This window comes from Primorskyibacter flagellatus, from assembly GCF_900176485.1.
Classification (GTDB): domain Bacteria; phylum Pseudomonadota; class Alphaproteobacteria; order Rhodobacterales; family Rhodobacteraceae; genus Primorskyibacter; species Primorskyibacter flagellatus.
In genome coordinates this window covers 112,622-167,961 of the sequence record NZ_FWYD01000002.1, presented here as the reverse complement: position 1 = coordinate 167,961, position 55,340 = coordinate 112,622, and the positions used below count along the sequence as shown (strand labels likewise).

60 protein-coding genes and 1 riboswitch (2 of these 61 running past the window's edge) are annotated in these 55,340 nt (G+C 61.3%); of the genes, 24 read left to right on the top strand and 36 right to left on the bottom strand.

Going from position 1 to position 55,340, the window contains the following annotated elements; genetic code table 11:
- Together B8991_RS03715 and B8991_RS03710 are read right to left on the bottom strand one after the other, a co-directional pair.
- A protein-coding gene (locus B8991_RS03715; protein ID WP_084350479.1) for a TldD/PmbA family protein crosses the window boundary here: on the bottom strand, positions 1-149 show its start. It extends 1,198 nt beyond the left edge of the window; only the first 149 of its 1,347 coding nucleotides appear in the window; it begins with the start codon at positions 147-149; its stop codon lies off the left edge, out of view.
- A gap of 134 nt (positions 150-283) precedes the next feature.
- The gene (locus tag B8991_RS03710) at positions 284-1,795 is read right to left on the bottom strand and encodes a DUF2125 domain-containing protein (protein ID WP_179141420.1); all 1,512 of its coding nucleotides are present in this window, start codon (positions 1,793-1,795) and stop codon (positions 284-286) included.
- A 208-nt stretch (positions 1,796-2,003) separates the two neighbouring features.
- On the opposite strand from B8991_RS03710, the gene B8991_RS03705 reads away from it, so the two are divergent.
- From B8991_RS03705 to B8991_RS03690, 4 genes are all read left to right on the top strand, one after another.
- Positions 2,004-2,756 (top strand): SDR family oxidoreductase, encoded by a 753-nt coding sequence (locus tag B8991_RS03705; protein ID WP_084350477.1) that lies wholly within the window; start codon positions 2,004-2,006, stop codon positions 2,754-2,756.
- Positions 2,753-3,361, top strand: coding sequence for an enoyl-CoA hydratase/isomerase family protein (locus B8991_RS03700; protein WP_084350476.1), 609 nt, complete (start codon positions 2,753-2,755; stop codon positions 3,359-3,361). Before B8991_RS03705 ends, B8991_RS03700 begins: the two co-directional genes overlap by 4 nt.
- Positions 3,362-3,597: 236 nt before the next feature.
- Complete coding sequence (locus tag B8991_RS03695) at positions 3,598-4,944, top strand: mechanosensitive ion channel family protein (RefSeq protein ID WP_084350475.1); 1,347 nt, start codon at positions 3,598-3,600, stop codon at positions 4,942-4,944.
- On the top strand, positions 4,941-6,113 hold the full coding sequence (locus B8991_RS03690) for a TIGR03862 family flavoprotein (RefSeq protein WP_084350474.1): 1,173 nt from the start codon (positions 4,941-4,943) through the stop codon (positions 6,111-6,113). Before B8991_RS03695 ends, B8991_RS03690 begins: the two co-directional genes overlap by 4 nt.
- Before the next feature lie 87 nt (positions 6,114-6,200).
- Here the strand turns inward: B8991_RS03690 and B8991_RS03685 are convergent, their stop codons facing one another.
- The 4 genes from B8991_RS03685 to leuS form a co-directional block, all read right to left on the bottom strand.
- On the bottom strand, positions 6,201-6,791 hold the full coding sequence (locus tag B8991_RS03685) for a glutathione S-transferase family protein (RefSeq protein ID WP_084350473.1): 591 nt from the start codon (positions 6,789-6,791) through the stop codon (positions 6,201-6,203).
- Positions 6,792-6,938: 147 nt separating this feature from the next.
- Positions 6,939-7,964: a DNA polymerase III subunit delta gene (holA, locus tag B8991_RS03680; protein WP_084350472.1), complete on the bottom strand. Its 1,026-nt coding sequence runs from the start codon at positions 7,962-7,964 to the stop codon at positions 6,939-6,941.
- The gene (lptE, locus tag B8991_RS03675) at positions 7,961-8,443 is read right to left on the bottom strand and encodes an LPS assembly lipoprotein LptE (RefSeq protein ID WP_235866534.1); all 483 of its coding nucleotides are present in this window, start codon (positions 8,441-8,443) and stop codon (positions 7,961-7,963) included. Before lptE ends, holA begins: the two co-directional genes overlap by 4 nt.
- Entirely contained in the window at positions 8,433-10,988 is a 2,556-nt protein-coding gene (leuS, locus tag B8991_RS03670) for a leucine--tRNA ligase (RefSeq protein ID WP_084350470.1), read from the bottom strand. Before leuS ends, lptE begins: the two co-directional genes overlap by 11 nt.
- 172 nt (positions 10,989-11,160) lie before the next feature.
- On the opposite strand from leuS, the gene B8991_RS03665 reads away from it, so the two are divergent.
- Entirely contained in the window at positions 11,161-12,420 is a 1,260-nt protein-coding gene (locus tag B8991_RS03665; RefSeq protein WP_084350469.1) for a glycosyltransferase family 4 protein, read from the top strand.
- Positions 12,421-12,535: 115 nt separating this feature from the next.
- On the opposite strand, the gene B8991_RS03660 is transcribed toward B8991_RS03665, so the two are convergent.
- From B8991_RS03660 to B8991_RS03645, 4 genes are all read right to left on the bottom strand, one after another.
- Positions 12,536-13,306, bottom strand: coding sequence for a FadR/GntR family transcriptional regulator (locus B8991_RS03660; protein WP_084350468.1), 771 nt, complete (start codon positions 13,304-13,306; stop codon positions 12,536-12,538).
- Between the two features lie 226 nt (positions 13,307-13,532).
- On the bottom strand, positions 13,533-14,903 hold the full coding sequence (locus tag B8991_RS03655) for a glutamate--cysteine ligase (RefSeq protein WP_084350467.1): 1,371 nt from the start codon (positions 14,901-14,903) through the stop codon (positions 13,533-13,535).
- 69 nt (positions 14,904-14,972) lie between these two features.
- The gene (locus tag B8991_RS03650) at positions 14,973-15,500 is read right to left on the bottom strand and encodes a hypothetical protein (RefSeq protein ID WP_084350466.1); all 528 of its coding nucleotides are present in this window, start codon (positions 15,498-15,500) and stop codon (positions 14,973-14,975) included.
- A 22-nt stretch (positions 15,501-15,522) separates the two neighbouring features.
- Positions 15,523-16,245 carry a 16S rRNA (uracil(1498)-N(3))-methyltransferase gene (locus B8991_RS03645; protein ID WP_084351117.1) on the bottom strand — a complete coding sequence of 241 codons (723 nt, stop codon included), beginning with the start codon at positions 16,243-16,245 and terminating at the stop codon, positions 15,523-15,525.
- Between the two features lie 12 nt (positions 16,246-16,257).
- Here B8991_RS03645 and ubiA point away from each other — a divergent pair, with 12 nt between their 5' ends.
- Genes ubiA through B8991_RS03630 form a run of 3 tightly spaced genes read left to right on the top strand, consistent with a single transcriptional unit; the run spans position 16,258 to position 19,529 of the window.
- The gene (gene ubiA / locus B8991_RS03640) at positions 16,258-17,223 is read left to right on the top strand and encodes a 4-hydroxybenzoate octaprenyltransferase (protein ID WP_084350465.1); all 966 of its coding nucleotides are present in this window, start codon (positions 16,258-16,260) and stop codon (positions 17,221-17,223) included.
- A 58-nt stretch (positions 17,224-17,281) separates the two neighbouring features.
- The gene (locus B8991_RS03635) at positions 17,282-19,210 is read left to right on the top strand and encodes an OmpA family protein (RefSeq protein WP_084351115.1); all 1,929 of its coding nucleotides are present in this window, start codon (positions 17,282-17,284) and stop codon (positions 19,208-19,210) included.
- The gene (locus tag B8991_RS03630) at positions 19,197-19,529 is read left to right on the top strand and encodes a hypothetical protein (protein ID WP_084350464.1); all 333 of its coding nucleotides are present in this window, start codon (positions 19,197-19,199) and stop codon (positions 19,527-19,529) included. The genes B8991_RS03635 and B8991_RS03630 overlap by 14 nt, the downstream gene beginning before the upstream one ends.
- Before the next feature lie 7 nt (positions 19,530-19,536).
- Here B8991_RS03630 and B8991_RS03625 read toward each other — a convergent pair whose 3' ends face one another.
- Genes B8991_RS03625 through pgsA form a run of 3 tightly spaced genes read right to left on the bottom strand, consistent with a single transcriptional unit; the run spans position 19,537 to position 20,890 of the window.
- Entirely contained in the window at positions 19,537-19,977 is a 441-nt protein-coding gene (locus B8991_RS03625; protein ID WP_084350463.1) for a molybdenum cofactor biosynthesis protein MoaE, read from the bottom strand.
- A gap of 3 nt (positions 19,978-19,980) precedes the next feature.
- Positions 19,981-20,226, bottom strand: a complete 246-nt coding sequence (moaD, locus tag B8991_RS03620) for a molybdopterin converting factor subunit 1 (protein ID WP_084350462.1) — start codon at positions 20,224-20,226, stop codon at positions 19,981-19,983.
- Positions 20,227-20,230: 4 nt separating this feature from the next.
- A complete protein-coding gene (pgsA, locus tag B8991_RS03615; RefSeq protein WP_084350461.1) occupies positions 20,231-20,890 on the bottom strand; it encodes a CDP-diacylglycerol--glycerol-3-phosphate 3-phosphatidyltransferase in 660 nt (219 codons plus the stop codon).
- An 83-nt stretch (positions 20,891-20,973) separates the two neighbouring features.
- Between pgsA and B8991_RS03610 the strand changes: the two genes are divergently transcribed.
- On the top strand, positions 20,974-21,381 hold the full coding sequence (locus B8991_RS03610) for an META domain-containing protein (RefSeq protein WP_084350460.1): 408 nt from the start codon (positions 20,974-20,976) through the stop codon (positions 21,379-21,381).
- On the opposite strand, the gene recO is transcribed toward B8991_RS03610, so the two are convergent.
- The 12 genes from recO to folK all read right to left on the bottom strand — a co-directional run bounded on the left by recO (position 21,344) and on the right by folK (position 31,201).
- Positions 21,344-22,078 (bottom strand): DNA repair protein RecO, encoded by a 735-nt coding sequence (recO, locus tag B8991_RS03605; protein ID WP_084350459.1) that lies wholly within the window; start codon positions 22,076-22,078, stop codon positions 21,344-21,346. The genes B8991_RS03610 and recO overlap by 38 nt on opposite strands.
- Before the next feature lie 175 nt (positions 22,079-22,253).
- Positions 22,254-22,586 carry a DUF1491 family protein gene (locus B8991_RS03600; RefSeq protein ID WP_084350458.1) on the bottom strand — a complete coding sequence of 111 codons (333 nt, stop codon included), beginning with the start codon at positions 22,584-22,586 and terminating at the stop codon, positions 22,254-22,256.
- Positions 22,587-22,589: 3 nt separating this feature from the next.
- Positions 22,590-23,498, bottom strand: a complete 909-nt coding sequence (gene era, locus B8991_RS03595; protein ID WP_084350457.1) for a GTPase Era — start codon at positions 23,496-23,498, stop codon at positions 22,590-22,592.
- A 16-nt stretch (positions 23,499-23,514) separates the two neighbouring features.
- Positions 23,515-24,417, bottom strand: coding sequence for a DMT family transporter (locus B8991_RS03590; RefSeq protein WP_084350456.1), 903 nt, complete (start codon positions 24,415-24,417; stop codon positions 23,515-23,517).
- Between the two features lie 27 nt (positions 24,418-24,444).
- Positions 24,445-25,119: a ribonuclease III gene (rnc, locus tag B8991_RS03585; RefSeq protein WP_084350455.1), complete on the bottom strand. Its 675-nt coding sequence runs from the start codon at positions 25,117-25,119 to the stop codon at positions 24,445-24,447.
- Positions 25,116-25,964 (bottom strand): signal peptidase I, encoded by an 849-nt coding sequence (gene lepB, locus B8991_RS03580; protein WP_084350454.1) that lies wholly within the window; start codon positions 25,962-25,964, stop codon positions 25,116-25,118. The genes rnc and lepB overlap by 4 nt, the downstream gene beginning before the upstream one ends.
- 100 nt (positions 25,965-26,064) lie before the next feature.
- Positions 26,065-26,502: a holo-ACP synthase gene (gene acpS, locus B8991_RS03575; RefSeq protein ID WP_084350453.1), complete on the bottom strand. Its 438-nt coding sequence runs from the start codon at positions 26,500-26,502 to the stop codon at positions 26,065-26,067.
- A 76-nt stretch (positions 26,503-26,578) separates the two neighbouring features.
- Positions 26,579-27,328 (bottom strand): pyridoxine 5'-phosphate synthase, encoded by a 750-nt coding sequence (locus B8991_RS03570; RefSeq protein ID WP_084350452.1) that lies wholly within the window; start codon positions 27,326-27,328, stop codon positions 26,579-26,581.
- A 34-nt stretch (positions 27,329-27,362) separates the two neighbouring features.
- Positions 27,363-28,025, bottom strand: a complete 663-nt coding sequence (locus tag B8991_RS03565; protein ID WP_084350451.1) for a DUF2062 domain-containing protein — start codon at positions 28,023-28,025, stop codon at positions 27,363-27,365.
- 15 nt (positions 28,026-28,040) lie between these two features.
- Positions 28,041-30,182, bottom strand: coding sequence for a RelA/SpoT family protein (locus B8991_RS03560; protein ID WP_084350450.1), 2,142 nt, complete (start codon positions 30,180-30,182; stop codon positions 28,041-28,043).
- Between the two features lie 35 nt (positions 30,183-30,217).
- Complete coding sequence (gene rpoZ / locus B8991_RS03555; RefSeq protein WP_084350449.1) at positions 30,218-30,571, bottom strand: DNA-directed RNA polymerase subunit omega; 354 nt, start codon at positions 30,569-30,571, stop codon at positions 30,218-30,220.
- A 78-nt stretch (positions 30,572-30,649) separates the two neighbouring features.
- On the bottom strand, positions 30,650-31,201 hold the full coding sequence (gene folK, locus B8991_RS03550) for a 2-amino-4-hydroxy-6-hydroxymethyldihydropteridine diphosphokinase (protein WP_235866533.1): 552 nt from the start codon (positions 31,199-31,201) through the stop codon (positions 30,650-30,652).
- A 159-nt stretch (positions 31,202-31,360) separates the two neighbouring features.
- Here folK and B8991_RS03545 point away from each other — a divergent pair, with 159 nt between their 5' ends.
- From B8991_RS03545 to B8991_RS03525, 5 genes are all read left to right on the top strand, one after another.
- On the top strand, positions 31,361-31,933 hold the full coding sequence (locus B8991_RS03545) for a LabA-like NYN domain-containing protein (protein ID WP_084350447.1): 573 nt from the start codon (positions 31,361-31,363) through the stop codon (positions 31,931-31,933).
- 141 nt (positions 31,934-32,074) lie between these two features.
- Positions 32,075-33,025: a 4-hydroxy-3-methylbut-2-enyl diphosphate reductase gene (gene ispH / locus B8991_RS03540; protein ID WP_084350446.1), complete on the top strand. Its 951-nt coding sequence runs from the start codon at positions 32,075-32,077 to the stop codon at positions 33,023-33,025.
- A 100-nt stretch (positions 33,026-33,125) separates the two neighbouring features.
- Positions 33,126-33,719, top strand: a complete 594-nt coding sequence (locus B8991_RS03535) for a class I SAM-dependent DNA methyltransferase (RefSeq protein WP_084350445.1) — start codon at positions 33,126-33,128, stop codon at positions 33,717-33,719.
- Positions 33,712-34,188 (top strand): ribonuclease HI, encoded by a 477-nt coding sequence (gene rnhA / locus B8991_RS03530; RefSeq protein WP_084350444.1) that lies wholly within the window; start codon positions 33,712-33,714, stop codon positions 34,186-34,188. Before B8991_RS03535 ends, rnhA begins: the two co-directional genes overlap by 8 nt.
- Positions 34,185-34,808: a trimeric intracellular cation channel family protein gene (locus tag B8991_RS03525; RefSeq protein ID WP_084350443.1), complete on the top strand. Its 624-nt coding sequence runs from the start codon at positions 34,185-34,187 to the stop codon at positions 34,806-34,808. Before rnhA ends, B8991_RS03525 begins: the two co-directional genes overlap by 4 nt.
- Positions 34,809-34,904: 96 nt before the next feature.
- Here the strand turns inward: B8991_RS03525 and B8991_RS03520 are convergent, their stop codons facing one another.
- From B8991_RS03520 to def (B8991_RS03505), 4 genes are all read right to left on the bottom strand, one after another.
- Positions 34,905-35,141 (bottom strand): hypothetical protein, encoded by a 237-nt coding sequence (locus tag B8991_RS03520; RefSeq protein WP_084350442.1) that lies wholly within the window; start codon positions 35,139-35,141, stop codon positions 34,905-34,907.
- A gap of 5 nt (positions 35,142-35,146) precedes the next feature.
- Entirely contained in the window at positions 35,147-36,058 is a 912-nt protein-coding gene (gene fmt, locus B8991_RS03515; RefSeq protein ID WP_084350441.1) for a methionyl-tRNA formyltransferase, read from the bottom strand.
- A 78-nt stretch (positions 36,059-36,136) separates the two neighbouring features.
- A complete protein-coding gene (gene def, locus B8991_RS03510; protein ID WP_084350440.1) occupies positions 36,137-36,634 on the bottom strand; it encodes a peptide deformylase in 498 nt (165 codons plus the stop codon).
- Complete coding sequence (gene def / locus B8991_RS03505; RefSeq protein WP_084351113.1) at positions 36,631-37,149, bottom strand: peptide deformylase; 519 nt, start codon at positions 37,147-37,149, stop codon at positions 36,631-36,633. The genes def (B8991_RS03510) and def (B8991_RS03505) overlap by 4 nt, the downstream gene beginning before the upstream one ends.
- A 126-nt stretch (positions 37,150-37,275) precedes the next feature.
- Between def (B8991_RS03505) and B8991_RS03500 the strand changes: the two genes are divergently transcribed.
- Together B8991_RS03500 and B8991_RS03495 are read left to right on the top strand one after the other, a co-directional pair.
- Positions 37,276-38,454 carry a MalY/PatB family protein gene (locus B8991_RS03500; RefSeq protein ID WP_084350439.1) on the top strand — a complete coding sequence of 393 codons (1,179 nt, stop codon included), beginning with the start codon at positions 37,276-37,278 and terminating at the stop codon, positions 38,452-38,454.
- A gap of 174 nt (positions 38,455-38,628) precedes the next feature.
- Positions 38,629-39,618 carry a glutathione S-transferase family protein gene (locus B8991_RS03495; RefSeq protein WP_084350438.1) on the top strand — a complete coding sequence of 330 codons (990 nt, stop codon included), beginning with the start codon at positions 38,629-38,631 and terminating at the stop codon, positions 39,616-39,618.
- On the opposite strand, the gene B8991_RS03490 is transcribed toward B8991_RS03495, so the two are convergent.
- Positions 39,615-39,983: a response regulator transcription factor gene (locus tag B8991_RS03490; RefSeq protein ID WP_084350437.1), complete on the bottom strand. Its 369-nt coding sequence runs from the start codon at positions 39,981-39,983 to the stop codon at positions 39,615-39,617. The two genes, B8991_RS03495 and B8991_RS03490, sit on opposite strands and share 4 nt — an antisense overlap.
- A 751-nt stretch (positions 39,984-40,734) precedes the next feature.
- Between B8991_RS03490 and B8991_RS03485 the strand changes: the two genes are divergently transcribed.
- Entirely contained in the window at positions 40,735-41,811 is a 1,077-nt protein-coding gene (locus B8991_RS03485; protein WP_084350436.1) for a PRC-barrel domain-containing protein, read from the top strand.
- Positions 41,812-41,883: 72 nt separating this feature from the next.
- Here B8991_RS03485 and smc read toward each other — a convergent pair whose 3' ends face one another.
- Positions 41,884-45,339 (bottom strand): chromosome segregation protein SMC, encoded by a 3,456-nt coding sequence (gene smc, locus B8991_RS03480; protein ID WP_084350435.1) that lies wholly within the window; start codon positions 45,337-45,339, stop codon positions 41,884-41,886.
- 267 nt (positions 45,340-45,606) lie between these two features.
- Here smc and B8991_RS03475 point away from each other — a divergent pair, with 267 nt between their 5' ends.
- The gene (locus B8991_RS03475) at positions 45,607-45,987 is read left to right on the top strand and encodes a GNAT family N-acetyltransferase (RefSeq protein WP_235866532.1); all 381 of its coding nucleotides are present in this window, start codon (positions 45,607-45,609) and stop codon (positions 45,985-45,987) included.
- Between the two features lie 6 nt (positions 45,988-45,993).
- Here the strand turns inward: B8991_RS03475 and B8991_RS03470 are convergent, their stop codons facing one another.
- The 3 genes from B8991_RS03470 to B8991_RS03460 form a co-directional block, all read right to left on the bottom strand.
- Positions 45,994-46,395, bottom strand: coding sequence for a hypothetical protein (locus B8991_RS03470; protein WP_084351111.1), 402 nt, complete (start codon positions 46,393-46,395; stop codon positions 45,994-45,996).
- Between the two features lie 127 nt (positions 46,396-46,522).
- Positions 46,523-47,254, bottom strand: a complete 732-nt coding sequence (locus B8991_RS03465; RefSeq protein WP_084350433.1) for a winged helix-turn-helix domain-containing protein — start codon at positions 47,252-47,254, stop codon at positions 46,523-46,525.
- Entirely contained in the window at positions 47,199-47,492 is a 294-nt protein-coding gene (locus tag B8991_RS03460) for a hypothetical protein (RefSeq protein WP_084350432.1), read from the bottom strand. Before B8991_RS03460 ends, B8991_RS03465 begins: the two co-directional genes overlap by 56 nt.
- Before the next feature lie 194 nt (positions 47,493-47,686).
- Between B8991_RS03460 and B8991_RS03455 the strand changes: the two genes are divergently transcribed.
- The 4 genes from B8991_RS03455 to B8991_RS03440 all read left to right on the top strand — a co-directional run bounded on the left by B8991_RS03455 (position 47,687) and on the right by B8991_RS03440 (position 51,169).
- Positions 47,687-48,223, top strand: a complete 537-nt coding sequence (locus tag B8991_RS03455; protein ID WP_084350431.1) for a hypothetical protein — start codon at positions 47,687-47,689, stop codon at positions 48,221-48,223.
- A 122-nt stretch (positions 48,224-48,345) separates the two neighbouring features.
- Entirely contained in the window at positions 48,346-48,990 is a 645-nt protein-coding gene (locus B8991_RS03450) for a ribonuclease HII (protein ID WP_084350430.1), read from the top strand.
- 88 nt (positions 48,991-49,078) lie between these two features.
- Positions 49,079-50,191 carry a site-specific DNA-methyltransferase gene (locus tag B8991_RS03445; RefSeq protein WP_084350429.1) on the top strand — a complete coding sequence of 371 codons (1,113 nt, stop codon included), beginning with the start codon at positions 49,079-49,081 and terminating at the stop codon, positions 50,189-50,191.
- 99 nt (positions 50,192-50,290) lie between these two features.
- The gene (locus B8991_RS03440) at positions 50,291-51,169 is read left to right on the top strand and encodes a DMT family transporter (protein ID WP_084350428.1); all 879 of its coding nucleotides are present in this window, start codon (positions 50,291-50,293) and stop codon (positions 51,167-51,169) included.
- Between the two features lie 6 nt (positions 51,170-51,175).
- On the opposite strand, the gene B8991_RS03435 is transcribed toward B8991_RS03440, so the two are convergent.
- Positions 51,176-52,120 (bottom strand): AEC family transporter, encoded by a 945-nt coding sequence (locus B8991_RS03435; protein WP_084350427.1) that lies wholly within the window; start codon positions 52,118-52,120, stop codon positions 51,176-51,178.
- The gene (aroC, locus tag B8991_RS03430; protein WP_084350426.1) at positions 52,113-53,237 is read right to left on the bottom strand and encodes a chorismate synthase; all 1,125 of its coding nucleotides are present in this window, start codon (positions 53,235-53,237) and stop codon (positions 52,113-52,115) included. Before aroC ends, B8991_RS03435 begins: the two co-directional genes overlap by 8 nt.
- A 92-nt stretch (positions 53,238-53,329) precedes the next feature.
- A riboswitch (TPP riboswitch) is annotated at positions 53,330-53,429 on the top strand.
- Between the two features lie 39 nt (positions 53,430-53,468).
- On the opposite strand from aroC, the gene thiB reads away from it, so the two are divergent.
- A complete protein-coding gene (gene thiB, locus B8991_RS03425) occupies positions 53,469-54,452 on the top strand; it encodes a thiamine ABC transporter substrate binding subunit (RefSeq protein ID WP_084350425.1) in 984 nt (327 codons plus the stop codon).
- Positions 54,428-55,340, top strand: partial view of a thiamine/thiamine pyrophosphate ABC transporter permease ThiP gene (locus B8991_RS03420; protein WP_084350424.1) — the 5' portion only. Its footprint extends 605 nt past the window's final position; the window shows 913 of its 1,518 coding nt (coding positions 1-913); it begins with the start codon at positions 54,428-54,430; its stop codon lies beyond the right edge, outside the window. Before thiB ends, B8991_RS03420 begins: the two co-directional genes overlap by 25 nt.

The following is a 55,340-nucleotide window of genomic DNA, read 5'->3' as shown; positions in this document are numbered from 1 at the left end:
TCCGAGCGTTCCGCCTGTTCCAGGGTCCCGTTACGGACGTCGATGGAAACAGACGCGCCTGACAGGGCAATCGCATCTGCGCAGTCTGCCCCGGCCTGTTTCGCGGCGTCCAGAAGGGACTGTGTCAGGGTTTCCAGATCATGCGTCATCGGATCTCCGGCGGTTGGTTGGCTTGCAACTATTGCGTGACGTGCGGCTGCGCAAGGGGAGCGAGCTTAACGGGCGCTTTCAAGCAAAAGAGGCCAGCCGTAGCCGGCCTCGTTCACAGGGGTTGGCAGCGGGGCTATTTGATGCGCTGGCCGTTGGCCAGAACATGGCCCTGCTCGGTGATCTCGATGGTTGATTTCAACTCATCCTCACCGCCCGCTGGCACCGAGAACATGCTCAGCATCATCCGGGCCCCCATCGCGTCCTGTTCCTTCATCAGCCCCATCTGGATCAGCTTGTCGATGACCCCGTTTGCGCCGTTTACAGTGACATTCAATGTGCCTTCGGGACGCGGCATGCCGTCAAAGGTCGTGAGGTCCGAGTTGTCGAAGGTGAATTCGCCGTCACCTGTCACGCGTGCGCCGATCGCTTCGATCAGAAGCCCGCTCAGCGTCAGCGATTGCGGCTCTGCGGGTGTGATCTCGCCCCTGTCGGCGGCGGCCATCTGCTCGGCGTCCATGAGGTCCACCAGCATCTTGACCTTCCCGGTCAGATCAAACGCCACGGTCGCCGGATCGCGCGGCAATACCTTGTCCGAATCGAAGATGTTCCAAAGCATGTCCGACATGGTGAACCCGGCAAGGTTCACGCCCAAGGCGACGTCGCTGGCCTCTTCGCTCTTGGAGACCGGTATCGTCAGGTTGACCGAGGCTTCCGACATCGCGGATTCAATTGGGAAGGGCAATTCGTTGCCCGCGAAGCTTGTGGTAAGGTCGGTTGCACCTGCCGCGTAGCTGATGGCATCGGCGTCCATCTGTAGCTGAAGACTGCCTCCACCCGAGCTGGTCTTGCCAGTTGTCGCATCGCCGTCCTCGCTCGCGGCAAAGGTGCCTGATCCGCCGGTGTGGTTGATCATGCCATTGACGGCAAAGCCTGCGGCCAGCATGGCGGGCATGTCTTCGGGGTCCATATCCAGCGGGATCGTGGTGTCGCCTTCGAACGACACCCCGGAAACTGTCCCGGTGAACTCCACCGAATTTCCGGTTTCCGGATCTTTGAACGCGGCGTCATAATCCAGGCCGCCCGTGGTCATCGATTGCGAAATCTCACGCAGGTCACCCACAGAGACGCGCGCGGTGCCGGTGATGTCTTTCAAGTTGAAATCGGCGCGAGCGGCATCGCGGTCCAGCGTTTCGCCATCCACGATAAGTTCTGACAGGCGCATGCCCAGGCTGTCGGCGGTGTAATCGTAAACCATGTCGCCGGGTTCGCCGGACACGACCATCTGCAACCCCTGTTGGGCATAGTCGATGGTCAGATCGAAAGGCTCGCCATCAGGGACGTCATTCACCTTCAGCTTGATCGGCATGTTTTCGGGAAAGGTCACGCGCACGCTTCCGTCGCCCAGATCTTCGAACGTGACCTCGGACGCGGAAAAGGCCATGGTGCCTTCGCCTTCGGGGATGTCCATCGACAGGGCCATATCGGTGATGGTCAGGGCGTTGCCGGATGTCGACTCGGTGCCTGTCACGCTATAGCCGAAGCTGGCCATATAGGCTTCCAGATCGTCCCAGACCTGCTGTGGGGTCACATCCGCCCAAGCGGGCTGTGCGGCTATCACGGCGACCGAGGCGACGGCGGAATACATCAAATTTGAACGGCGGAACATAACGGGCTTCTCCAATTTCTTAGTCTCCCTCAACTTCGGTTGCGCAGCGGGCAGGGTCAAGGTCTGGGAATCCGGAAGTCGGATTTCGGCACCCATCCCGGTCATTTGCGGCGCATGCAGCATATGGACCTTTGCGGCACCGCTGCGCTAGCAATGGTCGGTAGAACGAAACGCAGGGAGAGTGGCAATGCAGAATCTTGATGGCAAGGTCGTGATGATCACCGGTGCCAGTCGCGGGATCGGGGCGGCCGCAGCCCGGACCTTTGCCGAAGCGGGCGCGAAGCTGGCGCTGGTGGCGCGCAGCGAAGACGCGGTTGCGGATCTGGCCGGAGAGATCGGCCCGCAGGCCATCGCTATTCCTTGCGATGTCAGTCGTTTCTGGGAGGTCGAGGCAGCAGTGAATGCCTGTCTGGAGGCGTTTGGCAGGCTCGATGTGCTGATCGGCAATGCCGGTGTGATCGAGCCTATTTCCCTGCTGGCCGAGGCCGATCCCGAAGACTGGGGACATACCATAGATATCAACCTCAAAGGCGTCTTTTACGGCATGCGCGCGGCGATGCCGGTGATGATGAAAGCCGGTGGCGGCACGATCCTGACGATCAGCTCCGGGGCCGCACATGGCCCGGTCGAGGCTTGGTCACATTACTGTGCGTCCAAGGCAGGGGCTGCAATGCTGACCCGTTGTGCTGACAAGGAAGGCCGCGAGGCCGGTATCCGCGCCATCGGCCTAAGCCCCGGCACGGTGGCCACGCAGATGCAGCGCGAGATCAAGGCCAGCGGCATCAACCCGGTCAGCAAGCTGGACTGGTCCGATCATATCCCGCCTGATTGGCCGGCGCGGACGTTGTTGTGGATGTGCGGCCCCGAGGCGGACGCATGGCTGGGCGACGAAATTTCGCTGCGCGACGAAGACATCCGCAAACAGGTCGGCTTGACATGATCGTTCTAGAAAAAGAGGACGGGCTGTGGATCGCGCGGATCAATCGCCCAGACAAGGCAAACTCGCTGACGCCGGGAATGCTGGGAGAACTGGCAGAGATTGCCGAGGCGGCCCAAGAGGCAAAGGCCCTCATCCTGACTGGTACGGGCAAGGTGTTCTCTGCCGGTGCCGATCTGGAGGCCGCGCGCGCGGGCATGGCCACCAGCCCGCTATGGGAACGCTTGTCCAGCGCCATCGCAGCCTTGCCGGGCCTCAGCATTGCCGCACTGAACGGGACAATCGCCGGTGGTTCCATGGGCATGGCGCTGGCCTGCGACATCCGGATCGCGGTGCCGTCGGCGAAGGTGTTCTACCCGGTGATGAAACTGGGATTCCTGCCGCAACCCTCGGACCCGCGCCGCATGATTGATTTGATCGGGCGGTCGCGGGCGTCGATGATCCTGATGGCCGGACAAAAAATCGAGGCGTCGGAGGCGCAGACATGGGGGCTGATAGACCGTCTGGTCGCGCCCGAGAGTTTGATCGACGAAGCGCGCGCGCTTAGCGCTGACAGTCTGGCGGCTGACCCCGTCATTGCCTGCGGGATCAAGGAGATGCTTCGCTGAAGGGGCACGTCAGAAATCTCGCAAGCCGCTTTCCATCAAAGCGGCAATACGGGTGTTGATGATCTTCAACATTCCATCACGCTGGACATGACAACCGCATGACGCCGAACCGCGCCCGTCGGCACAATTTGGCGGAGGCAGGACCAGAAGCCTTGGAAACGCAAAATCTTTCTTGTGGCCGAGGCGGCTGTTTGGCTACACGGTGACCGGGTAGGGGCGGCGTCAGGGGCTTGAACATGAACTGGGATCTGTCGCAGCAGCCGGAACTGGTGCAGACCGTCGCAGCCTATGCGTTGCAGGGTTGGCAGATCGCGCTTGCGTGGATCGTGCAGCCGGCCTCGTGGTCGCAATTGGCCTTGCTCGCCCTTGCCTATGTTCTGGCGGTGCTGTTGTCGCGGCGTCTGGTCCCATTCCTGAGAAATTTTCTGACGCCGACACCGGCACAGCGCAACATCATCGCAAGCGCGCGTCGTTTTGCGCTGCTGTTTCTGCCGCTCCTACTGCCGCTTCTTGCCTATGCCTTCACCGCGATTGGCGAAGCAATCACGCTTTCGGCCTTTGGTGCCACGGCCGTCATCGCCTTTGGCAAACGGGTGTTCCTGTTCCTCGCGGCGCGCGTCCTTGTCAACGAGACCATCCGCGATCCTTTCCTGAAACTGCTTGGTCGGTATGTCCTGCTGCCGGTGATGGCGCTTTACACATTGGGCCTGCTCGATGCGGCCTCTGCGCAGTTGAACGCGATGACCATCCAGATGGGCAATATCACCTTTTCGGTGATGGCGCTGGTGCGGGGGCTGATCGCGGGCGCGTTGCTGTTCTGGCTGGGGCGCTGGTCCAACGATCAATCCTCCGCCTATCTGGAAAAGCAGCAAGAACTTCGCCCGGCGACACGACAGCTTGCCGCGAAAGCCGCCGAGATTGCCATTTTCGGGGCCGCCTTTCTGCTGTTGATGAACATCATGGGCATCTCGCTGACCTCGCTCGCCGTACTGGGGGGGGCGATTGGCGTGGGGCTTGGGTTCGGCCTGCAAAAGATCGCTGCGAACTTCATCTCGGGCGTGATCCTGCTGATCGAGGGGCAGGCCACGGTCGGCGACTTTGTCGAGCTGGATGACGGCCAGTCCGGCACCATCGTCAAGACCACCGCCCGTGCGATGATCCTGGAAACCTTCGATGGCCGCTGGGTCGTGGTGCCGAACGAGGATTTCATCACCACCCGCGTCGTCAACTATTCTGACAGCGGGTCGGCGAACCGGTACGAGGCGCCGTTCAGCGTGTCTTACGACACTGACATCAACGCCGTGCCCGCGATCATCGAGGCTGCGGTCGCCACCCATCCGGGCATTCTGCAAGCGCCCTACCCACCGGACTGCGAACTGCGCGGGTTTGGCGATTCCGGCATCGATTTTGCCGTCGAATTCTGGGTCAACGGGCTGGATGACGGGCCGAACAAATTCACCTCGGACGTGCTGTTCCTGATTTGGAACGCGCTCAAGGACAATGGCATCGAGATCCCCTATCCGCATCGCGTGATCGAGCTGAAAGGCACGCCGCCGCTGCCAGAACCACAGGTAGAGGCGTGACCGACGCGCTGATCATCGGCGGTGGTCCCGCCGGGCTGATGGCGGCAGAGGCGCTGGCCGATGCCGGACGCCAGGTTACCGTGGCCGACGCCAAACCCTCTTTCGGGCGCAAATTCCTGATGGCGGGCAAGTCCGGGCTGAACCTGACACGGGATGAGCCGTTCGACAGATTTCTGGCATCTTACCCCGACATGCCGCCGCGACTGCGTGCGGCACTGGATGCGTTCGGGCCTGAAGACGTGCAGGCCTGGGCGCGTGATCTTGGGCAAGAGGTTTTCACCGGGTCCACCGCCCGCGTCTTTCCCAAGACGATGAAGGCCTCGCCGTTATTGCGGGCTTGGCTGGCGCGGCTCACCGAAAAGGGCGTCACGCTGCAAAGGCGCTGGCGCTGGACCGGTTGGCAGGACTCGGCGGCGACGTTCGACACGCCGGACGGCCAACAGACAATCGACGCGCAGGTGACGGTGCTTGCCTTGGGCGGTGCCAGCTGGGCGCGGCTTGGCTCTGACGGGCAGTGGGCGGCGATGCTTGTCGGGCAGGGGGTCGACCTTGCGCCATTCCAGCCGTCCAATGCGGGTATTCGCATCGACTGGACGCCGCATATGACCCGCCATTTTGGTGCGCCTTTGAAGAATATCCGACTGACCGCCGGTGCCGAGACCCTGCGGGGCGAGGCGATGATCTCTGCGCGCGGTTTGGAAGGTGGGGGCATCTACGCGCTGACACCAGCGCTGCGCGGTGGCGCAGACCTGATCCTCGACCTTGCCCCGGATCGTGACGCGGGCGACATCGCGAGCCGTATTGCAAAACCACGCGGCAAGACCAGCTATACCAACCACCTGCGCAAGGTGCTTAAACTGGAGCCGCAGAAAATCGCCCTGCTGATGGAATTCGCAGGCCCGCTGTCAAACTTTCCCGAAGTGCTCGCCCAGCAGATCAAGGCTTTGCCGATCCGTCATTCCGGCCTGCGCCCGCTGGACGAGGCAATCTCCACCGCCGGTGGGGTACCGTTCGATGCGCTGGACGATGGGCTTATGCTTCGGGCGATGCCGGGCGTATTCGCTGCGGGCGAGATGTTGGACTGGGAAGCGCCCACCGGCGGCTATCTCCTGACGGCGTGCCTTGCCACGGGGCTGCATGCGGGCCGCGCTGCTGCGGCGCATGGCTGACACCGACCTGGCCGGTTCGTGAGCAGTTCGTGGCCAACAGCAGGGCGCTAAACGGGGCGCGCGGTCGGGGCCAGGCAAGCCGAGGGGTCAGCCGCCATAGGCAACGGTGCGTTGAAACGCTGCACGGCCGCGCAGGCGTTTGAGGTAGTTCACAAACTCTGCCGGGGCATCGGGGAACTTTGCGGTGCGAGACCAGCCACCACAATGGCCCAGAATGATGTCCGGGATCGTCAGATCCTCGCCCATCAGGAACGGCCCACGGATTTCACCCGTCAGACGTTCCAGATTTCGCGAAAATTCCAGCTTCAGGCTGTCCTTGATCGCGGGAACCCGCTCTTCTTTCGGCAGAATGAAACTGTGCCGTGCTGCCGCCCACAGGATCGCGTCGACCTCGTCGAGGATACGGAAGGTCAGCGCATCCTGACGCGCCCGTTCCAGCGTGCCAGCCGGACAGGTCAGCGCGCCGTTCTTATCCGCCAGATAGGTCATTATCGCGGTCGAATCAGGGATCACCGCGTCGCCTTCCAGCAGAACCGGGATTTTGCCCAACGGGCTGACAGTGGTCACCTCGTCAGATCGGGGCGCGGCGGGGCGGTGTTCAAACGGCACACCCAACTCTTCCAGACACCACAGAACCCTGAATGTGCGGCTCTGAACGCCACCGATAACCGTATACATATGAAGATCTCTCCTGCCGTTTTCGTGGCCAGACTGCGCGCTGTGTCTTGCCGTGACAAGCCCGCAAACGGGCCGTGACAGGCTTTGGCAACAAATGTCCGGCTGAGATTTGCGAACCTGCCCCGCCAAGGTGCGGTCAACCCGGTGCTAGCGGCGCGCCAGCATCGACAGCCGAATCAGAACTCGCTCGACCAGCGCCATGGTCGGAGCATGCTGACCCGCAGAGCGAAGTTGCAGCTCTGTATCCGTCAGCATTGTCATCGCTTGTTCCAGCCGCGCGGTGCCCCAGTTTTGCGCCTGACGCATCACACGGTCGCGACGCGGGCCAAACACCGGCGGGCGCAGCTTGCCGATACCCGATCCAGCACCGCCGGGGTCCGATGCGACCTTGTGCAGGATCTTGAAATGCCGCGTCGCGCCGATCATCAGGGCAACCGCGTTGGTGCCTTGTGACTGCAATCGCGCCATGACCGGGCCAATCTCGCCGGTGCGCGCCTCGGCCACGATGTTCAGGATGTCGTCCACCTCTGCCTCGGTAGAGCTGGGGGCGCAGGCTGCCACATCCTCGGGCGTTGCGGGTGCATCCTGATCCAGCAGATACAGCGCCAGCTTTTCGACCGTCTGCCGGAAATCGCCGGGATCAAGCTGCCGCGACAGCATCGTCAAAGCCTCCATCGCGTCGGGCGATGGCGCGGGCAGGCCAGAGTGTTTGAGATCCGCCTCAATCTCGGCCCGGCTGGGCGGGTCGTCATAAATGCCCACGGCATAGGCGTTGGGGTGCCCCTCAAAGAGTTTGCGCAAGGCGGATTTCGCGGTTAGCTGCCCGGCGGTGACGATCACCTGCGCATCGCCGGGTTGCCAGTCCTGAAGCGCCGCTGTTACCACCTTGGTGATCCCGTCCGTGGCCTCTTCCAGAAAGGCAACACGCGGGCCGGGAAAAAAACTCTGTGCCTTGATCGCGTCGGACAGGGCTGCGGGGTCCTTGCGCAGATCAGCGGCGGGCAGGCGGGTCAGCCGCATTTCCTCTTCGCCTTGCGGGCCGATCAGCGCGGCAATCACCTGCTGACGTTTCAGCGCGACGCGCATCGCATCCGCGCCAAAGATCAGCAGGCCGGTCTTGGCCGGGTCGGGCTTTGCAAAATAGCCCGCCGCATCGCGCGCGGACAGTTTCATGCCGGCAGGTCCGAGGCCTGAAGAAGCAGCTGATCGACCAGTTGATCCGCGAGAATGATCATCAGCCTTGCGGTGGCGTCGCGCTGCGATGCCCGCGTTGCGACGGTGGATCCGGTGGGCGAATAGGACGAAAAGCTGTCCACCTTGCCGGAGGCCACGACACGTTCATCCGTGTCGGTCAGCGACCATGTGGCTGATCCCGACAGGTGATAGCGCGAGGTCACGCCTTCAGAGGTTGTCCCAAGGTCGTCCCGTCCGGTCTTGAGCGCATAGCTCAGAGCGTATCTGCCGGTTGGCGCGTGGCCAAGGCGTTCTTCCAGCCGCTGGTTGAGCAGATAGCTGGCCCGGCCACCGGGCGCGTCAAGCCGCACCTGCCCCTGCAAGGCGGATGCGCCGCCGCTTGGCCCGTAGGCGGGCGTGAAGCCGCAGGCCCCGAGGGCCAGCGCAGACAGCAGGAAGAGGCGGCGATCAGACGACAAGGTTGATGATCCGTCCCGGAACCACGATGACTTTCTTCGGTTGGGCACCATCCAGCACCCGCAGCACGGCCTCATGCGCCAGTGCCAGTTTCTCAACTTCGGCTTTGTCGGCGTCCTTGGCAACGGTAATCTCGCCGCGGCGCTTGCCGTTGACCTGAATGGGCAGGGTTATGCTGTCCTCGACCAGCATCGCGTCATCCGTGACGGGCCATGCCGCGTTGGCGATCAGGCCCTCGCCGCCCAGCAGTTGCCAGATTTCCTCGGCCAGATGCGGCGTCATCGGTGACATCAGCTGCGCCAGTGCCCGCATGGCCTCGCGTTTCGCCGCCGCTCCGGCCTTGGCCTTGGATAGAACATTGGTGAAGGCATAAAGCCGCGCGATAGAGGCGTTGAAGCCGAAGCTTTCCACACCCATCGTCACATCGTGAATGGCCTTGTGCATCTCTCGCAGGAGGGCTTCGTCCCCGTCCTGTGGGCCGGTCTGGTCCCCGGCGATTTCTGCGGCGATGCGGTAGACGCGGGCAAGGTGCTTGCTGGCGGCCTCGGCACCGCTGGCGGTCCATTCCACGTCGCGTTCCGGGGGCGAATCGCTGAGCACGAACCAGCGCGCGGTATCGGCACCGTATTGCTGGACGATCTGCACCGGATCGACGACGTTGTTCTTGGACTTGGACATTTTGGCCGACGGGATGATCTCTACCTCGGTGCCGTCCTTCAGAATCCCTTTGCCTTCGCGCAGATCCACATCTTCGGGGTAATGATAGACCGGGCGACCGTTTTCGTCGCGCGTCTGATAGATCGCATGTGTCACCATGCCTTGCGTGAACAGCGCGTTGAACGGCTCTGCGCATTTCTCGGGCAGGTGACCGGTCTGGATCATCGCACGCGCGAAGAAACGCGAATAGAGCAGATGCAGGATCGCGTGTTCGATGCCGCCGATATACTGGTCGACATTCATCCAGTATTCGGCCTCTGCCATATCCGTGGGCGTGGTGGCGCGCGGAGCGGTGAAGCGCGCGAAATACCACGAACTGTCCACGAATGTGTCCATCGTATCGGTTTCGCGCTGCGCCGCCGCGCCACATTTCGGGCAGGTGCAATCGCGCCAGGTCGGGTGACGATCCAGAGGGTTGCCCGGCACGTCAAAGCTGACATCGTCGGGCAGTTTGATCGGCAGGTTTTCCTTGGCCTCGGGCACGACGCCGCAAGCCTCGCAATGGACAACCGGGATCGGGCATCCCCAATAGCGTTGACGGCTGAGGCCCCAGTCGCGCAGGCGGAACTTGGTGACGCCCTGGCCCACGCCATTGGCCTCGCAGAAATCAACCGCCGCATCCACGGCTTCGTCGCCGGTCTGCACCTCGTTGCCCGCGATCAGACGGGTATAGCGGACCTGTTCGGTCTTTGCGGGCACGAACGGTTCTGCCTGAATGTCATGCGCGCCGTCGAGCGGCAGGAACGTGTCCACGATGGGCAGATCGTATTTGGTGCAGAAGTCATGGTCGCGCTGATCATGGCCGGGGCAGCCGAAAATCGCGCCGGTGCCGTAATCCATCAGAATGAAGTTGGCGATATAGACCGGCAGCTCCCAGCCGTTATCAAAGGGATGCATGACCTTGAGGCCAGTGTCATAGCCCAGTTTTTCGGCCGTCTCCAATGCCTCGGCAGTGGTGCCGCCCTTACGGCATTCCGCGCAGAAGGCGGCAACCTCGGGATTGTCCCGTTCCAGTTGCTTTGCCAGCGGGTGATCGGGCGAGACACCGACGAAAGAGGCCCCCATCAGCGTGTCGGGACGTGTGGTGTAGACCTCGACCCGGTCCATGCCATGCGGGCCGTCGATCAGGCTGAAGCTGAATTGCAGCCCGCGCGATTTGCCGATCCAGTTGGCCTGCATCAGCTTGACCTTGGCGGGCCAGTCATCCAGCCCGTCCAGCGCGTCCAGAAGCTCTTCCGACATGTCGGAGATCTTGAAGAACCACTGCGTTAACTCGCGGCGCTCCACCTCGGCACCCGACCGCCAGCCCTTGCCGTCGATCACCTGTTCGTTGGCCAGCACCGTCATGTCCACCGGATCCCAGTTGACCACGGCGTTCTTGCGATAGACCAGTCCGCTATCCAGCATATCAATGAACAGCGCCTGCTGCTGGCCGTAATATTCCGGATCGCAGGTCGCGAACATCCGGGTCCAGTCCAGAGACCAGCCCATCGGCTTCATCTGCTCAACCATCGTGTCGATGTTGGAATAGGTCCAGTCCTTGGGGTGACCGCCGATCGCCATGGCGGCGTTTTCGGCAGGCATTCCGAACGCGTCAAACCCCATCGGATGCAGAACGTTATGCCCGGTGGACAGCTTGTACCGCGCGATCACGTCGCCCATCGTGTAGTTGCGCACATGGCCGATATGGATGCGCCCGGACGGGTAAGGGAACATCTCGAGCACATAGTATTTCGGCTTGTCGCCCTCCCGCGTGGCGGTGAAGGTTCCGGCCTCTTCCCAGGCCTGTTGCCATTTCGGCTCGATTTCGGCGGGGGTGTAGCGGGACATGTGGGGATTCCTTTGGGCAGGCGGGCGTCTTTGCAGTCGCATGGGTGATAGGACCATGGGGCGTCCGGGTAAAGTGCCTCTGGGCAAATCGGTTCGGCCCGGCGCGTAGAGTTTGCCTCTTTCCGGCAGCCGGATATAACAGGGCGGTGTCGGTTTGCAGGAAATTATTGCCATGAAGATATTGCTGATCCACCAGAATTTCCCCGGTCAGTACAAGCATATCGCGCCGGTTCTGGTGCAGATGGGCCATCAGATCGTGGCGCTGACACCCAAGGTGGACAAACCTGTGAAATGGCAGGGGGTGCAGGTCATCCCCTACAAGATCACCGGTGCGTCGTCGCGCGATATTCATCCCTGGCTGTCCGACTTCGAGACAAAACTGTTGCGCGGCCACAGCTGTTACGCTGCGGCGATGGCGCTGAAGGCGCAGGGGTTCGAGCCTGACATGATCCTGGCCCATCACGGCTGGGGCGAAAGCCTGTTTCTCAAAGACGTGTGGCCGGGCGCGCGTCTGGGCCTGTATTGCGAGCTTTATCACCTGTCCGCGCAACCGTTTCTGGGGTTCGATCCGGAATTCCCGACGCCTGCGGCGGAACAGGACGCGCTGCGGATCCGGCTGAAAAACCTCAATAACCGGTTGCATTCCGAGGTGATTGATCTGGGTATCAGCCCGACGCAGTTTCAGGCCGATACCTTCCCCGACCATTACCGCAAGCGTATCACGGTGGTGCATGACGGCGTGAATACGGAGGATGTAAAGCCCGATCCGGCGGCAAGGCTGGAGGTGACGGGCGGCCTAGTGCTGACCCGAGACGACGAGGTTGTGACCTTCATCAACCGCAATCTGGAACCCTATCGCGGCTATCACATCTTCATGCGCGCCCTGCCGGAAATCCTGAAACGGCGGCCAGAGGCGCAGGTGGTGATGCTGGGCGGTGATGATGTCAGCTATGGCGCGCGCGCGCCCAAGGGCAAGACATGGAAGCAGATCTATATCGACGAGGTGCGCGGGCAGATTTCCGATGAGGACTGGGCGCGTGTGCATTTCCTTGGCCGCGTGCCCTATGACCGCTTCCTGTCGATGATGCAGGTCAGCAGGGCGCATGTGTACCTGACCTATCCGTTTGTCCTGTCCTGGTCGCTGCTGGAATCGATGGCCTGCGAAAGCGCAATTCTGGCGAGCGATACGGCACCTGTGAAAGAGGTCCTGACCGAGGGCGAAACCGGCTGGATGGTGGATTTCTTCGACAAGGACGCTTTGGTCGACCGGCTATGCGATTTGCTGGACGACCCGGAGACGCGGACGCGCATGGGCAAGGCCGCACGAGAATTCGTGGTGGAGCACTATGATTTGCGCAAGGTCTGCCTGCCGAAGCAATTAAAATGGGTGGAAAAATTGTCCCGAACGGAGCCGCGTGCGCCAACGGACTGATGCGCTTGTTGCCTGAAACAGACCGGGTTTGCGGGCGATGCCATAAGCACCGCTGCCGGAGGTGACGCGATGACAAAGCCCACCGGTTGATTTGCCAAGCCGGGATGCGCCGAGGTCAAGTGCGGCTTTGTTCGTGTTCAAAGCGCTGGCGGGCGATTTCTTCATTGCGTTCGGCCTTGCGATGCTCGGTCAAGGCGCTCTCGACGTAATTCAGATGGTCTTCTACCGCCTTGCGCGCCGCGTCAGGATCGCGGGCCTGAAGGGCGTTGTTGATCTGACGATGCTGGTCCAGCAGCGTTTCACGCGTGGTCCGTCGTTGGAACATGATCCGGCGATTGTAGAACACGCCTTCGCGCAACAGCTGATACATCGACCGCATCATGTGCAGCATGATGACGTTGTGACTGGATTCGATGATTGCGAGGTGGAAATCCGCATCGAGTCCTGCCTCGTCACTCGGATCGCGCTTGGCATGGGCGGCCTGCATCTTGTCGAAAACCGACTGGATGACCTTCAAATCGGTGTCCGATGCTAAACGCGCGGCGCGCTCTGCCGCCAACCCTTCCATGTCGCGGCGGAACGACAAGTAGTCGAACACCGCCTCATCATGTGTCGCAAAGAGCTTTATCAGCGCATCCGAGAAGGCAGAGCCCAGCACGTCGGCCACATAAATACCGGCACCGGCGCGACTGGCCAGAAGACCGCGGTTTTGCAGGTCCGCTGCCGCCTCGCGCAGCGACGGCCGTGACACGCCAAGCCGCTCCGACAACTCACGCTCGGGGGGCAAGCGTTCGCCGGGGCGCAATACGCCGCGCAGGATCAGCTTTTCGATCTGTCGCGCGACCGACGTTGATAGCTTTTCTGGCTGAACCTTCTGGAATGGCATCTGCTGACCTCTTCGGGAATTGGTTAAACAATATGACCGCTGTCAGTTGCGCGCAAGCGGATCGCACCGCCGTGTTCCGGGAGGGTTTGGACGTTCCATGAAGGTTGCGCCGCATCTGTTGCGCCCCGGCCCCCTTTGCGGTTCATCTTGATCGCGCCTGACAATATAACGTCGCAAGATCGCGCAGCCCCCATGATTTGGGGTGCTGTGGCATGTCGCGGCGGCGTTAGTAGCTGTATTGAGCGTAAACGCGCGTCAGATCGCCGTCCCACTCCCCTGCATAATGCTCAAGCAACTCGTCAGCGGGGGTTTTGCCAGATTCGACGCTTTCCTTCAGGGCGTTGAGGAAATGGGTTTCATCAGGCACCAGCCCACCTGCGCCGGGGCGCGCGCGGGCTTTCAGCCCGGCCTCGGCAATCTCCACGGTCTGGCGGGCCAGATCATGCATGTCGATCCCGCCGACCTTGGCCTGAAGCGCGTCCTGCGAGGCGGCAACGCGCAACGCCTCGCGGGTTTCGGCGTCCCAGTCCTTGGCAAGATCCCAGGCGGCATCCAGCGCAGTCTGGTCGTAGAGCAAGCCAACCCAATAGGCGGGCAGCGCACAAAGCCTGCGCCACGGGCCGCCATCGGCACCGCGCATTTCAAGGAATTTCTTGACCCGCGCTTCGGGGAAAATTGTGGTCAGGTGGTCGGCCCAATCCGACAGGGTCGGGATTTCGCCGGGCAGGGCGGGCAGTTCGCCTTTCAGGAAATCGCGGAAGGACTGGCCAAGCGCGTCGATATACTTGCCGTCGCGGTAGACGAAATACATCGGCACATCGAGCGCATAATCCACCCAGGCCTCGAACCCGAAACCGTCCTCAAAGACAAATGGCAACGTGCCGGTGCGATCCGGGTCAAGGTCGCGCCAGATCCGGCTGCGCCAGCTTTTGTGGCCGTTGGGATGGCCTTCAAAGAACGGCGAATTGGCAAAAAGCGCCGTCGCCACGGGTTGCAGGGCGATGGCCACGCGCATCTTCTTGACCATGTCCGCCTCGGACGAGAAGTCGAGATTCACCTGCACGGTGCAGGTCCGGTACATCATGGATTTGCCCATGGTGCCGACGCGGTCCATGTATTCGTTCATCAGCCGGTACCGGCCCTTGGGCATCATCGGCATTTCGTCATGCGTCCAGATCGGGGCCGCGCCCAGGCCGATGAACCCCACGCCGACCGCATCGGCGATGTCTTTCACATCGCGCAGATGGGCGTTCACCTCGTCGCAGGTCTCGTGGATGGTTTCCAGCGGTGCGCCGGACAGTTCCAACTGCCCACCGGGTTCCAGACTGACATTGGCGCCGTCCTTTTCCAGCCCGATCAGCTTGCCTGCCTCTTCGACAGGGGCCCAGCCGTGGCGGTCGCGCAGACCCTCCAGCATCGCCAGAATGGACCGTTCGCCTTCGTAGGGCAGGGGTTTCAGCGTGTCCTTGCAATAGCCGAATTTCTCGTGCTCGGTGCCGATGCGCCAGTCCTCTTTCGGCTTGCAGCCGGACGCAAGGTAGTCCGTCAGCTGATCTTTGTGTTCAACGGGACCACCGCCGGATTGTGGAATGGACATTTGGCAAGGCTCCGAATTGCAGGGTCTGTTCGTGTCACATCACAGGGATGGGGGGAAATGGCGAGGCTGTCAATGCAGCCGGGCGGATGGGCGGGGCATGTCGGCGCGGTGCCAGATCATGATCCGTTCAGTCCCCCCCGCCTGCATCTGACGCAACATATGTTCGGTGCGGATGCCGGGAAGGGCGGCAAACGCATCGAACAACGCATCGGCACCGGCAGCGCCGAGGGGGATGTGCAGATCCGGTTCGCCGCGCCGCGACAAGACCCAATGCGGCGGCTTCGATCCCGGATCTATGGCCAGCGAGCGCAGGTCAGCCAGATCGGCAATGCCGCCCGACAACGGTCCGAAATACGAAATCCGGCCCTCGTCGATCTGCACCACGCCCGGTGCGGTGTCTTCGGTGCGGAACCGCGCGCGCTGCACGCCCATGACGGTCAGCGCGATGCCGATCAGCAGCACGGGATAGCCCATCCAGTTGAGAATGCCCCAAAGGTTGACGACCCAATGCAGGCCAAGTGCGGCCACCGCGACCCCGGTGATGGTTTCGCGCCAGCGCCACAGCGCGGCCTTCGCCTCGGCCCGCAGCAGGGTCATGCCGCAACCTTGGCGCGCGGGGTCATTGCCAGTCCCCCAGCGCCATTTGCCACAGCGTCATCGCGGCCACGGCGGCCGTGTCGGCACGCAGGATGCGGGGGCCAAGGCTGACGACATGCGCTTGCGGCAGGGCCGTCAGGCGCGCGCGTTCTGCTTCGGAAAATCCCCCCTCGGGACCGATGAGAATTGCCCAGGGGTCCGGCGTCGCATTGGCGAGGCGGGTGGCAGAGCCTGCCTCTGCCTCGTTGCAGAACATCAACTGGCGATCCGCGGGCCAGTTGTCCAGAACGGCGTCCAGCTTGGCCAGATCGGTGACTTCGGGCACGAATGTTCCGCCGCATTGTTCGGCGGCCTCGACGGCATGGGCTTGCAGCCGATCCTGCCGGATTCGTTCGGAATTGGTGAAGCGCGTCTGGACGGGCATGATCCGCGCGGCGCCCATCTCTGCCGCCTTTTCAACGATGAAATCGGTGCGGGCCTTCTTGATCGGGGCAAAGAGCAGCCATAGGTCGGGCGGGTTGCGCTGCGGCGCGGTCTGCGCGCGGCAAACCAGCACGCCGTTGCGTTTGTTGGCGACCGCCACATCAGTGCGCCACTCGCCAGCCTGCCCGTTGAACACAAGCACACCGTCGCCCACGGCTAGCCGCATCACCGCAAAAAGGTAATGTGCCTGGTCGCGCGTCAGGGCGAGTGATTGCCCTTCCCCCAGCGGGTGATCTACATAGAGCCGTATCTTTGCCGTCATGGAGCGCAACATATGCCCGACCAACCGCCGATGCCAGAGGCCGAAGGACAGGTTTCCGACGCCGTGCGCGGCAATTGGGTGGACAGGCTCGCCCCCGCCCCCGCACGTCCCTATTTCCGGCTCAGCCGTCTGGACCGCCCGATCGGCACATGGCTGCTGCTTTTGCCGTGCTGGTGGGGGCTGTTGCTGGCGATGCTGTCGGACGGGCAGGCGCGCTGGCAGGATCTGTGGATCTTTGCAGGCTGCGGGATTGGCGCGATACTGATGCGCGGCGCGGGCTGCACATGGAACGACATCACCGACCGTCATATCGACGGGTCCGTGGCGCGCACGGCGTCGCGGCCGATCCCATCGGGGCAGGTCAGCGTCGGCCAAGCGCTGGCTTGGCTGGCGGCGCAGGCGCTGGTGGCCTTCGCCATCCTGCTCAGCTTTCATCCGATGGCGATCCTGCTTGGCGTGATCGCATTGGGGCCTGTGGCCATCTACCCGTTTGCCAAACGCTTCACATGGTGGCCGCAGGTGTTTCTGGGCATCGCCTTCAACTGGGGCGCGTTGCTGGCCTGGACCGCGCATCGCGGTGTTCTGGAATGGCCCGCCGTGATCCTGTATCTGTCGGGGATGGCGTGGACGCTGTTTTATGACACGATCTATGCCCATCAGGACGCCGAGGATGACGCGCTGATCGGGGTAAAATCCACCGCGCGCCTGTTCGGCGAGGCCAGCCCGAAATGGCTGGCGCGCTTCATGAAGGTCAGCGTTGCCTTGATGGTGCTGGCAATCCTCGCGGCGATTCCGCGCGCCGAGACCCTGACACTGGTCGTGGCAATCGCCGGCGCGCTTGGCTTTGTGGGCCATATGCTGTGGCAGTTGCGCCTTTTCGACCCCGACGATAATGACAGGCTGCTGAAGCTGTTCCGGTCCAACCGAAATGCCGGCCTGCTGCCTGTGCTGTTTTTCGCCGTAGCGCTTTTCGCGTGATTGCACCCCTGCGGCGCTGACTGTATCAGAAGCCAACTCCACGCTGCTTGGAATGCCCATGCGTTTGTCAAAGTTGTTCATTTCGCTATTGGCCTTTGGCCTCGCGGCGCTGCTTTGTCTGGTCGCGGCCTACTTTTCTGTCCGTGTCATCGAAAACAATTCCATCAAAGAGGTGCGTCAGGAACTCGACAAAGCCGCGCTGACCTGGGCGGATGTGGATTCCGACGGGTTGCAGATTTTCCTGATCGGAACCGCCCCGACCGAGGCCGCCCGCTTTGATGCGCTCAGCGCTGCCGGACGGGTTGTCGATGCCTCTCGCGTGCTGGATCAGATGGGCGTCGCCGACACGGCCGACCTGGCACCGCCCCGGTTCTCGGTCGAGATCCTGCGCAACGATGCCGGCATCTCGTTGATCGGTCTGGTCCCGGCCAGCACTGACCGGGAGGCATTGCTGTCCCAGGTCCGCGACATCGCCGATGATCCGGGTCAGGTGTCCGATCTTCTGGAAGTTGCCAGCTTCGATGCGCCGGACGGATGGGCCGATGCGCTGCGTTTCAGCCTGTGGGCGTTGGAAGATCTGCCGCGATCCAAAATCTCTGTCGGGGCGGATCAGGTGCAGATTACCGCGATGACTGACAGCGATGCCACGCGCCGCAAGATGGAAAGCGATCTGGTGCGCCGGGCGGGTGACAAGGTCACCTTGTCGCTGGATCTGTCTGCCCCGCGCCCGGTGATCAGCCCCTTCACACTGCGATTCCTGATCGAAGACGGCAAAGCCAAATTCGATGCCTGCTCTGCCGGGACCGAAGAGGGGCGTGACCGAATCCTTGCCGCTGCAAATGCTGCCGGGCTGAACGAAAAGGCCAGCTGCACGATCGGACTGGGCATTCCGTCCAAGACCTGGCCACAGGCCGCGGAACTGGCGATCAACGCGCTGGCCGAGGTCGGCGGCGGCAGCGTCACCTTCTCGGATGCCGATATTTCGCTGCTTGTGCCCGAAGGCACGGATCGCGGAGTGTTCGATCATGTGGTCGGAGAGCTGGAGAACGCGCTGCCGGAGGTTTTCGCACTGACGGCAGTGCTGCCCGAAACGCCGGACGAGGGCGAACAGGGACCGCCCGAGTTCGTTGCCACCCTCAGCCCCGAAGGGGCCGTGCAGATGCGCGGCCGGGTTGCCGGCGCGTTGGAACGCCAGACCGCCGAAAGCTATGCGAAGGCACGGTTCGGCAGCGGCGCGTCCCGCATGTCCGCCCGCATCGACGAGACGCTTCCCGCCTCGTGGTCGGTCCGCGTTCTGGCCGGGCTGGAAGCGCTGGCGCAACTTAAAAACGGCGCGGTCACGATCACGCCCGACACATTCGTGGTTGCGGGCGATACCGGACTGGTCGACGCCAACGCGACGATTGCGCAATTGTTGTCGACCAAGCTGGGTGAAGGTGCCGATTTCGACATCAAGGTGACCTACCTCGAAAAGCTTGATCCGACGCTGGGTATACCTACCCCCGATGAATGCGAGGCGGGCATCGTCGAGATTATCGGCAACCGCAAGATCAGCTTTGAGCCCGGCGCGTCGACCTTTGACAGTGCGGCCAAGGACATCCTGGACGATATTGCCGAACTGTTGAAGAAATGCGGTGACATCCCGCTTGAGATCGGCGGACATACCGATAGTCAGGGCCGCGAAACGATGAACCAGCAGCTTAGTCAGGAACGCGCGCAAGCGGTGCTGGATGCGCTGCGCAACCGCCGGGTCCTGACCGCCTCATACCGGGCGGTGGGCTACGGTGAAGACCAGCCGATTGCCGATAATGGCAGTGCCGACGGACGCGAAGCCAACCGCCGGATTGAATTCAAACTGGTCCGGCCGGACGTGACAGAAGAAGATGCCGAATCTCAGGACGGTTCCGAGACAGAGACAGAGGCCGACGCAGAGGCCGACGCGGCCGCAGACCAGAACGAGGAGACCCAAGAGGATGAACAGAACTGAATTTGTGGTGGCTACGGCCATCATTCTGTTCGTGGCATTTTGCATGGGTTGGTTTGCCAATTGGTTGCTGCACCGCTTCACCCGGGTTTCCAAATCGGATGTCGATGAATTGGAACGGATGAGCCAGGAATTGCACGATGCGGAAGAGACCCGCGATCAGGCCATCACCTATCTGCAACAGCGCGAAGCTGAACTGACCAACCAGTTGGCGCAGTCAGAGGCAGAGCGCAGCGCCGCAATGGAAGGTCTGCGTGATGCGCGCTACGAATCCGAAGAGCTTCGCGCCTATGTCGAACGGATGAGCCAAGGCAAAAGCTGAGGCGCTGCTACCAGCGGGTCAGCGCGTCCTCATCGGCATCCTTGGCCGCGACCCATTCGGCCCCGTCCGCGCCGATTTCCTTTTTCCAGAACGGTGCCCGAGATTTCAGGTAATCCATCAGGAACTCTGCCGCCTCAAATGCGTCGACGCGGTGCGGGGCCGCCGTTGCGACCATCATGATCATTTCGCCGGGTACCATGCGCCCATAGCGGTGAATCACCAGCACATCACCCAGTGACCAGCGGGTGCTGGCCTCTGCCGCGATCTTTTCCAGCGCTTTCGCGGTCATGCCGGGGTAATGCTCGATTTCCATCGCCGCCAGATCACCGGCCGTGTCGCGGACGATGCCGGTAAATGTGACCACAGCCCCCATATCGTGCCGACCTGCTGCAAATGCGGCGGCCTCCGCGCCAAAATCGAATGGCTGTTCCTGTACAGCGACGCGCATTGCCTAGCCTCCGGTCATCGGCGGAAAGAACGCGACCTCGCGCACGCCGGTCAGCGAGGCATCGAAGTCCGACAGTTCTTGATCCAACGCCACCCGCAGCGCCGATATGTCGGCAAAGGCTGCGGCATAGCGATCTTCGCGCGCAATCAGTTCTGCGACCAGCTCGGTCACTGTGCTTGCCTGCGTTTCGACGGTTTCCTTTGGAATGCCGATGCGTTCGCGCACCCATGCAAAATACAGCACATCCATGTCATCAATCCTTCAGAAAGGGGACCGCCTTGCGGAAATAGTCCCATCCGGTGATCAACGTCAGGGTCGCAGCAACCCAAAGCAGCGCGACACCGAGATTTCCGGCCCAGATCATCCCCTGATATTTCCAGCGTAATCCCAGCACATCCTCTTCGCGGCCCGCCATGATCTCTTCGAACAGCGGCTGGTCCAGCCCGAAGGTCGACATGCCCAGATAATGCTCGAACACGCCTTGCGCGAACAGCACCGAGATCGCCACCATCTGCGCGGTGGTTTTCCACTTGGCCAGCTTCGTCACCTTCAGCGTGCCCGCCGTGTCGCCCAGAAACTCGCGCAGACCCGAGACAAAGACCTCGCGGAACAGAATCACCGTCGCAGGCAACACCAGCCAAGGCGACATCGAGGAATACCCTACGATCACCATCAGCGCGATCACCACCATCGCCTTGTCGGCAATCGGGTCCAGCATGGTGCCAAGCTTGGTGACCTGTTTCCATGTCCGCGCCAAATGCCCGTCAAACCAGTCTGTCACGGCGGCCGCAATGAACAGCACCAGAGCGAACCAGTCGGCATAGGGGCGCGTGAAGTACAGGAACATCACGGCAATGCCGGGCGCTGCCAGCAGGCGCAAAACGGTCAGAATATTGGGCAACGTCCATTTCATGCCTTAGCTCTAGCGCGGTTGACCGGGACAGGGAAGAGCGGTGCCGAATTGCATCCCCGAAAGAATCGGATAACGTGCCTGATATGCACAAACTCCTGCTTGTTCCGCTCTTGGCTCTGGCCGCCTGTGATCAGGATGAAACGCTTGTGTCCTATGGTGGCGCGGGCACTTGGCGTCTGTCTGCCATGGATGGCGCGGGCTACAGCGCCGAGGCGACGATGACTTTGGGCACCGCTGGCGCGGTCACCGGCAAAGCCCCCTGCAACAGCTGGAGCGCAACGCAGTCCGCGCCCTATCCGTGGTTTGATCTGTCACCGATCATATCGACCCGGCGCGCCTGCCCTGAACTTCAGGCCGAAACCGCCTTTTTCACGGCGCTGTCGCAGATGACCCTGTCCGAGGTTGCGGGCGACACGTTGCTTCTGACCAATGATGCCGGGCGCGAAATGATTTTCACTGCTGTCGCGCCCGACGCTCAAGCGCCTCGATGAAGCGTGCCCGCGCTGCGGGCAACGGCTTGTGCAGCATATCTGCGGCGATGCGATGGGCCAGGAAATGCCCTGTCGTACCAAGCGCCAGCGCCACCTCGCCATCCTCGGCGGTGCCTTGCCCCCGCAAAACCGGCGGCAATGGCAACATGCGGTCCGCCCATTCGCCCGCGCCTTTGGCCGATACCGCCCGACCAGACCGCGGCGAGACATGGATCAGCCCTTCGGTTGTCCCCGTCACCGCGCACACCCGCAGATCAAGACCAAAGCCCAGTTCTTCCAGCAGCGACATCTCCCACCGCATATAGGCCAAGGGCCAGATCTCGGGCTGGTCCAGCAGGTCCAGCAAAGTCTCGGTGTCGCGGTACAGCGCCGGATGGGCCTCACGCTCGGGCAGGCAGAACAGCAACAGCGTCGTCACGGCGTTCAGCCCTGCCAGCATCAACCGATCCGACATCGCCGCATGCGCCCGCCCGCGCATCGGCTCGACCGTGAAGCTGCCCAGCTGATCCTCCAGCCGCGCCCGCCATGCAAGATCAAGCTGCGCGCCGGGTTGCAGCAGCGGGGCCATCCTGCGACTGGACGCACCGCGCAAGACACCGGCATGCCGCCCGCGCTCCGGCGTAAAGACCTCCAGAATGGCGCTTGTCTCGCCATGCCTGCGGGCCGAAAGCAATATGCCTGTGTCGCGCCAATCCATCTGTACGAATGTGCTGCAATCCGTGCCGCCTGCAAGCGGGTTCTTATCCGCCGCCCCGCTTCAGCCCGGGCGTATGTTACCGCGCAAAAACGCCCCTGTCTTCTTCTTGGTAAAAATACTCCGGGGAGCGCGAGGGGCTGGCCCCTCGCTCCGTCCCTTTCAGCGCACGGATCACTCAGTCGGACAGACCCGGCTCATCCAGCAGATGGTGCCCGTCACGGTCCTCGACCTCGATCACCCAAAGGTCGGGATCGAACCGCCGCTGCCTGCTGATTGCCGCATCAACCTCCGCCTCATCCCCTTCGGCCAGCGTGACCCAGGCCCGCGCGCCGCTCATCAGATCAAAGCTGCGTTGAAACGCCTGCGCCCGCCCGTCCAACGTGTTGAGTTTGATCAGAACCGCGCCCGCGGTGTCATCGCCATGGGCCGTCACAAAGGCCGGGATATTTTGAAACCGCAGCCGTGCCAGATAGGCATGCACCCAGAACTCGGCCGTCAGACGAGCCATGGATCAGGCGTTGCCGTCGCGGAAATTCAGCCCCATCTCGGAATAGCGCTCGGCCTCTTCCAGCCATTTCTCGCGCACCTTGACTTGCAGAAACAGGTGAACGCGACGGCCGAGGAATTCTTCCAGCTCTTCGCGTGACGCCTTGGACACGGCCTTGATGGTCTCGCCTTTGTGGCCCAGCAGGATGCCCTTGTGGCCGTCTCGGGCGACATAGATGATCTGGTCGATACGCGCCGTACCGTCGGGACGCTCTTGCCAGTTCTCGGTTTCGACCGTCAACTGATAGGGCAATTCCTGATGCATACGAAGCGTCAGCTTTTCGCGGGTGATCTCGGCGGCGATCATGCGCATCGGCAGATCAGCGATCTGATCCTCGGGGTAAAACCATGTGCCTTCGGGCAGTTCCGCGCCCAGCCAGGCCTTCAGATCCGCGCAGCCAAACCCCTTTTCGGCGGAAATCATGAAGGTATTGGCAAAGGCAAACCTGTCGTTCAGTTCCTTGGACAGCGCCAGAAGCACGTCGGATTTGACCCGGTCGATCTTGTTGATCGCCAGTGCAATGTGGCCGTCCTGTCCGATCTCTGCCAGACGTTCCAGGATGGCTTCGACGCCGGGCGTGATGCCGCGATGCGCCTCGACCAGAAGCACGACGATATCGGCATCCGCAGCACCGCCCCACGCGGCGGCAACCATGGCGCGGTCCAGCCGTCTGCGCGGACGGAACATGCCGGGTGTATCGACCAGCACGATCTGGGCGTCCCCTTCCATCGCCACGCCGCGGATACGCGCGCGCGTGGTCTGGACCTTGTGGGTCACGATGCTGACCTTGGCGCCGACCAATTGGTTGGTCAGCGTCGATTTGCCCGCATTGGGCTCTCCGATCAGGGCGACGAATCCGGCGCGTGTGGTCATTGGGGTTCCTTGGCTATCAAGACAGGCGATGTAGCGCAGAGTCGGGCTTCGCGCCAGCCCTGCGATCACGCAACAGCGAAAAGATCCCTGCGCCGACAATCAGCGCAGCGCCCGACAGCGTCATCGCGTCGGGCCGTTCGCCGAACAGCGTGTAGGCGAGGATCAGCGCGACGATCAGCCGGGAATAGCGGAAGGGCGCGATCACGCCGACCTCTCCGGTGCGCATGGCGTAGGTCATGGCCGTATAGCCAAGCACGCCCGACACAGCCGTGCCGCAGATCAACAATGCGGCACCCGGCGCGGGCAGCGCAGGCATTCCGGGCTCAAAGCACAGGATGACCACCCCCGCCAGCGAAACGACGGCAAATCCCAGCACCCCAAGCTGTGCCGCGTGAACGGTTGCGGGCGCGGTGCGGGTGGCCAGATCGCGGCCCGCAAAGCCGACCATGCCAAGCAGGGCGAAGATCGCGTTTGCCTCGATCCCCGAAGGCGAGGGGCGCACGATCAGCAGAACCCCGACGAAGCCCACCGCCATGGCCGCCCAGCGACGCGGGCCAATGCGTTCGCCCAAGACGAACACCGCGCCAAGCATCACCACAAGCGGTGCCGCCTGTAGGATGGCCGAGGTGGTTGAAAGCGGCGTGTAGGCGAGGCTGAGCGCAAAGAACAAGCGGCCGACGATCTCGAACCCGGTGCGGATCATCAGGCCAGCTTTCAGATACGCGGTGGTCCAGACCGGCACACCCTGCGCCTTCGCATAGACGGCGTATAGCACCATCGCCAGAAGGCCGAATTGCAGCGTTGCCATGCCAGCGGTGATTCCGCCTGTCCCGGTCGCCGCCTTGAAGAATGCGTCCTCGATGCCGAATCCCAGCATCGCGAAGATCATCAACAGACTGCCGCGCAGGTTGTCACTCATGGCTGCGCCGCGAGAGGCAGGTAGCGCTCACGCCAGACCGTCCAGCAAGGTTCTGGCTGCGGCCTGTTCGGCTTGCCGCTTTGACGGTGCCGTTGCTTCGGCACTGGTGCCATCGGCCAGCGACGCGCGGATGGTGAATTCCGGGGCATGATCGGGGCCGGTGCGGGCGGTTTCCTCGTAGCGGGGCGGGGGCATGCCGCGTGCCTGCGCCCATTCCTGAAGCGAGGTTTTGGGGTCGCGAGCGTCTTCGTCAACGGTGTCGATGCGGTCGCCCCAGAGCCGCAGGATCATTGCGCGTGCCGCCTCGACCCCAGCATCAAGGTAGACAGCCGCGATCACCGCTTCCATCGCATCGCCCAGCAGCGCCTGTTTGCGCCGCCCACCGGAAAGCTGTTCCGAGCGCCCAAGTTTCAGCGCGGCACCCAGATCTATCTGGCGCGCGACGTCTGCGCAGGCCTCTTTGCGCACCAGCGCATTATAGCGCGGCGCAAGCTGGCCCTCGCTGGCGGTTTTGTCGCCGGCCAGCAGGGTTTCGGCCATCACCAGACCCAGCACCCGGTCGCCGAGAAATTCTAGCCGCTGATTGTCACCACGGGCAGACGAGATAGAGCCATGCGTAACCGCACGGATCAGCAGTTCGGGGTCGGAAAACTCATGCCCGAGACGGCCTTGAAGGGCCTTTAGGTCGGCTGACAGTTTCACTCGACCCTCTTGAAGTAACGATCGCTCCGCCAGGTCCAGAAAAACAGCATCGACCGCCCGGAGGACGAGAACATGATGCGGTCAGCACGCCCGACGATGTTTTCGTAAGGCACAAAGCCCACACCACCCACTTGCTGAGGCACACGGCTGTCAGAGGAATTGTCGCGGTTGTCACCCATGAAGAAATAAAAGCCCTCGGGGACAGTGTAGACCGGCGTGTTGTCGGAATTCTGCATGGCGATGTTCAGGATGTCGTGGCTGACGCCGTTGGGCAGCGTCTCGGTAAAGCGCGATTTGGTGCACAGTCCACCCGTGCCAACGGGGCCGTTTTCGCAGCGCGGGCGCAGCCGCTGGGGGCCTTGCGGCTCTGCGATTTCCTCGAACGTGCCTGCAGGTTCCAGTTTCACCGGCTCGCCGTTGATCTGCAACACGCCTGCCTTGACCTGGATCTTGTCGCCCGGCAGACCGGTCAGCCGTTTGATGAAGTCGCGCCCTGTCACCGGGTGACGGAAAACCACCACATCGCCGCGTTCCGGCGCGCCGGCCATGAACCGTTCGCCGCCCTTGGACGGATCGCCGGATTTCATCCAGCCGCAAATATCCTCGGCGTCGATATTGATGCCGATCGCGGGGATCAGGACCGTCGGGCAGGACGCGTAGGAATACCCATAGGCCATCTTGTTGACGAACAGGAAGTCGCCGATCAGAAGCGTGTCCTTCATTGACCCGGACGGGATCCAGAAGGGCTGAAAGAACAGGGTGCGAAAGACACCGGCTATCAGCAGGGCATAGACGATGGTCTTGATCGTCTCGATAATGGAATTACCCTGTTTGGCTTCGGCCATGATGGTCTCCGATCTAGGTGGGTCTGGCGCTACATGAGGGGGCAGGCGAAGGGTGTCAAGCGGCCATGCCCTGCCGCGCCGGGGCTTGCGCGCTGTAGCGTCATGGCTTGGGTGGTGGAGCGCTGATATGAACCCCGGCTGCGACTGGCCGGGCCTCGATCACGACAAAAGCCTGCGCCCAAGGGTGATCGTCCGTCAGGGTGACGTGAATGATCGCCTCATGTTCCGCAGGCGTCATCTGGGCCAGCCGTTCGGCGGCCCATCCGGTGACTTGCATGACGGGCTGGCCGGTCGCGAGGTTGCTGACTGCCATGTCCTTCCACGCGATCCCCATGCGCAGCCCGGTGCCAAGCGCCTTCGAACAGGCCTCTTTTGCAGCCCAGCGTTTGGCATAGGTGCCCGCCGTATCGGCCCGCCGCTCTGCCTTGCGCTGCTCTGTCTGCGTGAAGACACGATTGCGAAACCGGTCGCCGAACCGGTCCAGCGTGCCCTGTATGCGGTCGATATTCGCCAGATCAGTGCCAATGCCGAGGATCATCCGGCACGCACGAGCCTGACATCTGGGCTTTTTGATCGGCCTTGCCAAACGCCGACAAAGAAAATCCCGGCACTTTTCACGCGCGTGCCTCATCCATCAGGCGGCGCATTTCGGCAATGGCCGGGGTCAGGCCGCGAAAGATTGCCTCGCCGATCAGGAAGTGACCGATATTCAACTCCATCACTTCCGGAAAGGCCGCGACGGGTTTGACCGTGTCATAGGTCAAGCCGTGCCCGGCGTGGACCTCTAGGCCCAGAGAATGCGCCAGGGTGGACATTTCGCGCATACGCTCCAACTCCGTTGTGCAATCGTCCATGCGTCCCTCTGCATGGGCATCGCAATACGCACCTGTATGCAATTCGATCACCTGAGCGCCGATCCGGTGCGCGGCCTCGATCTGGCGCTGGTCGGCGGCGATGAAGATGGACACGCGGCAACCGGCCTCGCGCAGAGGAGCGATGAAATGCGCCAGCCGGTTTTCCTCGCGCGCGACTTCCAGCCCGCCCTCGGTGGTCTTTTCCTCGCGCTTTTCCGGCACGATGCAGACGGCATGCGGACGGTGACGCAGGGCGATGCGCTGCATTTCGTCAGTGGCGGCCATTTCAAAGTTCAGCGGCACGGTCAGCACGTCCATCAGCCCGTCGATATCGGCGTCTGAAATGTGTCGACGATCCTCGCGCAGATGCGCCGTGATGCCGTCGGCACCTGCGTCTTCTGCCAGTTTCGCCGCCCGAAGCGGGTCGGGATAGCCGCCGCCGCGTGCATTCCTTACGGTCGCGACATGATCAATATTCACGCCAAGACGGAGTTTGTCCAATTGCGGCATGACAGAGTTCCTTTCAGGTGCTTTTCGTCGGACCTTATTCGCCTTTTGCAGCCTCGTCAGCCTTGGCCGCCGCTTTTTTTCGCAAGCTCTCCAACTTGGCGCGCAGTTTGCTGGTGCGGCGTTTCTGATAGGCCCGGATCACCGGAACGGACAGGTAATAGGCCACCAACCCGGCGCAGATGCCCGGCAGGATGCCCCCGATCAGGTAGGGAAAGAAAATGTCATCGTAGAATCGCAACAGGTTGTGCCAGTCGGCAGTCTTGTCGCTGAACACGGCCACCAGATTGTTCTTTAGATCGGCGGCAGCGCCCACGAATTTACGGCCCAGCCATTCGTGATCTGCACTGGCCGGATGATGGCGATTGCCAAGCAGAAAGTTGCCGGTCTTCAATGAAATCACGGCGATCGGCAGATAGGTCAGCGGATTGCCGAAAAACGTGCCAAGCAAAGCGGCAAGGATATTGCCGCGCACGGTCAGGGCCAGCAGCGTCGCGACGACAAAATGCATCCCGTAAAATGGCGTGAATGTCGTCAGGACCCCGGCAAAAATGCCGCGCGCGATTTTTTCAGGGGAATCTGGCAGGCGGCGCAGGCGATGCTTGACATATTGCGCGGCACGGCCCCACCCGCCACGAGGCCAAAGACCTTCGAGTGCGATCTTCCAGATCGGCCGTCTGTCGCGCCGCTTGAAGACCAAGCCTTGTCCTTTCGTTCACTCCGCCGCGCTGTCCTGCGCAATGCTCAGGGCTGTCTCCCGACGCCGCGAAATCGCCGCGACATCGCTTTCCGCCGCCAAAGCGGTGACGACGGAATGCAGATGTTCGGCATCGCGCAGATCCACACCAATCAGAAGACGGTAAAAATCCGGTTTGCGATCGACAAATTGCATGTCAGAGATATTGGCCTTCTGTTCGCCGATCAATGTGCAAATCCGACCGAGCACACCCGCGTCATTGCCTATCGTCAGTTCCAGCGTCGCCGTGTAGGCCGCCGGATGGCTGCCAGAGTGCCAATGCAGGTCAAGCCAGCGGTCAGGCTGATCTTCGTAAGAGGCCAGCGTCGGGCAATCAATGGAATGCACGACCACCCCTTTGCCGCGTTGGGTCAACCCGACAATCCGTTCGCCGGGCAGGGGTTGGCAACAGGGCGCACGTTCAAAACTTTGGCCCGGCGCAAGGCCGATGACGGCACGCTTCGGCTCGATGCTTTCGCCTTCCTTGGGGGCCAGGTCGGGATAAACGGCCTGAACCACGGCCCGCACCGACAGTTCCGCGCTGCCCAGGCGGGCCAGCAAGGTCTGCCGGTCCTCAAGCCGCAATGTGCGCGCGGCGGTTTCCAGAACCTTGTCATTGGCCTTCTTGCCGACATGCTCAAACCCCGAACGAGCCAGTTCGCGCCCCAGCTTGATGAACCGCTCCCGGTCAACCTCGCGCAGCGCCCGGCGAATCGCCGATTTGGCCTTGCCGGTGATGGCGATCTCCAGCCAGGTGGCTTGCGGCACCTGTCCTTCGGCGGTGATGATCTCGACCGACTGGCCGTTTTTCAGCCGCGTCCACATCGGCACCCGCAACCCGTCCACCTTGGCACCCACGCAGGCAGAGCCGATGCGGGTGTGGATCGCATAGGCGAAATCCAGAGGCGTGGCCCCGCGGGGCAGTTTGACCACGTCCCCCTTGGGGGTGAAGCAGAAAACCTGGTCGGAATACATCTCCAGCTTCACGGCTTCGAGAAACTCGTCGTGATCCTCTTCGGCGTTGAACTGTTCGGTGAGCGAGGAAATCCACTTCGCCGGGTCTACCGCAAACGGGTTTTCCGAGCGTACGCCGTCGCGGTAGGACCAATGCGCCGCCACCCCGGTTTCGGCCACGTCATGCATCTGCCGGGTGCGGATCTGCACCTCGACCCGTTTGCCGTCGCGCCCCGACACGGTGGTGTGGATCGACCGGTAGCCGTTGGTCTTGGGTTGACTGATATAGTCCTTGAACCGTCCCGGCACCGCACGCCAGCGCTGATGGATCGCGCCAAGCGCGCCGTAGCAGTCGGTTTCAGACCGTGTGATGATGCGAAAGCCGTAGATGTCCGAGAGGCGGGAAAACCCCATCTCTTTTTCCTGCATCTTGCGCCAGATTGAGTACGGCTTTTTCGCGCGGCCATAAACTGTGGCATCAATGCCGACTTTTTCCAGCTCCTTGCGCATGTCGCCGGTTATCCGGTGCACGACGTCGCCGGTTTCTCTTTGCAAGGTTATGAAGCGGCGGATGATGCTGGCGCGGCCTTCGGGGTTGAGCACGCGGAATGCCAGATCTTCAAGCTCTTCGCGCATCCATTGCATGCCCATCCGACCGGCCAGCGGCGCATAGATGTCCATGGTCTCGCGCGCTTTTTGGACCTGCTTTTCCGGGCGCATCGCCTTTATCGTGCGCATATTGTGCAAACGGTCGGCCAGCTTGACCAGGATCACCCGAAGATCCTTGGACATCGCCATGAACAGTTTGCGAAAATTCTCGGCCTGCTGGGTCTCTGTCGAAGAAAGTTGAAGGTTGGTCAACTTTGTCACGCCATCCACCAACATCGCGATTTCGTCGCCAAACTGCTGCGAGATTTCGGAATAGGTGGATTTGGTGTCCTCGATCGTATCATGCAGCAAGGCTGTGATGATCGTGGCATCGTCAAGCTGCTGCTCTGTCAGAATGGCGGCAACGGCGACGGGATGGGTGAAATACGGCTCGCCAGAGCGGCGCATCTGGCCGTCATGCATCCGGCGGCCATAGTCATAGGCCGCCCGGATCAGTTTTTCGTTGGTCTTGGGATTATAGTTATGAACCAGCGCGATCAGGTCTTCTGCCGGGATCATTCCCCTATCCTCATCCCCTGGTCGCTTGCGCGAGATCAGCCCTGACCTTGGGCTTCCATCAATGCGCGCAACAACTTTTCTTCGGACAGGTCGTCATCGGCCGGTTTGTCAGCTTCAGCACCCATCAGAAGCGCCATGGCGTCATCTTCAGGCTCATCGACCTCGATCTGGGTCTGGTTGGATTCGATCAGACGCTCGCGCAGTTCGTCAGCGGATTGGGTCTCGTCCGCGATCTCGCGCAGCGCAACAACCGGGTTCTTGTCGTTGTCGCGGTCCACGGTTATCGCCCCGCCAGAGGAGATTTCGCGCGCCCGGTGGGATGCAAGCATCACCAACTCGAAACGGTTCGGTACCTTGTCTACGCAGTCTTCGACGGTCACGCGGGCCATTAAACTCTCCGTGGTTTTTCATATCACCTAGGCAAGCGGTGTATGTAATGGGGCAAATCACGATTGACAAGCCGGGATTCAAAGCGCGACCACCTCGCGCCGCATGTTTTCCGGCAGATCCGCGCAAAGTTCTGCGACGGATCGTCCCAGAACGGGGTGTCGCCAGTCGGGTGCCACGTCGCAAAGCGGGACCAGTACGAATGCACGATCCTGAAGGCGCGGATGCGGGAGAATCAGGGTGTCAGGCGCGTCGCGCCGCTGTGCGGCTTCGTCCAGATTGCGCCACTGATCAAAAGTCGCGCGGTTAGGCCGAATGATAGCGCCTGCGGCCAGCAGGTCCAGATCCAGAGTGCGCATTCCCCAGCGTGTCTTGCGCGATCGGCCAAATTCCGCCTCAATCGCGTGTAGGTTGTGCAGTTCTCCGCTTATGGATTTCCCGGCCGCGCGCAATACCAAAGCGGCGTTCACATAATCCGGACCGGCACCTTTTGGAAAGCAGGGCGTTGCATAAAAGCGACTGATAGCCCTGATCTGCCTTCCCGAATTTGCGATCGCGTTTACAGAGGCGGCGACGGTTTCCGTAGCGTTACCATATTGCGAACCCAGATTTGACCCTACGGCAATCAGCAATTCTTGATCGGTTTCATATATTTTGCTATTCTTAACGTCAGGTCTTCGGGCTTGAAGCATTCGTATAAATCCTTAAATTCTAGGTTATCCGGTTTTGTCTGGAATTCCACTCACACTCCACCATGCAGGCAAGACCTAAAATTATCGGAAGGACATTTTATGTTTTACAAAGACGAACGGCTTGCGCTGTTCATCGATGGATCGAACCTGTACGCTGCGGCAAAGGCGCTTGGGTTCGACATCGATTACAAGCTCTTGCGACAAGAGTTCGTGCGTCGGGGAAAGATGCTTCGGGCATTTTACTATACCGCGCTTCTGGAAAATGACGAATACTCACCCATTCGCCCTCTGGTTGATTGGCTTCACTATAATGGCTTCACGATGGTGACCAAGTCTGCCAAGGAATATACTGACAGTCAGGGCCGTCGGAAAGTCAAAGGCAATATGGATGTCGAGCTTGCAGTCGATGCCATGGAACTTGCCCCGCGTGTCGATCACATTGTGTTGTTCTCTGGCGATGGTGATTTCCGTCCGCTCATTGAAAGCTTGCAACGTCAGGGCGTTCGCGTTTCGGTCGTTTCGACGATCCGCAGCCAGCCGCCGATGATCGCCGATGAACTGCGCCGTCAGGCCGACAACTTCATCGAACTCGATGAGTTGAAAGAGGTTATCGGGCGTCCGCCTCGTGAGCACCCGGCCGAACGCAGCTTTGAAGTTGCCAGCAGCAGCTGATCAGCGGAATTTTCGCTGATCGAATTGGCAAATTTGCGACGCAAGCGGCGACCGGGCGGTCGCCGTCTTGCATTTGCGGCGTTGCAGGCTCTGGACGATATGCCTTGCGCGCCTTACCTGTTGCGATGACAGGAGACGCACATGACCAAACCGACCCTCACCTTATGTCTGGCCGCCCCTCGCGGATTCTGCGCCGGTGTCGATCGTGCGATCAAGATCGTCGAGATGGCACTGGAGAAATGGGGCGCGCCGGTCTTCGTTCGTCATGAAATCGTGCATAACAAGTTCGTCGTCGACGGATTGCGTGCCAAGGGCGCGGTGTTTGTAGAAGAGCTGGACCAGTGTCCCGGTGACCGACCGGTGATTTTTTCCGCGCATGGTGTACCAAAGGCGATTCCGGCAGAGGCCGCGCGCCGCGAGATGGTTTTCGTTGATGCCACCTGTCCGCTGGTCTCGAAGGTGCATATGGAGGCGCAACGCCATGCCGATAACGGCCTCCAGATGATCATGATCGGCCATGACGGCCACCCGGAAACCGTAGGCACGATCGGGCAGTTGCCGCCTGGTGAGGTCTTGCTGGTCGAAACCGAGGAGGATGTCGCCCATGTCGAAGTGCGTGATCCTGACCGGCTGGCCTTTGTCACGCAAACCACTCTGTCGGTCGATGATACGGCGGGGATTGTCGCGGCGTTGAAGACGCGGTTTCCGAATATCGTCGGCCCGCATAAGGAAGACATTTGCTACGCCACGACCAACCGGCAAGAGGCGGTCAAGGCCATGGCCCCTCAGGTCGATGCCATACTGGTGGTCGGCGCGCCGAATTCGTCAAACTCGCAGCGTCTGGTCGAGGTTGGTCGCAAGGCGGGCTGCGGCTATTCGCAACTGGTCCAGCGCGCCACGGATATTGACTGGCGCGCGTTGGATGGCGCGCAGGCCGTGGGCATCACGGCTGGTGCCTCTGCGCCCGAAGTGCTGATCGACGAGGTTATCAACGCCTTCCAAGATCGGTTCGACGTAACGCTGTGCACGATCGAGACCGCGACAGAAGACGTCGAGTTCAAGGTTCCGCGCGTTCTGCGCGAACCGGCATAAGCGCGCCGGAGCCGACAGGCATGTCCGCCCCTGCCAGCAACCGCTCAATCCCCACATCCGCGCTGGTCGCCATCGCCTGCCTTGCAGTCGCGGTAGTCTTGTGACCGACGACAAGACCCTCGGCGTGTATGATGAGAAGGCGGGCGATTACGCGCGACTGATGGACCACGACACCATAGCGCCGACCGCGCTGAACAAGTTCCTTTCGGCTTTGCCCGAGCGTGGTACTGTCCTGGATCTGGGCTGCGGCCCGGGCAGTTGGGCGCGCTACATGGTCAAGGCGGGCTTCCGGGTGGACGCGATAGATGCAAGCGCCGGAATGGTCGAGAAGGCCTCTGCGATAGAGGGGTTGAACGTCTGGCAAGCGGATTTCAGCGATATACAGGACGTCGCGAAATATGATGGGATCTGGGCAAACTTCAGCCTCCTGCACGCCCGGCGTGCGGAAATGCCCGCGCATCTGGCTCGGTTGAAAACGGCCCTCAGGTCCGACGGTCGGCTACATCTTGGCCTGAAGGAAGGCACCGGTGAGGCGCGCGACAGTCTTGGCCGTTTCTACACATACTACACGGTCGCCGAAATCCGCGACTTGCTTGCGCGAATCGGGCTTTCTGTCAGCGATCTGCGAACCGGGGCCGATAAAGGGCTTGACGGCACGGTCGCGGCTTGGTTCACCCTGACCGCTCATGGCTGAGCTTTTTGCATATACAGATGGCGCGTGCAGCGGAAACCCCGGACCGGGCGGCTGGGGTGTGTTGATGCGCGCCATGGCGGGCGACGAGATCGTCAAGGAACGCGAGTTGCAAGGCGGCGAGGCCGACACCACCAACAACCGGATGGAGCTTTTGGCCGCGATCAACGCGCTTGAAGCCTTGGGTCGTCCGAGCGGCATCACGATCATCACCGACTCTGCCTATGTGAAAAACGGTGTCACAACCTGGATTCACGGCTGGAAACGCAACGGCTGGAAAACGGCGGCGAAGAAACCGGTGAAGAATGTCGAGTTATGGCAGCGGCTGGACGAGGCACAGGCCCGGCATGACGTGATCTGGAAATGGGTCAAGGGCCATGCGGGCCACCCCGAAAACGAGCGCGCAGACGAACTGGCCCGCGCCGGAATGGCACCTTTCAAGGCATCCCGATCAGGCAAGGCCGGCGCGTGAGCCTGCTTGCCCTGCTCGATTACGCCTCGGTGCTGGTCTTTGCCCTGACCGGTGCGCTGGTTGCCAGCCGGGCGCAGCTCGACATCGTTGGGTTTGCCTTTCTGGCCTGCCTGACGGCGGTCGGGGGCGGGACGATCCGCGATGTTCTTCTGCTGCGCGACCCGGTGTTCTGGATCGGCACCCCCACCTATATCGGCATAGCTGTGCTGGCCGCCATCGTGGTGTTTTTTGGCGCGCATTTTCTGGAAAGTCGTTACCGCGCCTTGCTCTGGGTTGATGCCTGCGCGCTGGCAATCGCGGTTGCAGCGGGCACCGGCGTGGCGATGGCCATGGCTCAAACACCACTGGTCGTGGTCTTGATGGGCATGATCACCGGCTGCATGGGCGGGCTCATGCGCGATGTGGTCTGCAACGAGGTGCCGCTGGTCCTGAAGGCGGGCGAACTGTATGTGACGGCCGCGTTTGCCGGATCCGTCGCGGCCGTGGTCGTCGACACGTTGATCGGAACGGAATGGATTGTCCTCGCGGCCTGCGCAGGGCTGACACTGGCATTGCGGGCAGGCTCGCTCGCGTTCGGCTGGCGATTGCCGGTCTACCGCAGCCGCCCGCCGCGCGTGTGACGGCTCGGGGTGATGCCCCTGAACGATTCATACCTGACAGTGCCCGAACAAATCGTCACATCCAGCGTCGGATGTCGGTCGAGCCTTTCGCGCCGCCTATCTGCGCCAATGCGTCGGAACGATAATCAACGCCCCGATCGAGGACGCAAGCGCATTCAGCCCCGGCGACCCGAACCCGATTCCGAACATCAACCGGACGAAATAGGCCAGAAACGCACCGCCGATACAGATGATGATGCTTTGCACAATGCCATTGCGGGTAAAGCCCGTGCGTTCGGACAGATAGCCGACGATCCCGGCGATGACCACCGTACCGATGAGGGTTGGAAACATGCGGCTCAGCCTCCTAACTGTGCACCTTTGGGGATGGGATTTCCGCGCAGAAAGGTCTCTGCATCCTGCGCCCCCTTGCCAGCCCGCTGCGCGCGGGTGATGCGCACCGCGCCTGTGCCGCAAGCCACTGTAAACGCGTCGTCAAGCACGGTTCCCGGAGGGCCGCTGCCAGGTGCCAGCGCGGCTCCCAGCAGCTTGATCCGCGCGCCATCAGCGAGTGTCCAGGCACCGGGAAACGGCGACAATCCCCTGATCTGTCGGCTGACCTCCACGGCAGCGCGCGTCCAGTCAACCGCAGCCTCCGCCTTGTCGATCTTGGCGGCATAGGTCACCCCTTCATCGGATTGCGCATGCGGTGTCAGGCTGGGCAGCACGTCCAGCGCCTCGACAATCGCTTCGGCACCAATAGCTGACAAACGGTCATGCAGCACGCCCGTCGTTTCTTCGGCGCCAATGGCCGTGGCACGGCGCAGCAGGACCGGGCCGGTGTCCAGCCCGGCCTCCATCTGCATGATGCAAACGCCGGTCTCGGCATCCCCGGCCATGATCGCGCGGTGGATGGGCGCGGCCCCCCGCCAGCGCGGCAAAAGCGACGCGTGGATGTTCAGACAGCCAAGCCGGGGCGCGTCCAGTACCGCCTGCGGCAAGATCAGACCATAGGCCACCACCACCGCAATATCTGCGTCAAGCGCCGCAAGTGCCGCCTGCGCCTCCTCGGACTTCAGACTGACCGGGTGGCGCACTTCCAGCCCCATCGCGTCGGCGCGGGCATGAACGGGCGTCGGACGATCCTTCTTACCGCGCCCGGCAGGGCGGGGCGGCTGGCAGTAAACACAGACGATCTCATGCCCTGCAGAAACCAATGCCTCCAGCACCGGAACCGAAAAATCGGGCGATCCCATGAATACGATCCGCAACCTGATCCCTCCTTCTTCTTGGCAAAAATACTTCGGGGGTGCGGGGGCTGGCCCCCGCTCCTGGATCGGTATGTCAGATCAACGCCCGAACTTGCGCGCCTTGCGTAGCAAAACGTCCCGCTTCACCTTGCTCAGGTGATCGAAATACATCCGGCCGTTCAGGTGGTCGATCTGGTGCTGCACCGAGGTTGCCCAAAGCCCGACGAAATCCTTTTCCTCAATCTCGCCGTCCGCATTCAAAAACCGCACCGTCACCGCGCGGGGCCGGGTGATCCTGGCCGAAACACCCGGCAGGTTCGGGCTGGCTTCCTCGTGATCGCGACCTCGGGCGGATGCGTGCAACACTTCGGGATTTGCCATGCGCACGGCCTGACCGCGCGCCTCGGACGCATCAACCACGGCCAGTTGCAGCATCACGCCGATCTGCGGCGCGCCAAGGCCCACACCGGGCATTGCGTCCATCGTGTCGATCATGTCCTGCCAATGGGCACGGGTCTCGTCCGTGATGGCATCCACAGGGGCGACCGGGGTCCGCAAACGCTTGTCAGGCCAGGGCAGGCAGCGCCGAACGGTCACGCCCGCGCCTTCTCTCGCTTCAGCTTCTGCATCTTGCGGGTGATCATCTGACGGCGCAGGGGCTTGAGATAGTCGATGAACAGCTTGCCATTAAGATGATCGATCTCATGCTGCACGCATGTCGCCCACAGCCCGTCGAAATCCTGCTCCTGCGGGTTGCCGTCACGGTCCAGCCAGCCAATGCGCACGTCGCGCGGGCGTTCGACATCGGCATATTGATCCGGGATCGACAGGCACCCTTCCTCATAGACGTTCAACTCGTCCGAAACCGCCAGCACCTCGGGGTTGAACATCACCATGGGTCGGGCGGGTGCGGCCTCGTCCTTGACACAGTCCAGCACGATCAGCCGGTCCAGCACACCCACCTGCGGCGCCGCCAGGCCGATGCCCGGCGCGTCATACATGGTTTCCAGCATGTCATCGGCAAGGGCGCGCAACTCGTCCGAAATATCGGCAACGGGCGCGCAGGTCTTCTTCAGACGCGGATCGGGATGGATGAGAATGGGCCGTTTCATGGCAATCATTTAGGCGATGCGTCGCAAAGGCGCAATATCCGGTGCTTGTACTCGGTCAGCAATAAGATAGCGTCCCTGACGTTGCGCGCAGCACAGTTACCGGTACATGCCAGACAGGAGCCGTCCATGCCTTCCGAATTCGACCGCCTGATTGATCGTCGTGGAACCCATTCGTCGAAATGGGACGCGATGGAGCCGCTTTTCGGGGTTTCGCCAAAAGACGGCCTGGCGATGTGGACGGCAGATTCGGACTATCCGACAGCCCCCTGCGTGATCGAAGCGGTCCGGGCCGCGGCCGATCTGGGGATTTTCGGCTATTTCGCGGATCCCGGTGCATATAAGGCCGCGATCTGCTGGTGGATGGCAACGCGCCACAACTGGCAGATAGAGCCGGACTGGATCCTTACCTCTGCCGGGCTGGGCAATGCGATCGGGCTTTGCCTTGATGTCTATACAGATCCCGGTGACGGGGTGGTGATCTTCTCGCCGGTCTATCACGAGTTTTCCGGCAAGATCCGCAGGGCGGGGCGCGAGGTCGTGGAAATTCCGCTGATCCTTGACGGGGACCGCTACCAGATTGATCTGGACGCGGCGCAGGCCCAGCTGACCGGTGCCGAGAAGATGCTGATCTGGTGTTCGCCGCAAAACCCCTCTGGCCGGATCTGGACCGGGGATGAACTGCGCGCCGTGGCGGAATTTGCCCGCGCCAATGATCTGGTGCTTGTCTCGGACGAGGTGCATCACGATCTGATCATGCCGGGCAATATCTTTGTGCCCATGGATGTAGCCGCGCCAGAGATACGCGACCGCCTGATCGTGCTGACGGCGTCCTCCAAGACGTTCAACATTGCCGGACAAAAGACGGGCAACATGATCATCCCCGATGCGATGCTGCGCGCGGCAATGGAAAAACGGATGCGGGCGCTGGATCTGGGCCCCAACCGTCTGGGGCTGGAGATGGTGACCGCCGCCTATACGTCGGCAGGAGCCGATTGGGTCGACGCGCAAGTGGCGCATATTGATCGCAACCGGCAGGATTTCGACGAGGCGATCAATGCCATCCCCGGCGTGCGGTCACTGCCGCTGCAATCGACTTACCTGGCCTGGGTGGATTTTTCCGGCACCGGAATGACCTATGCAGAGGTCGAGGCCCGCGTGAAAGGCACTGCCCGCATCGCTGCCAGCCCCGGTCCGGATTTCGGGCAGGGCGGCGAGACGTTCCTGCGCTTCAACCTCGCAACCCAGCATGCCCGCGTGTCCGAAGCAGGAACGCGTTTGCAGGAGGCGTTTGCGGATCTCCAGTAGCCTCGTCCAACGCATGCGGCGTCATGTCCAGGATCTGCTGGGCCGGGACATTTTTGCGGTGTTCCTGCGCGTCACGTTCATATTCGCACATGCTTTGCGCGGCTTTCGCTCTTCATCCACTCTCCGAAAGTTCTATCTGTTGAATGGACGATGAATTGATATGGAGTAGACAGCATGGGTTTGTTGGTTGACGGAAAATGGCAAGACAAGTGGTACGACACTGAGTCCACAGGTGGCAAGTTTGAACGATCGGAAGCAAGCTTTCGCAACTGGATCACCGCCGACGGAAGCGCCGGACCTTCAGGCGAAGGCGGATTCGAAGCGGCATCCGGGCGTTATCATCTTTATGTCTCCCATGCCTGCCCATGGGCGCATCGCGCGCTGATCTTCCGCGCCATCAAGGACCTGACGGATCACATCATTGTCAGCGTCGTGCATCCCGACATGCTGTCCGACGGCTGGGAGTTGAAGGATGATTTTCCGGGCGCGACGGGCGACACGCTGTATGGGCTGCGCTTCCTCCGCGACGTTTATCTGAAGGCGAAGCCCGATATGACCGGGCGCGTGACGGTGCCGATCCTGTGGGACAAGCAGCGCGAAACCATCGTGTCGAATGAAAGTGCCGAAATCATCCGCATGTTCAACAGCGCCTTCAACGATGTGACCGGCAACCATGATGACTATTGGCCGGAAGATCTGCGCGACGCGATAGAGCCGGTGAATGCGCGCATTTACGATACGGTCAACAATGGCGTCTACAAGGCCGGTTTCGCGACCAGCCAAGAGGCGTATGACGAGGCCGTGCATCCGCTTTTCGACAGTCTGGACTGGATCGAGGACATCCTGTCGCGCAACCGTTATCTGACGGGCGACCGTCTTACCGAAGCGGATTGGCGGCTTTTCACCACGATGGTTCGCTTCGACAAGGTCTACCACACGCATTTCAAATGCAATTTGCGGCAGATCGTCGATTACCCGAACCTGTGGGCCTATGTCAGAGAACTGTATCAGTGGCCGGGCGTCGCAGAGACCGTACATTTTGATCATATCGTGCGGCATTACTATTACAGCCACGACACCATCAATCCGCACCGGATCGTGCCGATCACGCCGGATCCGGATTTTATGGCACCGCAAGATCGCGAAAGACTGAACGCTGCTTAGATCGGCTCGTGACGACCGTAATGCTCGACCATCGCCGCCAGATCATCTGGCGGCGTTTCGCTCTGAACGAAGGCGCAGGCATTCGAGCAGTGTTGGAAAATAGATCCGTCGGAAAAGAAAGATGTGTTGGTCACAAAAATCGCCTTTGCCCCCGGCTGGCGATAGCTTGCAAAATCGGCAATCGCCATGGCGCTGCCATCTTTCAGCACCAGATCCAGCACAAGCACGTCAAAAACAGTAGCCCGCAACAGTGACACCGCGTCATCTTGCGACGTCACCAGCCAGACCTGTGCACCCAATCGTTCAAGATGGCTTTTCCAGATTTTACCAAGCTCTGCCCGGCTCTCAACAATAAGAACATTCATTCACAATCTCCGGCACAATGCCCGCGCCGCCTTTGCGGGTAATCTGAAAGGTTTGATCATAACAAAAAGTTAACGTCTGCGTAATCTTGATGGAGGAAGCGTAAATCCGCCTAATGATACCGTAGAAATACAGCATTATGTAAAATGGCACGACCTCGCATTTGTATCAACATATCCGTTGCATCTGTCTGCAACGGGCCGACATCATGCTTAATGACAGGTCGAAGGCATGAATTTCGGTGCAGATGCTATACTCGCCCGCAGTTACTAACGTCGGATTCTTGTCGACCTCAGGTCTCACCGGTGTCCGCTGCCGCGAAGTTCGCAAACCGCGTCGCCGCATTTTCAGTCGTGAAGAGCAGTATATCAGCCGTGAGCGAAATTCCGCGCGTCTTTTAATGAAGCGACGGGAACGAGGCGTAAATGGTGTGCAACCCCGAAGCGATTGCCCGGTGTCTGCCTGTCGAAATAAAAATAACATATTGATTTAAAATATAGAAATAGACAATTTCCAGAGATCTATCGTCGCCTCGGTGTTGCCAATAGAAAGAAGATCAGCTCTGAAAAGCACGCGAACAATGCTTGGTTGTCGCTTCGCATTAGTCTGGTGCCGCCCCACTTCAAGCCCCGTCGATGAAGACTTTTTGGCGAACCGCCGAGGAACATTCCCGTCGTCGAGCGTGTTCACCCTCCATAGCCGGGCAGCAAACACATCCTGCTCAGGACGAAATGAATCTGGAGGAAATGAAACATGAATACTCTTCTCGCTACAACAGCCATCGTGATGGCCGGGACATTCCCCGCCTTTGCCGAACAACACAGCATGAGTGGCCCGTTCGTCGACAGCTCTGCCATGGAAACTACGGCTGACCTGCGCGCCTCGCGCCTGATCGGTATGAGTGTCTATTCCACCGAAGACGAAGTCGGTGATGAGGGCATGGTCGATGCCGGAGACAACTGGGAACGCATCGGTGAGATTAACGATGTGATCCTGTCAAGGTCCGGTGACATGGAAGCCGTGCTTCTCGACATCGGTGGTTTCCTGGGCATCGGCGAGCGCACCGTCGCGGTTAACCTGTCGGATCTGAAGCTCGTTTCTGACACAGACGCGGCTGGTGACTTCTTTGTCGTTGTGAACAGTAACCGTGAAACACTGGAGAATGCACCGGAATTCGACACCGACCTGATTGGTGCGTGGAATGCGGCCGAGCGTTCCGGTGAGAATGCAGACGATATGGCTGAAGAAACCACGGAGCAGACTGCTGCTGCCGTTGAAGGCGCTGCAACCGAAGCTGGCGAAAATGCCGAAGGTGCGGTCGTGGCCACAGGTGCCGCGTTGAATGAAGCGGGCGACGAAGTTGCCGAAGCTGGTGACGAGGTCGCCGAATCGGCCGAGGCCGCCGGTCAAGAGATGGAGCAGGAAGCCGACGAGATGGCCGCTGAGACAGACGGCGAGATGGCCGTTGAAACAGAAACTGAGATGGCCGCTGAAACAGATGGCGAGATCATCGATGGTATGACCTACTCGCCCGAAGGCTACATGGCCGTTGATGCGACGACCATGACCGCCGAGCAGATTGACGGTGCGGCAGTCTATGACGGTCGCGACGAACGGGTCGGCGAGATCTCGGAAGTGATCGTTTCGGAAGATGGCAAGATCAGCAACGTGATCCTTGATGTCGGCGGCTTCCTTGGGATTGGCGAAAAGCACGTCTCGATGCCGTTCGACCAGCTGAACCTGCAACAAGAAGATGGTGGTGACGATCTGCGTGTCTACGTCGCGGCGACCAAAGAAGAACTGGAAGCCATGGAAGATTACGAGAAGTGAACCACTTTTGAAGCTAACGAGTAACTTGTTTTAACAGTATCGGCCTCGGAGGAAACTCCGGGGCCCTTTTTGTCAGGCGACCAGTGTTGCTGCCCGCTTCAGATCGACCGATACCAACTGGCTGACGCCCTGTTCCTGCATGGTGACACCAAACAACCTGTCCATGCGGCTCATCGTGACGGCGTGGTGGGTGATGATCAGAAAACGCGTATCGGTTTGGCGGCACATCTCGTCCAGCAAATCGCAGAACCGTGTGACGTTGGCATCGTCCAGCGGCGCATCGACCTCGTCCAGTACACAGATCGGCGCCGGGTTTGCCAGGAACACCGCAAAGATCAGCGCCATCGCGGTCAGGGTTTGTTCGCCGCCTGACAAAAGCGAAAGCGTCGACAGCTTCTTGCCCGGTGGCTGGCACATGATCTCCAGCCCGGCATCCAGTGGATCATCCGATTCAACCATCACCAGATTGGCTTCGCCACCGTTGAACAGATGGGTAAAGAGCAGCCGGAAGTTGCTGTTGACCTGCTCGAAGGCGGTCAGCAGGCGTTCACGCCCTTCGCGGTTCAGGCTGGCAATGCCGTTGCGCAGGGTCCGCACGGCCTCTTCCAGATCCGCCTTTTCGGTGACCAGCGTGTCATGCTCTTCGCGGACTTCGCGGGCGTCCTCTTCGGCGCGGAGATTTACTGCCCCCAACGCATCGCGCTGGCGTTTCAAACGGTTTACATCCGCTTCTATACTGTCGGAATCCGCCATTTTGTCAGGGTCGGCATCCAGCTGTTCGAGCAGCTTTTGCGGCGTGGTTTCCTGTTCGTCCTCGATGCGGTCCGCGGCGGCAGTGGCGGTTTCGCGCGCGGCCTCGGCGCGGGCGTCTGCGCGGGCTCTGGATTCGCGGGCTTCTGACGCAGCGCGCTCGGCATCGCGTTCGGCGGTTTCGGCTTCGCGCAAGGCACCTTCGGCCGTACTGAGCGCATCGGACGCATTCGCCCGGCGCGCCTTCGCCTCGGAAATCGCTTGCGTCAACTCGTCGCGCTTTATGGCGATTTCTTCGGGTGCCGCGCTGGCCTCTTGCAGTTTCTCTTCGGCGGCTTGCTTACGGTCCAGCAATTCCTGACTGCGCGTCTTGGCGGTCTCCAGCCGGTGCCGCCAGCCGCTCAGATCCTTCGTGACCTGTTGGCTGCGCGCCCGCCGGGCCTCGCCCTCACGGCGTATTTCATCATGGGCAGAGCGTCGCGCCATCATGGTCATGCGTGCGGCCTCGACCGTCATCTTGATATCTTCGACCTCGGCGCGGGCGCTTTCCAGATCTTCCAGACCCTGTGCGCCGCGTTCGGCCTCGGTCAATTGCTTGCGCGCAGCAATCGCCTCTTCTTCGTAGCGGGTCACCGCCATGGCGAGGCTTTCCACCTTGCCCTGCGACAGATCACGATCCGCTTCGGCGCGGCTCAGGGCGCGGCTGGCCTCATTGACCTGCGCGTCAGCCTCGCGCCGCGCCTTGCGGGCCTCTTGGTCGGCGGTGGACAGTTCTGCCATGCGGGCAGTCAGCGTTTCATGGGCCGCGCGTGCCCCGTCAACGCGGGCCTCGGCATGGGCGTTTTCCTGTTTCAGTGCCTCAAGCCGGTTCAGCTGCTCCAAACGCAAAGCCGCCGCCGAGGGTGCATCTGCCGCCCAAGCGCGGAAGCCGTCCCAACGCCAAAGGTCGCCTTCAAGGCTGACAAGGCGCTGGCCGGGCTTCAGCAACTTTTGCAGGCGCTGGCCGTCGCCGTCGCCCACCAGCCCGATTTGCACCATTCTGCGTTGCAGAACCTCGGGCACCGAGACGTGGTTGGTTAACGGCGTCACACCTTCGGGCAGGGTCTGTCGCGCGTCATAGTCCGGCAGGGTCGTCCAGCCCGACGGGCCATCGGCGTCAACCTCGGGCGCACGCAGATCGTCGGCAAGCGCCGCACCAAGCGCCTTTTCAAACCCTTGCTCAACCTGCAAACGGTCAAGCACCTGCCCGCCCTCGGCCGTGTCACGTTCCAGCAGACGCGCCAAAGCTGTGACCTCGGCGCGCAACGCGTTTGCCTCGCCCTCTGCCTCGGACCGTTCAGCGCGGGCATCCGCCTCTCGTGATTGCGTCTCAGAACGGGCCTCCTCGGCGAGGGTCAGCGCGGTCTCTGCACGCTCAGCGTTTTCGCGGGCAAGGTCTTCGGCATGGGCGGCGCGTTCCATCGTTTCGTTCGCGGCTTCCATGGCTTCTTTCGCGGCGGTCATGGCGTCGCGCGCACGCGTCGCCTCGCCCTCGTTCTTGTCCAGCGTCTTGCGGCTGTCTTCCAGCAAACGCATGGCGGAATGATGCCGCGCTGCCAGGCGGGCCACGTCTTCGGTGCGTTGCGACAGGTCGGATTCGCGGGCTTGCAGGATTTCTGCCGCTTCATGCGAGGCGGCAGAGGCTTCCTCCAGCCGCGTGTCATGGCCGTCTCCGGCCTTGTCCAGTTCGCGGGCTTCCCATTCCAGTTGCGCGATGGTTTCGCCCGCATCGTGGTTCAGCCCGGTCTCGCGCTCCATGTCCATCATCATCTGGGTGATGCTTCGTTTCAGGGTTTCGATGGCATCCAAAGCCCGCTTTTCCTGATCGGCAAGCGTGTCGCGCTGGACCTGTAGCCGTTGCAGGACAGCTGTGGCGATCGCCTCTTCCTCGCGCAGGGGGGGCAGTCCGGTATCGCGTTCTGCGCGGATCTTCGCGGCCTGACGCGCCGCGGTTTCCGATTGTGCGGCCATAGTGGTGTGTTCGCGCAGAACGGTCTCCGCCTCGGTACAGGCGACATCCGCCTCTTTCCAGCGACGGTACAGCAATAAGCCCTCGGCGCGCCGCAGATCTTCGCCGATGGACCGGTAGCGTGCGGCCTGTTTGGCCTGTCGCTCCAACTGCGCCAAATGGGTGGCAAGCTGTTCGACCACGTCATCGACGCGGGTCAGATTGGTTTCGGTATTCTTCAGCTTCAGTTCGGCCTCGTGGCGGCGCGCATACAGCCCCGAAATTCCGGCGGCTTCTTCCAGAATGCGCCGGCGCGCCTTGGGCTTGGCGTTGATCAATTCGCTGATCTGACCCTGCCGGACCAGCGCGGGAGAGTGCGACCCGGTCGACGCATCGGCAAACAGCATCTGAATATCGCGTGCGCGCACATCCTTGCTGTTGGTCTTGTAGGCGGACCCGACATCGCGCGTGATCCGACGCACGATCTCCAGCATGTCGCTGTCGTTGAACCCGGCGGGTGCCAGCCTGTCGGAATTGTCGATGCTCAGGGAAACTTCGGCAAAGTTGCGCGCCGGACGTGTCGCGGCACCTGCAAAGATCACATCCTCCATCCCACCACCGCGCATGGCAGTCGGACGATTTTCGCCCATGACCCAGCGCAGTGCTTCAAGCAGGTTGGATTTGCCACAGCCGTTCGGCCCCACAACCCCAGTCAACCCATCGGCGATGATCAGGTCCGTGGGGTCGACAAAGCTTTTGAAGCCGGTGAGTCTGAGTTTTGAAAAGCGCAAGACAACGGGTTCCGTGATTCCCTCGTGTCGACCGAGAGTGACGGTTGAGCCGGGGGTGAGTCAAGTGTTGCGCGCTGCATATGGCGGCATTTTGCATTTTGTCCACAAGATATAGATTTTTTGAAAAAACAGCACATCTTGACGCGTGAATTTTTTTATCTTCAAATCCAATAACTTGATGAGTGTAGGATAATGCCCTTCAGGATCAGAGCCGGATCACCGCATGAACCTCAGGCAACCGCGTTGCTGGAAAGCAGTCAGCGGCTTATGCAAGATTTGTTTACAGCCGAAGAAAACTACTACCTGTCAGTCGAGGTTCTGTGTGCGGAGAGTGTCGTCTTTCTGGTCGCTGAGGAAGACGAGCGCATCCTGGGCTGTGTCGCGATGAGACGTATGGACGGCTATGGCGAAATCAAGTCCCTGTTCACCCTGCCAGAAGCGCGTGGGCGTGGCATTGCCGCCGGTCTGGTCAACCGTCTTGAAGAGATCGCGCGCGAGAGCGGCTATCCTTTGCTGCGGCTGGAAACCGGCGATCTGTTGCACGAAGCGCATCGGCTATATGCCCGGCAAGGGTTTGATCTATGTGAACCTTTCGGCGACTATGCAGACACATCGGCGAGCATTTTCATGGAAAAACAGCTGGCCTGACTGCCGTCAACTACGGCGGCACTCCAGTTCCAACTCTGATACGCCGCGACGCCCGGAAAGATACCCGCCCGTCACATCGCAGACATAGCTGCGCCGCTTGCGTGGTTTTGGCGGGGCACGTCCACCATTGCAGGACAGGCCTGCGATCATCATGGCCGGATCGCCCACGAACCAACGGCTTTCGCAGCCGGTTTGCATCAGGATCGCCTCTGCCGCATGTGATGCGATCACCGGAAAGCGGGGAAGAAAGGCGCGGGAGGTGCGCGTAACCTCTACCATCCCGTCGCTGTAACGCAGCAGGAAATGGCTGCCTCCTGCCTCTGCCCGCGTTGCCGGCGCGCCGCGAAAGCCGGGACCGGCCACGTTGCAGGCACTCAGCATAACGAACAGGACAAGCAGAACACGCATGGTCCGATATTTGCGCATCTGCAATTAAGATTGAGTAAAGCCGCATGGTTTTGCGCCCAGGCGTCCACCCTGTGCTTGTGCGAAACCAACGGTAGCACAACCGCTGTCGTTGGACGGCACTGCCCTGTCAGACTACCTTGATCACGGCTTTGTCGATGGTCAGCATATAGCCGCGGCGGGCGATGTTCTTGACCAGCAATTCGCTAACCAGTTGGTTGCCCAGCCCGTCGCGCAACCGTTTGATCCTTGTGGCACCGGCTGCTTCCTCGCAATCTGACGCATCACGGCCAGATATCACCGCCTCGATCTCTGCCCCGGTCATGACATCGTCATCCATGCGCGCCTCTGCCAGCACGCTCAGCGTTTCCATCGCCGCCTCGGTCAGTTTGAACCCCATATTGTTGAGGTAGACGGTCTTTTCCTCGCGGCTGATCAGAAGCGAAGAGACCTGTATGCCCGAGCGTTCAATTTGCGCCATGCGACGGTTCAGCGTCACCAGCATCACCAGAAATACCAGCGCGGCCACAAGCAGGGCCGTGGCGAAAATCAGCAATACGAAGATCACCATCCGGTAGCTGGCAAGCGTTTCGGCGAAGGAGGTGCCGGACTGCGCGAGGATTTCCAGCAGTTTGATCTCTGCCTGCGCGGTCAGATCGTCATTGGCAACGAACAGCTGTTCCACCCGTTCGTTGAACGCGCCCGCATCCGGCAGGGAAGCAAACAGCCAGATCGCCGCCCCAAGCAGCAGGATGACGATGGCGGCTATCCCGCCGATGACGATGCGGGTGCCGGACCGCCGCGCGTCAGTAGCGGAGGTAATACTGTCCGGCACTGTCTCTCCTTTCGGCAAGCCCGACATCGTCGAATACGGACAGGATTGTCAGAAGCGTCCAGCCATCAGCGGCAAGGCGCGGTGTCAGCTGTGCCTGGGCGGCAGATTGCGAACAGGCCCCGGTTATCCGGGCCACACCATAGTGCAGGCGCAGGGGCGCATCGCGTTTGGCCTTGTAATCGGCGTAGCAGTCGGCCTGCGCGGCAGCGGGCAGGGCCAGCAGCAGCGTCAGGATCAATGCGTGAAGGGGGCGGGTATGTGTCATGCGATGAATTCTGCGCAAAGCCCGGCGGCAATTCAATAACCAAGCGAAAAAAGCGTGATGTTATCCGATAGGAAGGGGGCGCTATTGCCTGACTTTCGACCTCGGGGCGAGGGTGAGTTCACAAGCGGTGCCATGCAGGCCACGCCAGCTTAGACCCAAGGACTCGCACGATCCAACCACAAGGACCCCCGTTCATGTCACGCAAATTCATTTCCACCGTTCTCGCCGCCAGTTTGGCCATCACCGCCTTTGCTGCCAAGCCCGTAGAGGCGGCCAGTGAAGAGGATATAGCCCGCATTCTGGCGGGCGCGGCCACTATTTTCATTATCGGCAAAGCGATCCAGAGCAGCCGCGACAATGACAAGGACGACAAGAAGAAGAGCAAATCGCACAAGGACCGCAAAGATCGTGATCGCTACAAACCGCAGAAACACATGTCGGGGAAACACGACCGCTATGATCGCCATGACCATGGCCGTCGGCCTTATGGCAACCGGCCTGCACCGCTGCCGCAACACTGTCAGGTGACCGCCCGCACCCGGAGCGGCCATGAAACCTTGTTCGGTGCACGGTGCCTTGACCGCAGCTATCAAAGCGCAAGACGTCTACCCGGCGAATGCTTGCGCGATGTGCGTTCGTTCCGGGGTGAACGACAGGCCTATAGCGGGAATTGCCTGCGTGCGCGTGGCTACACCACGGCAGGTCGCCAAGTTTGGCACCGCTCGGAATAGGGCGGCGTCGAGCAGGTGCGTGGCCGCACCCCAGCGCCGCGTTCCAAGGGGAAGGGGTCAGGGTCTGGCCCCTTCTTCCGTTTTCCGCTTGGCAAAAACGGCTCCGTGGGGTTCAACAAGCCATGACAAAATCACTTCTATCCCCCGATTATTCCCTTGAGGCCGACGCGCTGAAACGCGGTGCGCGACTGATTGCTGGCGTGGACGAGGTCGGGCGCGGTCCCCTGGCCGGACCGGTGACAGCGGCGGCCGTCATTCTCGATCCCGCGCGCATCCCACAAGGGCTGAACGATTCCAAGAAACTGTCGGCAAAGCGTCGTGCAGAGCTTGCCGCAGAGCTGGCAGAGGTCGCGCAGGTTTCCATCGCCCATGCCACGGTGGAAGAAATTGACGCGCTCAACATCCTGCGTGCAAGCCATCTTGCGATGGAGCGCGCCATTCTGGGCTTGGCGGTTGCCCCCGATCATGTCCTGATTGATGGCAACATGGTTCCGCGTGGGTTGAGTATTTCGGCAGAGACTGTGGTGCGTGGCGATGCGCGCTCCGTCAGCATTGCGGCGGCCTCGATCATTGCGAAAATCTGTCGCGACCGCATCATGTGGGATTTGGCGCAACACTATCCCGGCTATGGTTGGGAGACGAATATGGGATATCCGTCAAAATGTCACAAATCGGCATTGGAAAATATTGGTGTAACCCCACACCATAGACGTTCGTTTAAACCGGTACACAATATCTTGTATCAAGATGAAATGATAAGTGACTGATTCAAAAAAGAAATTGACCACGAATCAGCTTTGACTCATCTTCATAGCCAACCAACGAGCGCAAAAAGCGCCGGGGACAGAGGCAGAGATGAGAACCATGACAAAGAAAAAGGGCGCTTCGGCGCTCCCTCTCAATACGATTCTGGCCGGGGACTGCATCGAGGCGATGAACAGTCTTCCGGAGGCATCCGTGGATCTGATTTTTGCCGATCCGCCCTACAACCTTCAGCTGAAGGGCGATCTGCACCGTCCTGACAATTCCCGTGTGGACGCGGTTGATGACCATTGGGACCAGTTTTCGTCCTTTGCGGTCTATGACGCGTTCACCAAGGCGTGGCTGAAGGCGGCGCGGCGCTTGCTGAAACCGGATGGCGCGATCTGGGTGATCGGATCGTATCACAACATTTTCCGCGTCGGGGCTACCCTTCAGGACGAGGGCTACTGGATCCTGAACGATGTCGTCTGGCGCAAATCAAACCCGATGCCGAACTTCCGCGGCAAACGTTTCACCAACGCGCATGAAACCATGATCTGGGCGTCGAAATCCGAAGGTGCCAAATACACGTTCAACTACGAGGCGCTGAAGGCATTGAACGAGGGCATCCAGATGCGATCCGACTGGGTGCTGCCGATTTGCAATGGCGGCGAACGGTTGAAGGATTCCAATGGCGACAAGGCGCATCCGACGCAAAAGCCCGAAGGCCTGCTGCACCGCATTCTTGTCGGTTCGACCAACCCCGGCGATGTGGTGCTGGATCCGTTCTTCGGCACGGGAACCACGGGGGCCGTTGCCAAGATGCTGGGCCGCGACTGGATCGGGATCGAGCGCGAAGAGGCCTACCGAGAGGTCGCCGCCCGCCGCATCGCATCGGTGCGCAAATACGACCGCGAGGCGCTTCAGGTCAGCACCTCGAAACGCGCCGAACCCCGCGTTCCCTTCGGCCAATTGGTCGAACGTGGTATGTTGCGCCCCGGCGAGACTTTGACCTCGCCATCGGGCAAGATCGCCAAGGTGCGCGCCGATGGCACGCTGATCGGCGATGACGTCAAGGGATCGATCCATCAGGTCGGGGCCCATCTGGAAGGCGCGCCAAGCTGCAATGGCTGGACCTATTGGCACTTCCGTCGCGAGGGCAAGACCGTGTCCATCGACGTGCTGCGCCAACAGGTCCGGGCCGAGATGGTCGAACGCACTCATTAGAATTGAACACCGCCGGTGCCTGTGTTTAACACAAGGCACTCGACTTGACCCCGCCGGTCTGGCGGGGTCTTTTTTCGTTTTCAAGTCTAGGGGCTGAACATGGATCTGCGCGCGATTCTGATGGGTCTGGCCTTTGTGTTCATGTGGTCGTCGGCCTTCACGTCGGCAAGGATCATCGTGGAATACGCCCCGCCGCTCGCGTCCTTGTCGCTGCGTTTTTTCGTATCAGGTGTTATCGGGGTGCTGATCGCGAAAGCCATGGGGCAGAGCTTTCGTCTTACCCGCAACCAATGGCGCGCGACGATCATTTTCGGGGTTTGCCAGAACGCGCTGTATCTGGGGCTGAATTTCGTGGCGATGCAGACGGTGGAGGCGTCGCTTGCCTCGATCATTGCGTCAAGCATGCCGCTGATGGTCGCCTTGGCAGGCTGGATCGTCTTTCGCGACCGGCTGCGTTGGCTTGCGGTTGCCGGGTTGATCGCAGGGATGCTGGGCGTGGCGCTGATCATGGGCGCGCGTCTGCAAGCGGGCGGCGACCTTTGGGGCATCGGGCTTTGCGTCATCGGCGCGGCAGCCCTGACAATTGCCACGTTGTCGGTGCGCGGGGCATCCTCTGGTGGCAATGTGATGATGATCGTCGGTTTGCAGATGTTCGTGGGGGCAATCGTGCTGGCGGTGGCTTCGGCGCTGCTGGAATGGCCGTTGACTGTCGAGATGACGACGCCGCTGATCCTTGCCTTCATCTACACCACGCTGGTGCCGGGTTTGTTGGCAACTGTGGTCTGGTTCTCGCTGGTCAACCATATCGGCGCGATCAAGGCCGCGACATTCCATTTCCTCAACCCGTTCTTCGGTGTCGCCACCGCCGCCGTGCTGCTGGGAGAGGCAATCGGCCCGCTGGACGTTCTGGGTGTGGCGATCATCGCGGCCGGTATTCTGGCCGTTCAGATCGCCAAGCAGCATCCCGGCAAGCCATAGGGCGCGTCACGTCAGCAAGATCAGAAGCCCGTTCAGCGTCAAAAACGCGCCGACAGTCGCCGCCAGCAACGCGAGCGAGGCCAGCCCTTCATGGCCATAATCCTGCGCAATGATCGTATAGATGCCGATCATCGGTACGGCGGCGGAAATCACCACCGCCGTGGCCAGATCCGATGACAGGGCAGGTAGACCGAGCAAAGGAACGGCCAGCACGCATAGTGCCGTCATCGCCGGATGAAGGATTAGCTTGCCAAAGACGATCTGACCGGCAAGCAGACGATTGCCCACAATTGGCAATCCGGCCAATGTTCCGCCAATGACGAAAAGCGCGATGGCACTGGTAGAGGCTGCCGTCATCTCCAAAACGCGGCTAAGGGCGGGGGGAATGGAAACCCCCAGCACCGAGACAACCATACCCGCCAGAAGTCCGATGACGAGCGGTCGTCTCAGAACCGATTGCAATGTCTGCCAGCCGCTTGACCACAGCGACATGCCCTGGCGCGGTCGTGACAGCTCCAGCAGGGCGAAACTGATCGGGACCAGCACGAAATTCTCAACCACCAGGTTCATCGCCAGGATCAGCCCTGCGAGGTCCGGAAAAACCAGCAGCATCATCGGAAAGCCGATATAGGCAGAGTTGGGACAGGCAGAGCCCATCACGGCAATCGCCCGGCGGGCAGGTCCGGTGCCTTGCAGCGTTACGAGGATGTAGACAATTGCAATCGTCGCCAGCCCGCCAAGCGCGAAAACCGCGATGTATGACGGCACGATGACCTCGGCGATCTTGCGCGTCGCCACGGCGTTGAACAGCAGCGCGGGCAGGGCGATCATCAGGACATACTGCCCCAGAACCCGCATGTCCGACGGTTTGAAAACCCGCGCCCTGACGCAGCCATAGCCCAGTGCCACCAACGCAAAGATCGGGAAGGTGATCGCAAAGATGTCAGCCAAGCGTTGGGCCGACCTTGCCGCGCGTCTCGCCGACTTCGCCGCCGATCTGGCCTCGGTGTAACAGGATGTGGTCGAGGATCACGCAGGCCATCATCGCCTCGCCCACCGGTACGGCGCGGATACCCACGCATGGATCGTGCCGACCCTTGGTGATGATCTCTGCTGCTTCGCCCGATTTGGTGATTGTCTGGCGGGTTTTCAGGATGGAAGAGGTCGGCTTGACCGCGAAGCGCACCACGACATCCTGCCCGGTCGATATGCCCCCCAGAATGCCGCCCGCATGGTTGGACGAAAACACCGGCTTGCCGTCATTGCCCATGAAGATCTCGTCGGCATTTTCTTCACCGGTCAGCATCGCGGCAGCCATGCCTTCGCCGATCTCCACGCCTTTGACCGCATTGATGCTCATCATTGCGGCGGCCAAATCGGTGTCCAGCTTGGCATAGACCGGCGCGCCCAGACCGGCGGGGACGCCCTGCGCCACGACCTCGATCATCGCGCCCACGGAATTGCCGGATTTGCGCAACCCGTTCAGATAGTCGGCCCATGTTTCAGCCGTCTCTGGCGAGGGCACCCAGAAAGGGTTCTGGTCAATCTGCGACATGTCCCGCTCGCCCGTGATCGTATGCGGCCCGATCTGCACCATGTAGCCGGTGATCTTCACGCCGGGCGCAAGCGCGTCGATAACGGCGCGCGCAATGCCGCCCGCCGCCACCCGCGCCGCCGTTTCGCGCGCCGAAGACCGACCCCCGCCGCGATAGTCGCGGATGCCGTATTTCTGCCAATAGGTGATGTCGGCATGTCCGGGCCGGAATTTCTCGACGATGTCGCCGTAATCCTTGCTGCGCTGATCGGTGTTTGCGATCATCAACTGGATTGGCGTTCCCGTTGTCTGGCCCTCGAACACGCCGGACAGGATGCGTACCTGATCGGGCTCCTGCCGCTGGGTGGTGAATTTGTTCTGGCCCGGTTTGCGCTTGTCCAGCCAGTGTTGAAGCATCGCCTCGTCCACCTTGATCCCCGGCGGGCAGCCATCCACCGTGGCGCCAAGTGCAGGCCCGTGGCTTTCGCCCCAGGTGGTGACGCGGAAAAGATGGCCAAACGAATTCATGCTCATGGGACGGGCTCCTTTGGGCGTTGGTGTTAGGCCAGAGCCGCCGGACCCTCAAGGGATTTCGCTTGAAACCGGGGCATCGGAGCCTTACCAATCGTTGAGCCTCGGGGTGCCTGCAAAGGCTGAGATGCATGATGCGAACCCGTTGAACCTGACCCGGTTAACACCGGCGGAGGGAAGGTATCGGACACACGCTCCTTATCTTGCCCATCTGCCGCAATAAGGAGGATGCCGATGAAAAAGGCCCTGACATTTGCTGCGGGAATGATGATTGCCAGCACGGCAGGCGCGCAGACGCCCGTGCTGACGGTCTATGCTCCGGATTACTTCACATCCGAATGGGGCCCCGGCCCGTCGATCGAGGCGGGATTCGAGGCGCTCTGCGGCTGTGATCTGCAATACAAGCCCGGCGACCTGCTGCCACGCATCATGTTGGAAGGCGACAAGACCCGCGCCGATGTGGTGATCGGGCTGAACACCGACGTGACGGCCAAGGCACGCGAAAGTGGGCTGTTCGGACCGCATGGGCAGGATCTGTCACCCCTGACGCTGCCAATCGAGTGGGCGGACGAAACCTTCCTGCCGTTCAACTACAGCCAGACGGCCTTTGTCTACGACAAGACGCGCGTGGACACCGCGCCCGACAGTTTCGAGGCGCTTCTCGCCGCGCCGGATGATCTGAAGATCGTGATACAGGATCCGCGCAGCTCGATCTCTGGTCTGGCATTGGTGCTGTGGGTCAAGGCGATCTACGGCGACAAGGCGGAAAGCGTGTGGGAGCAGCTTGCGCCGAAGATCCTGACCGTCACCAAGGGCTGGTCGGAAAGCTACGGCCTGTTCACCGATGGCGAGGCCGACATGGTGCTCAGCTACACGACCTCGCCAGCCTATCACATCATCGCGGAAGGTGACGACACCAAGGTCGCCGCGATCTTTCCCGAAGGCCACTATTTCATGGTCGAACTGGTTGGCAAAATCGCGGCCACCGATCAGCCGGAGCTGGCCGATCAGTTCATGGAATACGTCCTCAGCGAAGAGTTCCAGCGCATGATCCCGACCGGCAACTGGTCGCTGCCCGCCGCCTTGCCAAGGTCCGAGTGGCCCGAAGGGTTCGACACGCTGCCGCTGCCGCAAAAGACGCTGTTCTTTGACGAGGCGGAAGCCGCCACAGTGCAGAAAGAAGCGGTCGAGGAATGGCGACGCGCCCTGTCGCGCTGATCGCCGGGGCACTGGTTGCCGGGCTGACGCTCGGGCCAGTGGCGGCGGTGGCGTGGCGCGCAGGCGTTCTGACGGGGCTGGAGCCGGCCGATTGGGCCGCGCTGCGTTTCACGCTGGTGCAGGCGCTTCTGTCGGCAGCGCTAAGCGTGGCCTTCGCGATCCCGGTCGCGCGGGCGCTGGCGCGGCGCGCCTTTCCCGGTCGCGGCGTGCTGATCGCTTTGCTGGGTGCCCCGTTCATCCTGCCGGTGATCGTGGCCATCCTAGGCCTGCTGGCCGTGTTCGGACGGGCGGGGGTGTTGAACCGTGTGCTTGAGGCGTTTGGGCTGCCCGAAGTCTCGATCTACGGGTTGCACGGTGTGGTTCTTGCACATGTCTTCTTCAACCTGCCATTGGCGACGCGGCTGATCCTGCAAGGGTGGCTGGCAATCCCCGGCGAGCGCTTTCGACTGGCGGCGACGCTGGCATTCACCTCGCGTGATGTCTTTCGCGTGCTTGAGCGGCCGATGCTGGCATCAATCCTGCCGGGTGCCTTCGCGGTGATCTTTGTCATTTGCCTGTCGAGCTTCGCGGTGGCGCTGACACTGGGCGGGGGGCCGCGTGCGACGACGCTGGAATTGGCGATCTATCAGGCGGTGCGGTTCGACTTTGACCTTGCACATGCGGCATCATTGGCGCTGGTGCAGCTTGGACTGGCGCTGGTGGCCGGTCTGGTTGCGCTGCGTCTGTCAGGCGCGGGGCTGGGGGCCGAAGGGATGGACCGGGTCGTGCCGCGCTGGGATGCGGGCGGTACGGGCCTGCGGCTGCTGGATACGCTGTGGCTGGCGCTGGTGGCGCTGTTCCTGCTGACGCCGCTGGGATTGGTGGCTGCGCGCGGCGCGTTGGGCGTGT

Coding starts and splice junctions, on each gene's coding strand:
- B8991_RS03710 (WP_179141420.1), bottom strand. CDS start 1,795: ATGTATTCCGCCGTCGCCTCGGTCGCCGTGATAGCCGCACAGCCCGCT.
- B8991_RS03705 (WP_084350477.1), top strand. CDS start 2,004: ATGCAGAATCTTGATGGCAAGGTCGTGATGATCACCGGTGCCAGTCGC.
- B8991_RS03700 (WP_084350476.1), top strand. CDS start 2,753: ATGATCGTTCTAGAAAAAGAGGACGGGCTGTGGATCGCGCGGATCAAT.
- B8991_RS03695 (WP_084350475.1), top strand. CDS start 3,598: ATGAACTGGGATCTGTCGCAGCAGCCGGAACTGGTGCAGACCGTCGCA.
- B8991_RS03685 (WP_084350473.1), bottom strand. CDS start 6,791: ATGTATACGGTTATCGGTGGCGTTCAGAGCCGCACATTCAGGGTTCTG.
- holA (WP_084350472.1), bottom strand. CDS start 7,964: ATGAAACTGTCCGCGCGCGATGCGGCGGGCTATTTTGCAAAGCCCGAC.
- leuS (WP_084350470.1), bottom strand. CDS start 10,988: ATGTCCCGCTACACCCCCGCCGAAATCGAGCCGAAATGGCAACAGGCC.
- B8991_RS03665 (WP_084350469.1), top strand. CDS start 11,161: ATGAAGATATTGCTGATCCACCAGAATTTCCCCGGTCAGTACAAGCAT.
- B8991_RS03660 (WP_084350468.1), bottom strand. CDS start 13,306: ATGCCATTCCAGAAGGTTCAGCCAGAAAAGCTATCAACGTCGGTCGCG.
- B8991_RS03655 (WP_084350467.1), bottom strand. CDS start 14,903: ATGTCCATTCCACAATCCGGCGGTGGTCCCGTTGAACACAAAGATCAG.
- B8991_RS03650 (WP_084350466.1), bottom strand. CDS start 15,500: ATGACCCTGCTGCGGGCCGAGGCGAAGGCCGCGCTGTGGCGCTGGCGC.
- B8991_RS03645 (WP_084351117.1), bottom strand. CDS start 16,245: ATGACGGCAAAGATACGGCTCTATGTAGATCACCCGCTGGGGGAAGGG.
- ubiA (WP_084350465.1), top strand. CDS start 16,258: ATGCCCGACCAACCGCCGATGCCAGAGGCCGAAGGACAGGTTTCCGAC.
- B8991_RS03635 (WP_084351115.1), top strand. CDS start 17,282: ATGCGTTTGTCAAAGTTGTTCATTTCGCTATTGGCCTTTGGCCTCGCG.
- B8991_RS03630 (WP_084350464.1), top strand. CDS start 19,197: ATGAACAGAACTGAATTTGTGGTGGCTACGGCCATCATTCTGTTCGTG.
- B8991_RS03625 (WP_084350463.1), bottom strand. CDS start 19,977: ATGCGCGTCGCTGTACAGGAACAGCCATTCGATTTTGGCGCGGAGGCC.
- moaD (WP_084350462.1), bottom strand. CDS start 20,226: ATGGATGTGCTGTATTTTGCATGGGTGCGCGAACGCATCGGCATTCCA.
- pgsA (WP_084350461.1), bottom strand. CDS start 20,890: ATGAAATGGACGTTGCCCAATATTCTGACCGTTTTGCGCCTGCTGGCA.
- B8991_RS03610 (WP_084350460.1), top strand. CDS start 20,974: ATGCACAAACTCCTGCTTGTTCCGCTCTTGGCTCTGGCCGCCTGTGAT.
- recO (WP_084350459.1), bottom strand. CDS start 22,078: ATGGATTGGCGCGACACAGGCATATTGCTTTCGGCCCGCAGGCATGGC.
- B8991_RS03600 (WP_084350458.1), bottom strand. CDS start 22,586: ATGGCTCGTCTGACGGCCGAGTTCTGGGTGCATGCCTATCTGGCACGG.
- era (WP_084350457.1), bottom strand. CDS start 23,498: ATGACCACACGCGCCGGATTCGTCGCCCTGATCGGAGAGCCCAATGCG.
- B8991_RS03590 (WP_084350456.1), bottom strand. CDS start 24,417: ATGAGTGACAACCTGCGCGGCAGTCTGTTGATGATCTTCGCGATGCTG.
- lepB (WP_084350454.1), bottom strand. CDS start 25,964: ATGGCCGAAGCCAAACAGGGTAATTCCATTATCGAGACGATCAAGACC.
- acpS (WP_084350453.1), bottom strand. CDS start 26,502: ATGATCCTCGGCATTGGCACTGATCTGGCGAATATCGACCGCATACAG.
- B8991_RS03570 (WP_084350452.1), bottom strand. CDS start 27,328: ATGCCGCAATTGGACAAACTCCGTCTTGGCGTGAATATTGATCATGTC.
- B8991_RS03560 (WP_084350450.1), bottom strand. CDS start 30,182: ATGATCCCGGCAGAAGACCTGATCGCGCTGGTTCATAACTATAATCCC.
- rpoZ (WP_084350449.1), bottom strand. CDS start 30,571: ATGGCCCGCGTGACCGTCGAAGACTGCGTAGACAAGGTACCGAACCGT.
- B8991_RS03545 (WP_084350447.1), top strand. CDS start 31,361: ATGTTTTACAAAGACGAACGGCTTGCGCTGTTCATCGATGGATCGAAC.
- ispH (WP_084350446.1), top strand. CDS start 32,075: ATGACCAAACCGACCCTCACCTTATGTCTGGCCGCCCCTCGCGGATTC.
- rnhA (WP_084350444.1), top strand. CDS start 33,712: ATGGCTGAGCTTTTTGCATATACAGATGGCGCGTGCAGCGGAAACCCC.
- B8991_RS03520 (WP_084350442.1), bottom strand. CDS start 35,141: ATGTTTCCAACCCTCATCGGTACGGTGGTCATCGCCGGGATCGTCGGC.
- def (WP_084351113.1), bottom strand. CDS start 37,149: ATGAAACGGCCCATTCTCATCCATCCCGATCCGCGTCTGAAGAAGACC.
- B8991_RS03500 (WP_084350439.1), top strand. CDS start 37,276: ATGCCTTCCGAATTCGACCGCCTGATTGATCGTCGTGGAACCCATTCG.
- B8991_RS03495 (WP_084350438.1), top strand. CDS start 38,629: ATGGGTTTGTTGGTTGACGGAAAATGGCAAGACAAGTGGTACGACACT.
- B8991_RS03490 (WP_084350437.1), bottom strand. CDS start 39,983: ATGAATGTTCTTATTGTTGAGAGCCGGGCAGAGCTTGGTAAAATCTGG.
- B8991_RS03485 (WP_084350436.1), top strand. CDS start 40,735: ATGAATACTCTTCTCGCTACAACAGCCATCGTGATGGCCGGGACATTC.
- B8991_RS03475 (WP_235866532.1), top strand. CDS start 45,607: ATGCAAGATTTGTTTACAGCCGAAGAAAACTACTACCTGTCAGTCGAG.
- B8991_RS03470 (WP_084351111.1), bottom strand. CDS start 46,395: ATGCGTGTTCTGCTTGTCCTGTTCGTTATGCTGAGTGCCTGCAACGTG.
- B8991_RS03465 (WP_084350433.1), bottom strand. CDS start 47,254: ATGTCGGGCTTGCCGAAAGGAGAGACAGTGCCGGACAGTATTACCTCC.
- B8991_RS03460 (WP_084350432.1), bottom strand. CDS start 47,492: ATGACACATACCCGCCCCCTTCACGCATTGATCCTGACGCTGCTGCTG.
- B8991_RS03455 (WP_084350431.1), top strand. CDS start 47,687: ATGTCACGCAAATTCATTTCCACCGTTCTCGCCGCCAGTTTGGCCATC.
- B8991_RS03450 (WP_084350430.1), top strand. CDS start 48,346: ATGACAAAATCACTTCTATCCCCCGATTATTCCCTTGAGGCCGACGCG.
- B8991_RS03445 (WP_084350429.1), top strand. CDS start 49,079: ATGAGAACCATGACAAAGAAAAAGGGCGCTTCGGCGCTCCCTCTCAAT.
- B8991_RS03440 (WP_084350428.1), top strand. CDS start 50,291: ATGGATCTGCGCGCGATTCTGATGGGTCTGGCCTTTGTGTTCATGTGG.
- aroC (WP_084350426.1), bottom strand. CDS start 53,237: ATGAGCATGAATTCGTTTGGCCATCTTTTCCGCGTCACCACCTGGGGC.
- thiB (WP_084350425.1), top strand. CDS start 53,469: ATGAAAAAGGCCCTGACATTTGCTGCGGGAATGATGATTGCCAGCACG.